This is a genomic window from Streptomyces sp. NPDC046215, from assembly GCF_040646215.1.
Taxonomy (GTDB): domain Bacteria; phylum Actinomycetota; class Actinomycetes; order Streptomycetales; family Streptomycetaceae; genus Streptomyces; species Streptomyces stramineus.
In genome coordinates, this window is the sequence record NZ_JBEYZW010000003.1 from 1 (window position 1) to 56,104 (window position 56,104).

52 protein-coding genes and 1 pseudogene are annotated in these 56,104 nt (G+C 74.1%); 30 read left to right on the forward strand and 23 right to left on the reverse strand.

Annotated elements, in window-relative coordinates; all coding sequences use genetic code 11:
• Positions 1–69 precede the first annotated feature (69 nt).
• The 3 genes from ABZ951_RS01985 to ABZ951_RS01995 form a co-directional block, all read right to left on the reverse strand.
• On the reverse strand, positions 70–342 hold the full coding sequence (locus ABZ951_RS01985) for a hypothetical protein (RefSeq protein WP_344093529.1): 273 nt from the start codon (positions 340–342) through the stop codon (positions 70–72).
• Between the two features lie 1,001 nt (positions 343–1,343).
• Positions 1,344–2,138, reverse strand: coding sequence for an alpha/beta fold hydrolase (locus tag ABZ951_RS01990; RefSeq protein WP_344093526.1), 795 nt, complete (start codon positions 2,136–2,138; stop codon positions 1,344–1,346).
• Between the two features lie 73 nt (positions 2,139–2,211).
• On the reverse strand, positions 2,212–2,943 hold the full coding sequence (locus ABZ951_RS01995) for a 2OG-Fe(II) oxygenase (RefSeq protein ID WP_344093524.1): 732 nt from the start codon (positions 2,941–2,943) through the stop codon (positions 2,212–2,214).
• Positions 2,944–3,309: 366 nt separating this feature from the next.
• On the opposite strand from ABZ951_RS01995, the gene ABZ951_RS02000 reads away from it, so the two are divergent.
• Entirely contained in the window at positions 3,310–4,578 is a 1,269-nt protein-coding gene (locus ABZ951_RS02000) for an amidohydrolase (RefSeq protein ID WP_344093522.1), read from the forward strand.
• Positions 4,579–4,645: 67 nt separating this feature from the next.
• Here the strand turns inward: ABZ951_RS02000 and ABZ951_RS02005 are convergent, their stop codons facing one another.
• Positions 4,646–5,302 carry a UdgX family uracil-DNA binding protein gene (locus ABZ951_RS02005; protein WP_344093520.1) on the reverse strand — a complete coding sequence of 219 codons (657 nt, stop codon included), beginning with the start codon at positions 5,300–5,302 and terminating at the stop codon, positions 4,646–4,648.
• Between the two features lie 191 nt (positions 5,303–5,493).
• Positions 5,494–6,918, reverse strand: coding sequence for an MFS transporter (locus ABZ951_RS02010; RefSeq protein WP_361278541.1), 1,425 nt, complete (start codon positions 6,916–6,918; stop codon positions 5,494–5,496).
• A gap of 413 nt (positions 6,919–7,331) precedes the next feature.
• On the opposite strand from ABZ951_RS02010, the gene ABZ951_RS02015 reads away from it, so the two are divergent.
• Complete coding sequence (locus tag ABZ951_RS02015; RefSeq protein WP_344093516.1) at positions 7,332–8,135, forward strand: SDR family oxidoreductase; 804 nt, start codon at positions 7,332–7,334, stop codon at positions 8,133–8,135.
• A gap of 206 nt (positions 8,136–8,341) precedes the next feature.
• Here ABZ951_RS02015 and ABZ951_RS02020 read toward each other — a convergent pair.
• Positions 8,342–8,779 (reverse strand): annotated as a pseudogene (locus tag ABZ951_RS02020) (DUF5709 domain-containing protein); the annotation flags it as partial.
• A 592-nt stretch (positions 8,780–9,371) separates the two neighbouring features.
• On the opposite strand from ABZ951_RS02020, the gene ABZ951_RS02025 reads away from it, so the two are divergent.
• The 15 genes from ABZ951_RS02025 (at position 9,372) to ABZ951_RS02095 (ending at position 24,702) form a co-directional block, all read left to right on the forward strand.
• Positions 9,372–9,566 carry a DUF2795 domain-containing protein gene (locus tag ABZ951_RS02025; RefSeq protein ID WP_344093514.1) on the forward strand — a complete coding sequence of 65 codons (195 nt, stop codon included), beginning with the start codon at positions 9,372–9,374 and terminating at the stop codon, positions 9,564–9,566.
• A 33-nt stretch (positions 9,567–9,599) separates the two neighbouring features.
• Positions 9,600–10,559 (forward strand): NAD-dependent epimerase/dehydratase family protein, encoded by a 960-nt coding sequence (locus ABZ951_RS02030; protein WP_344093512.1) that lies wholly within the window; start codon positions 9,600–9,602, stop codon positions 10,557–10,559.
• Between the two features lie 116 nt (positions 10,560–10,675).
• Positions 10,676–12,376, forward strand: coding sequence for a carbamoyltransferase C-terminal domain-containing protein (locus tag ABZ951_RS02035; protein WP_344093510.1), 1,701 nt, complete (start codon positions 10,676–10,678; stop codon positions 12,374–12,376).
• Complete coding sequence (locus ABZ951_RS02040) at positions 12,373–13,467, forward strand: glycosyltransferase (RefSeq protein WP_361278547.1); 1,095 nt, start codon at positions 12,373–12,375, stop codon at positions 13,465–13,467. Before ABZ951_RS02035 ends, ABZ951_RS02040 begins: the two co-directional genes overlap by 4 nt.
• A 919-nt stretch (positions 13,468–14,386) precedes the next feature.
• Positions 14,387–14,914 (forward strand): HAD-IIIA family hydrolase, encoded by a 528-nt coding sequence (locus ABZ951_RS02045; RefSeq protein ID WP_344084758.1) that lies wholly within the window; start codon positions 14,387–14,389, stop codon positions 14,912–14,914.
• Positions 14,911–15,954, forward strand: coding sequence for a glycosyltransferase family 9 protein (locus ABZ951_RS02050; RefSeq protein WP_344084743.1), 1,044 nt, complete (start codon positions 14,911–14,913; stop codon positions 15,952–15,954). The genes ABZ951_RS02045 and ABZ951_RS02050 overlap by 4 nt, the downstream gene beginning before the upstream one ends.
• Positions 15,951–16,919: a glycosyltransferase gene (locus ABZ951_RS02055; protein WP_344084740.1), complete on the forward strand. Its 969-nt coding sequence runs from the start codon at positions 15,951–15,953 to the stop codon at positions 16,917–16,919. The genes ABZ951_RS02050 and ABZ951_RS02055 overlap by 4 nt, the downstream gene beginning before the upstream one ends.
• Positions 16,916–18,148 (forward strand): glycosyltransferase, encoded by a 1,233-nt coding sequence (locus ABZ951_RS02060; RefSeq protein ID WP_344084737.1) that lies wholly within the window; start codon positions 16,916–16,918, stop codon positions 18,146–18,148. Before ABZ951_RS02055 ends, ABZ951_RS02060 begins: the two co-directional genes overlap by 4 nt.
• A 98-nt stretch (positions 18,149–18,246) precedes the next feature.
• On the forward strand, positions 18,247–18,930 hold the full coding sequence (locus ABZ951_RS02065) for an SIS domain-containing protein (protein ID WP_344084734.1): 684 nt from the start codon (positions 18,247–18,249) through the stop codon (positions 18,928–18,930).
• Positions 18,927–20,372, forward strand: coding sequence for a D-glycero-beta-D-manno-heptose 1-phosphate adenylyltransferase (gene rfaE2 / locus ABZ951_RS02070; RefSeq protein WP_361278553.1), 1,446 nt, complete (start codon positions 18,927–18,929; stop codon positions 20,370–20,372). Before ABZ951_RS02065 ends, rfaE2 begins: the two co-directional genes overlap by 4 nt.
• The gene (locus ABZ951_RS02075; protein ID WP_344084728.1) at positions 20,369–21,367 is read left to right on the forward strand and encodes a glycosyltransferase family 9 protein; all 999 of its coding nucleotides are present in this window, start codon (positions 20,369–20,371) and stop codon (positions 21,365–21,367) included. Before rfaE2 ends, ABZ951_RS02075 begins: the two co-directional genes overlap by 4 nt.
• A complete protein-coding gene (locus ABZ951_RS02080; RefSeq protein ID WP_344084725.1) occupies positions 21,364–22,314 on the forward strand; it encodes a glycosyltransferase in 951 nt (316 codons plus the stop codon). The genes ABZ951_RS02075 and ABZ951_RS02080 overlap by 4 nt, the downstream gene beginning before the upstream one ends.
• Complete coding sequence (locus ABZ951_RS02085) at positions 22,307–23,215, forward strand: glycosyltransferase (protein WP_344084722.1); 909 nt, start codon at positions 22,307–22,309, stop codon at positions 23,213–23,215. The genes ABZ951_RS02080 and ABZ951_RS02085 overlap by 8 nt, the downstream gene beginning before the upstream one ends.
• Entirely contained in the window at positions 23,205–24,167 is a 963-nt protein-coding gene (locus ABZ951_RS02090) for a polysaccharide pyruvyl transferase family protein (protein ID WP_344084719.1), read from the forward strand. The genes ABZ951_RS02085 and ABZ951_RS02090 overlap by 11 nt, the downstream gene beginning before the upstream one ends.
• A gap of 118 nt (positions 24,168–24,285) precedes the next feature.
• Positions 24,286–24,702: a CBS domain-containing protein gene (locus ABZ951_RS02095; protein WP_344084716.1), complete on the forward strand. Its 417-nt coding sequence runs from the start codon at positions 24,286–24,288 to the stop codon at positions 24,700–24,702.
• A gap of 94 nt (positions 24,703–24,796) precedes the next feature.
• Here the strand turns inward: ABZ951_RS02095 and ABZ951_RS02100 are convergent, their stop codons facing one another.
• A complete protein-coding gene (locus tag ABZ951_RS02100; protein WP_344084713.1) occupies positions 24,797–25,681 on the reverse strand; it encodes an SDR family oxidoreductase in 885 nt (294 codons plus the stop codon).
• 244 nt (positions 25,682–25,925) lie between these two features.
• Here ABZ951_RS02100 and ABZ951_RS02105 point away from each other — a divergent pair, with 244 nt between their 5' ends.
• Complete coding sequence (locus tag ABZ951_RS02105) at positions 25,926–26,525, forward strand: NAD(P)H-dependent oxidoreductase (RefSeq protein ID WP_344084755.1); 600 nt, start codon at positions 25,926–25,928, stop codon at positions 26,523–26,525.
• Positions 26,526–26,603: 78 nt separating this feature from the next.
• Here the strand turns inward: ABZ951_RS02105 and ABZ951_RS02110 are convergent, their stop codons facing one another.
• The 4 genes from ABZ951_RS02110 to ABZ951_RS02125 all read right to left on the reverse strand — a co-directional run bounded on the left by ABZ951_RS02110 (position 26,604) and on the right by ABZ951_RS02125 (position 30,182).
• Positions 26,604–27,134: a DUF1360 domain-containing protein gene (locus tag ABZ951_RS02110; protein WP_344084711.1), complete on the reverse strand. Its 531-nt coding sequence runs from the start codon at positions 27,132–27,134 to the stop codon at positions 26,604–26,606.
• A gap of 93 nt (positions 27,135–27,227) precedes the next feature.
• Positions 27,228–27,470, reverse strand: coding sequence for an acyl carrier protein (locus ABZ951_RS02115; RefSeq protein WP_344084708.1), 243 nt, complete (start codon positions 27,468–27,470; stop codon positions 27,228–27,230).
• 105 nt (positions 27,471–27,575) lie between these two features.
• A complete protein-coding gene (locus ABZ951_RS02120) occupies positions 27,576–28,025 on the reverse strand; it encodes a DUF6098 family protein (RefSeq protein WP_344084705.1) in 450 nt (149 codons plus the stop codon).
• A gap of 81 nt (positions 28,026–28,106) precedes the next feature.
• The gene (locus tag ABZ951_RS02125) at positions 28,107–30,182 is read right to left on the reverse strand and encodes a SpoIIE family protein phosphatase (RefSeq protein WP_344084702.1); all 2,076 of its coding nucleotides are present in this window, start codon (positions 30,180–30,182) and stop codon (positions 28,107–28,109) included.
• Between the two features lie 248 nt (positions 30,183–30,430).
• Between ABZ951_RS02125 and ABZ951_RS02130 the strand changes: the two genes are divergently transcribed.
• Positions 30,431–30,703: a hypothetical protein gene (locus ABZ951_RS02130; RefSeq protein WP_344084699.1), complete on the forward strand. Its 273-nt coding sequence runs from the start codon at positions 30,431–30,433 to the stop codon at positions 30,701–30,703.
• Between the two features lie 67 nt (positions 30,704–30,770).
• Here ABZ951_RS02130 and ABZ951_RS02135 read toward each other — a convergent pair whose 3' ends face one another.
• Entirely contained in the window at positions 30,771–31,283 is a 513-nt protein-coding gene (locus ABZ951_RS02135; RefSeq protein ID WP_344084696.1) for a metallophosphoesterase, read from the reverse strand.
• Between the two features lie 126 nt (positions 31,284–31,409).
• Between ABZ951_RS02135 and ABZ951_RS02140 the strand changes: the two genes are divergently transcribed.
• Positions 31,410–31,640 (forward strand): DUF6480 family protein, encoded by a 231-nt coding sequence (locus ABZ951_RS02140; protein WP_344084693.1) that lies wholly within the window; start codon positions 31,410–31,412, stop codon positions 31,638–31,640.
• A 104-nt stretch (positions 31,641–31,744) separates the two neighbouring features.
• Here ABZ951_RS02140 and ABZ951_RS02145 read toward each other — a convergent pair whose 3' ends face one another.
• From ABZ951_RS02145 to ABZ951_RS02160, 4 genes are all read right to left on the reverse strand, one after another.
• The gene (locus tag ABZ951_RS02145) at positions 31,745–33,229 is read right to left on the reverse strand and encodes an amino acid permease (RefSeq protein ID WP_344084691.1); all 1,485 of its coding nucleotides are present in this window, start codon (positions 33,227–33,229) and stop codon (positions 31,745–31,747) included.
• Between the two features lie 801 nt (positions 33,230–34,030).
• Positions 34,031–34,201: a hypothetical protein gene (locus tag ABZ951_RS02150; protein ID WP_344084688.1), complete on the reverse strand. Its 171-nt coding sequence runs from the start codon at positions 34,199–34,201 to the stop codon at positions 34,031–34,033.
• 237 nt (positions 34,202–34,438) lie between these two features.
• Entirely contained in the window at positions 34,439–34,939 is a 501-nt protein-coding gene (locus ABZ951_RS02155; protein ID WP_344084685.1) for a DUF6328 family protein, read from the reverse strand.
• A gap of 160 nt (positions 34,940–35,099) precedes the next feature.
• On the reverse strand, positions 35,100–36,509 hold the full coding sequence (locus ABZ951_RS02160; RefSeq protein WP_344084682.1) for a Gfo/Idh/MocA family oxidoreductase: 1,410 nt from the start codon (positions 36,507–36,509) through the stop codon (positions 35,100–35,102).
• Positions 36,510–37,033: 524 nt separating this feature from the next.
• Between ABZ951_RS02160 and ABZ951_RS02165 the strand changes: the two genes are divergently transcribed.
• Both ABZ951_RS02165 and ABZ951_RS02170 read left to right on the forward strand, forming a co-directional pair.
• On the forward strand, positions 37,034–38,539 hold the full coding sequence (locus tag ABZ951_RS02165) for a SulP family inorganic anion transporter (protein WP_344084679.1): 1,506 nt from the start codon (positions 37,034–37,036) through the stop codon (positions 38,537–38,539).
• A gap of 361 nt (positions 38,540–38,900) precedes the next feature.
• Positions 38,901–39,599, forward strand: coding sequence for a transglycosylase SLT domain-containing protein (locus ABZ951_RS02170; RefSeq protein ID WP_344084677.1), 699 nt, complete (start codon positions 38,901–38,903; stop codon positions 39,597–39,599).
• Here ABZ951_RS02170 and ABZ951_RS02175 read toward each other — a convergent pair.
• Entirely contained in the window at positions 39,583–40,860 is a 1,278-nt protein-coding gene (locus ABZ951_RS02175) for an MFS transporter (RefSeq protein ID WP_344084674.1), read from the reverse strand. The genes ABZ951_RS02170 and ABZ951_RS02175 overlap by 17 nt on opposite strands.
• Positions 40,861–40,950: 90 nt before the next feature.
• Here ABZ951_RS02175 and ABZ951_RS02180 point away from each other — a divergent pair, with 90 nt between their 5' ends.
• Positions 40,951–41,403, forward strand: a complete 453-nt coding sequence (locus tag ABZ951_RS02180; protein ID WP_344084671.1) for a helix-turn-helix domain-containing protein — start codon at positions 40,951–40,953, stop codon at positions 41,401–41,403.
• 114 nt (positions 41,404–41,517) lie between these two features.
• A complete protein-coding gene (locus tag ABZ951_RS02185; protein ID WP_344084668.1) occupies positions 41,518–43,083 on the forward strand; it encodes an NAD(P)/FAD-dependent oxidoreductase in 1,566 nt (521 codons plus the stop codon).
• Between the two features lie 164 nt (positions 43,084–43,247).
• Here ABZ951_RS02185 and ABZ951_RS02190 read toward each other — a convergent pair whose 3' ends face one another.
• A complete protein-coding gene (locus ABZ951_RS02190; RefSeq protein WP_361278569.1) occupies positions 43,248–44,513 on the reverse strand; it encodes a sulfite oxidase in 1,266 nt (421 codons plus the stop codon).
• Positions 44,514–44,750: 237 nt separating this feature from the next.
• Between ABZ951_RS02190 and ABZ951_RS02195 the strand changes: the two genes are divergently transcribed.
• On the forward strand, positions 44,751–45,803 hold the full coding sequence (locus tag ABZ951_RS02195) for a methyltransferase (protein ID WP_344084663.1): 1,053 nt from the start codon (positions 44,751–44,753) through the stop codon (positions 45,801–45,803).
• Between the two features lie 30 nt (positions 45,804–45,833).
• On the opposite strand, the gene ABZ951_RS02200 is transcribed toward ABZ951_RS02195, so the two are convergent.
• Positions 45,834–46,730 carry an NAD(P)-binding domain-containing protein gene (locus ABZ951_RS02200; RefSeq protein WP_344084660.1) on the reverse strand — a complete coding sequence of 299 codons (897 nt, stop codon included), beginning with the start codon at positions 46,728–46,730 and terminating at the stop codon, positions 45,834–45,836.
• A 213-nt stretch (positions 46,731–46,943) separates the two neighbouring features.
• Between ABZ951_RS02200 and ABZ951_RS02205 the strand changes: the two genes are divergently transcribed.
• A complete protein-coding gene (locus tag ABZ951_RS02205) occupies positions 46,944–48,203 on the forward strand; it encodes a DUF1266 domain-containing protein (protein WP_344084656.1) in 1,260 nt (419 codons plus the stop codon).
• 37 nt (positions 48,204–48,240) lie between these two features.
• Here the strand turns inward: ABZ951_RS02205 and ABZ951_RS02210 are convergent, their stop codons facing one another.
• Both ABZ951_RS02210 and ABZ951_RS02215 read right to left on the reverse strand, forming a co-directional pair.
• Entirely contained in the window at positions 48,241–49,452 is a 1,212-nt protein-coding gene (locus ABZ951_RS02210) for a saccharopine dehydrogenase NADP-binding domain-containing protein (RefSeq protein WP_344084653.1), read from the reverse strand.
• 173 nt (positions 49,453–49,625) lie between these two features.
• Positions 49,626–50,189, reverse strand: coding sequence for a hypothetical protein (locus ABZ951_RS02215; protein ID WP_344084650.1), 564 nt, complete (start codon positions 50,187–50,189; stop codon positions 49,626–49,628).
• A gap of 606 nt (positions 50,190–50,795) precedes the next feature.
• On the opposite strand from ABZ951_RS02215, the gene ABZ951_RS02220 reads away from it, so the two are divergent.
• Together ABZ951_RS02220 and ABZ951_RS02225 are read left to right on the forward strand one after the other, a co-directional pair.
• Positions 50,796–51,362: a hypothetical protein gene (locus ABZ951_RS02220; protein ID WP_344084647.1), complete on the forward strand. Its 567-nt coding sequence runs from the start codon at positions 50,796–50,798 to the stop codon at positions 51,360–51,362.
• A gap of 380 nt (positions 51,363–51,742) precedes the next feature.
• On the forward strand, positions 51,743–52,120 hold the full coding sequence (locus ABZ951_RS02225) for a hypothetical protein (RefSeq protein WP_344084644.1): 378 nt from the start codon (positions 51,743–51,745) through the stop codon (positions 52,118–52,120).
• Positions 52,121–52,223: 103 nt separating this feature from the next.
• On the opposite strand, the gene ABZ951_RS02230 is transcribed toward ABZ951_RS02225, so the two are convergent.
• Positions 52,224–52,673, reverse strand: a complete 450-nt coding sequence (locus ABZ951_RS02230) for an SRPBCC family protein (RefSeq protein WP_344084641.1) — start codon at positions 52,671–52,673, stop codon at positions 52,224–52,226.
• A 234-nt stretch (positions 52,674–52,907) separates the two neighbouring features.
• A complete protein-coding gene (locus tag ABZ951_RS02235) occupies positions 52,908–53,513 on the reverse strand; it encodes a hypothetical protein (RefSeq protein ID WP_344084638.1) in 606 nt (201 codons plus the stop codon).
• Positions 53,514–53,935: 422 nt separating this feature from the next.
• Between ABZ951_RS02235 and ABZ951_RS02240 the strand changes: the two genes are divergently transcribed.
• Complete coding sequence (locus ABZ951_RS02240) at positions 53,936–55,330, forward strand: cytochrome P450 (RefSeq protein WP_344084635.1); 1,395 nt, start codon at positions 53,936–53,938, stop codon at positions 55,328–55,330.
• Between the two features lie 101 nt (positions 55,331–55,431).
• Positions 55,432–56,016, forward strand: coding sequence for a TerD family protein (locus ABZ951_RS02245; RefSeq protein WP_344084632.1), 585 nt, complete (start codon positions 55,432–55,434; stop codon positions 56,014–56,016).
• Positions 56,017–56,104: the final 88 nt, after the last annotated feature.

Here is a 56,104-nt window from a genome sequence, read left to right on the forward strand (position 1 = left end):
TTTCCCCCCGCGGGGGGGGGGGGGGGGGGGGGGGGGGGGGGGCCCCCCCCCCCCCGCCGGCGTCCGGACCTAGTGGGTCTGCCGTGCGGCGTCCGCGGGCGGGGTGCGGTGACCCCGGGTCAGACGGACGGCGGCCACGGAGGCCGCGAGCGTGACGCCGGCCGCGGTGGGAGCGTCGTGGCCGGCGGCCATGACGCCCAGGCAGGTGCCGGCGGCGAGGCCGAAGGCGGCGACGCGCAGGGCGGCGCGGCGCAGGCCCCAGCCGCTGCGGGGCGGGAGGAAGACGACGCAGCCCGGGCCGAATGGCGTGGGGAGCTGCGGGAATGCCGAAATTGGTTTCACTACTCACCGCTTTCTGAGCGAGCCGGCTGTGAAGTGCCTTGTCTCTCGATCTTCAGTTGTGTGACCCGGACTTTCCGTCCTGTGTTTGGTACATACCACCCGAGGGTGCTGGCCTCGGAACTCAAAGAATGCCCCAAGAAAGCCCCTACGACAAGCGACCTATTTCCATCCCGTGCCCTGCGTGGATCGCCCGGGGGAGAACCGCCGGATGCGAACACTTTCGGAAAAACCCGGGCGTCATACCTGGCTCTTCCGGGGGCAGGTGGAACGAGTTGCCCTGCGGTGCGAGGGGCGCGGACCGGCTTCCGGTGCGGCGGATGCATATATCCATTTACTTGCCTGTCGGTCGACAGGTGTGGCAGGTCGGAGTCCCGGGCGGAAGATCCGGCCTTGATGCGCGGCGGACCCGGTGCATCCGCTTCCGTCCGCGAGTCGCACAAGGAAAAGCAACAGCCTCTTTATGTGCCCGCCGGTATCTATTTGCCTGACCACCGTCATTCCCGCGCGCGGAAAGATGGTTTATCCCGCACACCGGTATGAATTCCCGGCGGACGGTCGATCCGTCCCGGACAATCCGTTCCGGAGCCGGCCTTCGACGCAGGCCGCAGGCGTGTGCAAGCGTATTTTTCCTGAGCCGTTCACGTCTCTGTCAAAACACCCGGCAACACTGGATGCAGGCGCTGGATTGCTCCAGACTTTCCACTCGTAGCCGCTCTAAGACCGGGTAGGTCATTTCCGGCCGGTCGTGGGCAGCCGCATGAGGTGCCTTGTCTCTGACCCGGACGGCGCCGTCCACAGGCCGGTGCTGCGGCCTCGGACACCGCGGCGCGTGGGCTCTCCCGCGTGCCGCGCCGAACCTCGCACGACCGAACGAGGGAGGAACGCCGGTGGCCCCGCTCACCGCCCCGAACCCACCCGGGGGAAGACCGCCGGCCGCGCCCCTGTCACCGGCGACCCCGGCCCCGGCCCGCTGAACTGCCCCGGCCCGAAGGCCCGGTGCGTCAGCGCGTCGTGCGGCGGTGCTCCTGGAGGAAGTCCAGGACGAGGGGGCCGGCGGTCGCGCGGAACTCCTCGAAGTAGGCGTGGCGTGCCCCGGGGATCAGGCGCAGGCGGGCGCCGGGGATCCGGTCCGCGAGCAGGCGGGCGTTCGCGGCCGGGTTGAGAAGGTCGTCGGTGCCGTGGAGCACGAGCGTCGGGGCGGCGATGCCGGGCAGCGCGTCCCAGGCGTCGTGACGGCGGCTGGCGGCCAGGTGCCGGCGCCGCGCGTAAGCGGGCATCGTCGCGTCACCGAGGGTGTGGTGGGGGCCGGGGTGCCCGGCGAGCCGGCCCGGGGTGTACATCAGTTCCAGCAGGGCCTGCCGGGCCCGGGGCCCCTCCTGGGCCAGCGCCTTGCGGACGTCGTGGCCGCGTTCGACGGCGTGCCGGCCGCCGGGCGAGGTGCAGCCCAGGACCAGGGCGGCGGTGCGCCGGGGATGACGGGCGGCGACGTGCTGGGCGACCCGGCCGCCCATGGACGTGCCGTAGACGTGCGCCCGGCCGGCGCCCAGGTGGTCGAGGACGGCGATGACGTCGTCGGCGAACCCCTCGGTGCTGTAAGGGACATCCGGTTTATCGCTGTCGCCGGTGCCGCGGTAGTCGAGGGTGACGGTGCGGTGGGCCGGGTGGAAGTCGTCCCGGACGGTGTCCCACCAGTGATGGGTGCAGGCTTGGCCCGCCAGCAGGACGAGCGGTACGGGCCCCTCGCCCCGGACCTGGTAGGCGATGCGGGTTCCGTCCGCGCTGCGGGCGTACGGCACAGGGCGTCCTTCCTGCCGGTGGTGCGGCCGGCCCGGTCCGCGAACCCGGCGGTGTCCGGCTCGGGACATCTCATCAGGCGGCGTCGTGGAAGACCAGGCCGAGGGTGTGCCGGCGGCCGGAGCGGACGGTGCTCACGCCGTGGCGTACGGGGCTCGCGGACCAGCCGCGGGTGGAGCGGACGGGCCGCTCGCGCGTGGTGAAGATCAGCCCGTGTCCCCGGGGCAGGACGGTGGAGGTGCCCCGGGACTGCGCGCGCGGGCGCTGTTCGACCAGGAGGAACTCGCCGCCGGTGTAGTCGGTGCCGGGGGTGTCGAGACCGATGACGACCTGGAGGGGGAAGACGAGGTCGCCGTACAGGTCGCGGTGCAGGGCGTTCCAGTCACCGGCGCCGTAGCGGAGCAGGATGGGGGTGGGCCGGTCCTGCCCGGCCTCGTGGCACATGGCCAGCCATTCGGGCAGCGTGTCGGGCCAGGGAGCCGGGCGGCCCAGCCTGTCGGCCCAGTCACGGGCGATGGTGAGCAGGTGAGGGTAGAGGGCCTCGCGCAGCTGGGCGACGGGTTCGGGGCAGGGGTAGCGGAAGTAGCGGTACTGGCCGGAGCCGAAGCGGTAGCGGGCCATGTCGACGGTGGAGCGGAACCGGGAGGTGTCCTCGTAGAGACCGGCCAGGGCCCGGCAGTCCCGCGGGCTCAGCAACCGCGGGGTCAGCGCACAGCCGAAGGTGTCGAGCTCGCTGCCGAGGGCCTGCCAGTCGGCACTGTCGACGGCCGCACGCGGGCCTGCCCCGGGGTGGGATGTGTCGGTCATGGTGCCTCTCCGGTGCAGGGGCCGGGTCGCCGGGGGAGGCGCACCCGAGGCCGGTCGCGCCTCCTCCGGAACGAGCGGCCGTGGTGGGGTCACTGCCACTGTGCGCTGCCGCGGGCGGGCGGGCTGGCGGAAAACGGACGTGACGTTCGACCGGTCCCGGTGGGGGCGGCCGTCCCGGACGGCCCCGCACGGGCTGAACCGTCAGAGGGGGTGGCGGCCGGGTGCCGTTTCCTGGTGGCAGGTCAGGGAACGCGCCCTGGGTGCGCACCCGACCGGACGCCCCCCGCCCACCGACAGGCCCGTAGCCGCGGGGGCGAGTACACCGGAAGGGTCCGCAGATCCCAGGCGGCCCCCGAAGGAGGAGAGATGCCCGAGGACACGGAACCCGTGGACTTCCCGCCCGATACCCCCGGCCCCCAGGCGCACGGACCCCGGGCAGCGCTGTACGAGCGGATCACCCAGGAGCTGGAGGCCCGCGCCGGGCTGCTGTGGGACGTGGCCCTGCGCTTGCACGGCACACCGGAACCGGCCTACGAGGAGCATCAGGCGGCGGCTCTGCTGACCGGGGAGCTTCAGCGGGGCGGCTTCGCCGTCCGGCGGGGCGTCGCGGACCTGCCCACCGCGTTCGTGGCCGAGTCCGCGGGCTCCGGCAGTGCCCGCCCCCGCGTCGCGCTCGTGCTGGAGTACGACGCGCTGCCGGAACTGGGTCACGCCTGCGGCCACAATCTGATCGCCGGGGCCGGCCTCGGCGCGGCACTGGCCCTGCACAGCGCGCTCCGCGCCGGTCCCGAGGGCACGGAGGGCGGCTCCCTGACGGTGATCGGCAGCCCGGCGGAGGAAGGCGGCGGCGGGAAGGTCGCCCAGGTCGCGGCGGGGGTCTTCGACGGTGTGGATGCCGCCCTGATGTTCCATCCGGGGACCCACAGCTGGTCGTGGGCGCCGCTGACCGCCCAGGTACAGGTCGAGGTGACCTTCCACGGGCGCGCCGCCCACCCCACCGGCAACCCGGCCGAGGGGGTCGACGCCCTCGCCGCGCTCATCCAGCTGTTCACCGCGCTCGACGTGCTCCAGCGGCGGCTGCCGCCCGGATCCCACGTGCAGGGCATCGTCACCGAGGGCGGGCGGGCCACCAATATCGTCCCGGACCTCGCCCAGGGACGCTTCGGGCTGCGGGCGGCGACCACGGTCGCGCTGGAGGGGCTCGTGAGCGAACTGGGCCGCTGTGCCGACGGGATCGCGACCGCGACCGGCACGCGGGCGGAGGTGGCGCGCGTCGGCACGGGCTACCAGCACTTCCGCGACAACGAGGTGCTCTCCGAGCGGTTCGCCCGGCACCTCGCCCGCGCGGGCATCACCGCGGGGCCGCCGGAGCCGGGGGTGTACCTGGGGTCCTCCGACATGGGGGACGTGAGCACCGTGGTCCCGGCCATCCACCCGTTCGTCGCCATCACGGGTCCGGAAGGGGCCGATCACACCCCGGAGTTCGCCCGGGCCGCAGCGAGCGAGCAGGGGCGCCGGGCGATGCTGGCGTCCGCCCGTGCCCTGGCGTGCACCGCCGCCGATGTCCTGCTGGAGCCGGGCCTGTGCGAACGGTCCTGGGCCCGCTGGCGGGAGAAGGCCGCCGCGGGGCTGTGAGAGACGGCGCGCCCGGCCGGGCGGGGTCCGCGGCGGGAGGCGATCCGGACCGAGGACGGCCGTCGGCTCAGAGCAGCTCTCCGGCGACCTTCAGGTCCGCCACCAGGCCGGCGTACCGCGCGGCCCGGTCGGCGTCACCACCGCGCAGCACGGCCGAGGGGTGGATGGTCGCCACGAGCAGACTTTCACCGGACGGGCCCCCGGCGAGCGGAGGCAGCGGCAGCACCGTGCCCCGCTGCGAGGTCACCCGGAACGACGAGCCGAGCAGGGACTTGCCCGCCGAGGCGCCGAGGGCGACGACCACTTCGGGGTCGACCAGCTCCAGTTCGGCGGCCAGCCACGGCCGGCAGGCGCTGATCTCGCGCAGGCTCGGCGGCTTGTGGATGCGGCGTTTCCCCCGTGCCGCCTGCTCGAACTTGAAGTGCTTGACGGCGTTGGTGACATAGGCGTGGGCGGGGTCGATGCCGGCTTCCTCCAGGGCCCGGTCCAGCAGTTTCCCGGCCGGGCCGACGAACGGCTTCCCCTGCCGGTCCTCCTGGTCCCCGGGCTGTTCCCCCACCAGCATCACGCGTGCGCGGGTGCTGCCCGAGCCGAAGACTGTTCGGGTCGCGTCCTGGTGGAGGGGGCACCCGCGGCAGCCGGCGGCCGCTTCCCGCAGGGCGGGCAGACCGCCGCCGGAGGGCAGGAAGGGGCCGGCGTCGTAGTCGGACGGGCCGTGCGGCACAGCTCCTCCAGAAAACGGCTCCGGGCGGCGGGCGCCGCACCGGTCCAGTGTCACTCGGCGGGACCGACGGCGCTTCCGCAGCCGCGTCTCGGCCAAGCCACGGCAGCGGGGGGCGGTGTCGCCGGCCCCGTCCCCGCGTGCCGCGCCCGTACCCGGGCGCCGGAGGGCTCGTCCGGCGCCCGGGCCGTGCGTCAGGCCGCGGCGCTCAGCGCTTCCGGGCGAGCGGGAGCCGAGGCGGGCAGGGGCCCGGCGGATTCCGGCACGACGGCCGCGGAGGCACCCCGCCGGCGGTGGAGCAGCGCTCCGGCCCCGACCGCCCCGGCGATGATCAGCCCACCCGCGGCCAGGGTGCCGCGCGCGCCGGCCAGCTCCATCAGCAGGCCCAGCAAGGGCGGTCCCATGAGACCCCAGACGGTGCTCGCGCTGCGCCACACGCCCAGGACCCGGCCCCGCATGTGGGCCGGCGGGTCGGTCTGCAGCACGGTGGTGCCCGCGGTGTCGGAGACCGACTCCACCACGGCCATGGGCAGCACCATGATCAGCAGGATGGCGAGGGAGGGGGAGAAGCCGGCCACCACCTGCAGCAGACCTCCGGCGGCGGCCAGCGCGCCGACCAGGCGCACCGAGGGGCTGCGCAGCCGGGCCGCGAGGACCGCGCCGACCATGCCGCCGACGGCCAGCACGGTGGAGACCGTGCCGAACGCCGCCGCCCCGGCCTGCAGCGGGCCGGTGACCAGCACGGCCAGGGTCAGGCCGTAGTTGCGTCCGAAGACCGCGCTCAGGCCCGTGATCCCGGCCAGGGCCACCAGGCGCGGCCGGCGCGCGAAGAACGCCAGGCCCTCGCGGGCGCTGCCGGGCCGGTGCCGGCCGGCCGCCGGGGCGGGCCGCGGGCCCGAGGGGGCGCGCAGCGCCGCCTGGACGGGGCGCAGGAAGGGGATGACGGCGGCGACGAAGAGGAAGGACACGCCGTTGGCCGCGTAGGCGGACGCCGTGCCGAGGAAGGCCACCGCCACCCCGGCCAGGGCGGTGCCCGCGAGCCGGCCGACGCTGTGGACCAGCGAGCCCACCGCGATGGCCGACGGCACGTCCTCGGTGGGCACGAGGTCGTTGCCCAGCAGGGCGCACGCCGGCCCGTCGACGGTGGCGATGAGACCGGTCACGGCGGCCAGGCCCATCAGGATGCCCACGTTGAGCTCGCCGAAGGCCACCAGCGCGGCCGTGGTGAACGCGACGAGGCCGAGCGCGGCCTGGCTGACGGCCGCGGTGACCTTGCGGGGCCAGCGGTCGACGACGGCACCGCCGAACATCCCCACCAGCAGGCCGGGCGCGGCCTGTACGGACAGCGACAGACCCGTGGCGGCGGCGGAGCCGGTGATCTGCAGCACCAGGAGGTTCTGCACGGTCAGCTGCATCCAGGTGCCCGCGTTGGAGACGAGGTTGGCGACCGACCACCAGCGCATGCTGCGGTGGCGCAGGGAGCGCCAGGGGGCGTGGTCGCCGCCCGGCCCGCGGCGGCGGGGGGAGCGGGGCGGACGGAGGCGGGGCAGCCGGCGGCCGGCCGGAGCGGCCGACGGCACGGCGGCGGGCCGCACGGGGGCAGGGGCGGAAGAAGGCACAGCGGAGGTCTTCGTGAAGAGCCCATCAGGCTCGGAAGGCGGATGCGGGACGCGCACGGGGCGCCGGCCGCGTTGCGCGGGGCCCTGGCGGAGAGCGGTACGCCTCCCGGCACCCGGACCGCGCACACGAGGCGGGCCCTGCCGTTCAGCGACGTCCCATGGTGGCAGACGGCGCTGCCCGGTCACCGCCGCACACGGCACGAGCGGGTGCGTCCGGCCGCCCGGCCCCTTGCGGCGCAAGGGATCGGGCCGAGTGGGTGGGGTTCCTCACACGGGTGGCGCGGCCGCTCGGAGCGGCGCGCCCCGCCGGGCCCGCGGCGGCGCACCATGGACCCCGCACGGGCGGCACCCGCCGCCCGGCACCGCATCACCAGGGGCCAGGAGGATCAGCCCACGAGGAAAGGATGGAGAACATGAACGGGCCGTCCACCGCACCCGTCGCGGTGATCACCGGGGCGGACTCGGGCATCGGCCGCGCCACGGCCGTGCGCCTGGCCGCGCACGGCATGGACATCGGCATCACCTGGCACGTCGACCACGAGGGCGCCCGGGCCACGGCCGCCGAGGTGCGCGCCCTGGGGCGGCGCGCCGCGCTCACCCGCATGGACCTCACCCTGCTGCCGGACGCCGCCGACGCCGTCGACCGGCTCGCCGGGGAGCTGGGCCGGATCGACGTCCTGGTCAACAACGCCGGCACCGGCACCGCCACGCCCTTCCTCGACCTCACCCACGACACCGTGCGCCAGGTGATCGACGTCGACCTCATCGGCCCGCTGCTGTGCGCGCAGCGCGCCGCCCGCCGCATGATCGACCAGGGGAGCGGCGGCAGGATCGTCAACGTCACCAGCGTCCACGAACACCAGCCACGGGTGGGGGCCGCGCCCTACTGCGCGGCCAAGGGCGGCCTCGGACTGCTCACCCAGGTCATGGCGCTGGAACTCGCCGAGCACGCGATCAACGTCAACGCCGTCGCCCCCGGCGAGATCGCCACCCCCATGACCGGGCAGGAGGACACCGACGTCCGCACCGAGCGCCGGCCCGGCGTGCCGCTGGGCCGGCCGGGCGACGCCCGTGAGGTGGCCGCGGTCATCGCCTTCCTCGCGGGCCCGGAGGCCGGCTATGTCACCGGTGCCTCGTGGAGCGTGGACGGGGGAATGCTGCGCATGGGCCCGCAGGCCGGCTCGCACCTGCGGGACGACTCCTGGCGCCGGCCCTGAAGCCGCCCCGGCCTGACGGCGCGACGGGCCCGCCGTAAGCCGGGGCGGTGTCCGGAGCGCGCTGCCGGCCCCCGCGCGGCCGCGCCCGCCCGTCAGGCGCCCCGCGGGCGCCCGTCGGCCTCGTCCTCCGCTCGCTGCTCCTGCCCCTCCTGCCCCTCCTGCCCCTCCTGCCACGCCTCCGGTTCCCGCTCCCCGGGGCCGGGGGTGACGTGCAGCGCGGCTTCCTCCGCCGAGGCGGCCCCGCCGTCGACGCCGACATCCCTGGCGACCACGTCGTTCGCGCGGCGCGGGAGCCCGTCGTCCGCCGCCACGACCCGCCCCGCGCGGGCGTCGCCGGCCTCCTCGTCCACGGCCTCGCCGTTGGTGCCCACCTGGTCGCCGATGCCGTCGCCCTCGGGCGGCGCGACGTCCGGTTCCTCCTCGGCCAGGCGCTGGTCCAGGCTCTCGCCCTCCCGCTGCTCCCGCGCCGTCGTGCCGTGGTGCTCCGCGGCCAGGGGTTTCTCCGGCGGCGAGTAGCCCTCGTCGAGGGTCTCGTCGAGCCCGTCCCCGTCCAGCGCGTTCTCCAGGTCGAGGTCGTCGGGGTTGTCGCGGGTGTCGGAGCCGGTCGGCTGGTAGACCTCGTCACCCATCGCCTCGTCGGACATCACGTGCTCTCCTCTCCTCGGGGCGGGAAACGGCCGTGCCGCTTCGCGGACGGCCTCCGCGGGGCATGGCCTGTCCAGCGTGCGCCGCCCCTGGACGTCCGGCCGTCCGGCGATGCCGTACAGGTGACCCGCGCCGGACGCGCCCGTGCCGCCCGCGGCCGGGACATCCCGCTGCCCCGGCGCGGCCGAGCACCACCGTTTCCGCTCCTCAGTACGGCTTCCCGCCACTCTGCGGACGAAACGGTATGAATGCGGATGACTCGGTCCGTCGTCGTGGTGTGAGCAGCGCCCGCCGCGGCGCTGGTGCTTCGTGTGCCCGCGCGGCGCCCGGTGGAACGCGGGGGACATGGAACGAGGGGCACGCGGGGGAGTGGTGGGAAGCCGACCGGCCTTGCCTTCCGCCCCGCGCCGGAGCTCCGCCTCCTGTTCGGCCGGCGGGAGACGGGAGGCCGCCGTCCGTCACTGGGCCAAGTGGGGATTTACGGCTGTTCATACCGAATGCGGCTGATTTGTTCGGGTACTGGGAGGCTCCGCCCCGGTTCCGTTCCGGGCGGCGGCCGGTGAGGCCGACACCCCAGAAGGAGAGATTCCCATGGCCGAGACCAACCCCATCGAGCTCCAGAAGGCCCTCAAGGGCGCGCCCTACCCCGCCGACCGGGACAAGCTCGTCGCCGTCGCCAAGAAGAACAAGGCGGGCAGCGACATGGTGGAGAAGATCTCCCACCTCGACCAGAAGAGCTTCGAGAGCCCCGCGGACGTGCAGAAGGCCGTCTTCGGCACGCAGTAATACCCACCGGCCACCCTCCAGGAAGGAGCCCACATGGCCACCACCACCGCTCCCCGGTGGGAGCACGCGGTCGTCACCGGCGGGGCCGGCTTCGTCGGCTCGCACCTGTGCACCGCCCTGGTCGACCAGGGGACCGCCGTCACCTGCGTCGACGACTTCTGCACCGGGTCCCGCCAGAACGTGGCCCACCTGGAGGGCCGGCCGGGCTTCACCCTCCTGCAGGCCGACATCACCGAGCCGTTCGAGACCGAACCCGCCGACCTCGTCCTGCACTTCGCGTCCCCGGCCTCGCCCGCCGACTATCTGCGGCTGCCCCTGCACACCCTGGAGACCGGCAGCCTGGGCACCCGCAACACCCTCGCCCTCGCCCGCCGCCACGAGGCCCGCTTCGTGCTCGCGTCGACCTCCGAGGTCTACGGCGACCCCCAGCAGCACCCGCAGAGCGAGAGCTACTGGGGCAATGTCAACCCGGTGGGCCCACGCAGCGTGTACGACGAGGCCAAGCGCTTCGCCGAGGCCCTGACCACCGCCGAGGCTGCCGGACACGGCACCAACACCGGCATCGTGCGGCTCTTCAACACCTACGGGCCGCGCATGCGCGGCCACGACGGCCGCGCCGTGCCCACCTTCATCCGCCAGGCCCTGGCCGGGGAACCGCTGACCGTCACCGGGGACGGGCGCCAGACCCGGTCGCTGGCCTACGTCGACGACACCGTCCGCGGCATCCTCGCCATGGCCGCGTCCGACCTGCGCGGCCCGGTCAACCTCGGCAACCCCACCGAGATCACCATGCTCGAACTCGCCCGCACGGTCATCGAGCTCACCGGCTCGTCCTCCACCGTCCGCTTCATCGACCGGCCCACCGACGACCCGGCCGTGCGCTGCCCGGACATCACCCTGGCCCGCGGCAAGCTCCAGTGGGAGCCGCGCGTCCCGGCCGCCGAGGGGCTCGCCCGGGCCATCAGCTGGTTCCGAGCCCAGCAGACGGCCTGACACCACTCCCTCCCCCCATCACCCCCCCCATCACCCCCCCATCACCCCCCCCCGTCACCCCTCGTCGCCCCTTGCCCCTCCCGCCCCGCCGGCCGGCCACGAAAGGGCCCCACCCCATGCGCATCCTCGGCATCAACGCCCTCTTCCACGACCCCGCCGCCGCCCTGGTGATCGACGGCGTGACTGTCGCCGCCGCCGAGGAGGAACGCTTCTCCCGGCGCAAGCACGGCAAACGGCCGGTGCCCTTCTCCGCCTGGGAAATGCCCGGCCAGGCCGCCGCCTGGTGCCTGAGCCAGGCCGGCCTGCGCCCCGCGGACCTCGACGCCGTCGCCTACTCCTTCGACCCCCGCCTCGCCCGCCCGGCCGACGCCATGGGACTGCACGACCCCTGGGACCACCTGCGCCTGACCTACGCCCATGAGGCCCCCGGCTTCCTGAGCGAGGTCCTGCCCGGCCTCGACCCCGCCCTCGTGCGGTTCGTCCCGCACCACATGGCCCACGCCGCCTCCAGCGCCTACGCGGCCCCCGGCGCCGAGAACTCCTCCGTCCTCGTCCTCGACGGCCGCGGCGAAGCCACCTCCCACCTGGCCGCCCGCCGCACCGGCGACCACCTGGAACCCCTCTACGGGCAGGAACTGCCGCACTCCCTCGGCCTGGTCTACGAAGAACTCACCGAACACCTGGGCTTCCTGCGCTCCAGCGACGAGTACAAGGTGATGGCCCTGGCTTCCTACGGCACCCCGCGCCTGCTGCCCGAGCTGCGCCGGCACGTCCACCCCACCGGCGACGGCGGCTTCCGCGCCACCGGCGTGCCCTGGGCCGAGCTGTGCCCGCCGTGCCGCCCCGGCGAAGCCTGGACCCAGGCCCACGCCGACCTCGCCGCCAGCGCCCAGGCGGTGCTGGAGGAGACCCTCCTCGACCTCGCCCGCTGGCTCCACGGCCGCACCCACGACTCCGTCCTGACCCTGGCCGGGGGAGTGGCGCTCAACTGCGTCGCCAACTCCCGGCTCGCCCGCGAGGGCCCGTTCGCCCGGGTGTGGGTCCAGCCCGCCTCCGGCGACGCGGGCACCGCCCTGGGCGGCGCCCTCCTGCTGTCGGCCGGCGCCGGACACACCCCCGCCCCGCCGGCCGGCGCCGACCTCGGCCGCGGCTGGTCCGACGCGGAACTCGAAGCCTGGCTCAAGACGGCCCAGGTCCCCTTCGAACGGCCCCCCGACGTCGCCGAGACCGTGGCCCGGGCCCTCGCCGACGACGCGATCGTCGCCTGGTTCCAGGGCCGCGCCGAGTTCGGCCCGCGCGCCCTGGGCCACCGCTCGCTGCTCGCCCACCCGGGCCGGGTGGGCAACCTGGAACGCCTCAACGACGTGAAGGGACGCGAACAGTTCCGCCCCGTGGCCCCCATGGTCCTCGCCGACCGCGCCCCGGAGATCTTCGACGGCCCGCTGCCCAGCCCCTACATGCTCTTCGTCCACGACGTGGCCCCCCGCTGGCGGGAGCGCATCCCCGCGGTGGTGCACGTGGACGGCACCGCCCGCATCCAGACCGTCGACGCGGACACCGAACCGCTCGTCGCCCGGATGCTCACCGCCTTCGAACGGCTCACCGGGCTGCCCGTCGTCGTCAACACCAGCCTGAACACCGCCGGCCGGCCCATGGTCGACGACCCGCGCGACGCTCTGGAATGCTTCGGCTCCGCCCCCGTGGACCTGCTGGCCATGGGCCCCTTCGTGGTGCGACGCCGGGAGTTCTTCGCCTCCGGCCAGCCCGACCTCGCCACCACCACCGCCGACCCCGGGGAGCAGGGCCGCGTCCGGTGAACGACACCTCCCTCCCGCCCTCGTACGCGGTCGTCATCCCCACCCTGGGCCGCCCCAGCCTGACCGACTGCCTGCGCGCCCTGGACCGGGGCCACGGGCCGCGGCCCGCCCGGATCGTCCTCGTCGACGACCGGCCGCTCCAGGACTGCACGCCCCTGCCCGTGACCGTCCCCGCCGCCCTGCGCGACATCACCGAGGTCGTGCCCGGCCGCGCCGCCGGCCCCGCCGCCGCCCGCAACGCCGGCTGGCGGGCGGTGCCCCAGCCGTGGATCGCCTTCCTGGACGACGACGTCCTGCCCGGCCCCACCTGGGCGGCCGACCTCGCCGCCGACCTGGCCGCGGCCGACGCCGCCACCGCCGCCGTCGAGGCCCGCCTCACCGTCCCGCTGCCCGCGGACCGCCGCCCCACCGACTGGGAACGCACCACCGCGGGGCTCGCCTCCGCGCGGTGGATCACCGCCGACATGGTCTACCGGCGCACCGCGCTGGAAGAGAGCGGCGGCTTCGACGAGCGCTTTCCCCGCGCCTTCCGCGAGGACGCCGACCTCGCCCTGCGCGTCCTGGACGCCGGCTGGACCATCGCCGTCGGCACCCGCCGCACCACCCATCCCGTACGGCCCGCGGACCGCTGGGTCTCACTGCGCACCCAGGCCGGGAACGCCGACGACGTGCTGATGAACCGCCTCCACGGCCGCACCTGGTGGGCGCGGGCGGGCGCGCCCCGCGGCCGGCTGCCGCGCCACCTGGCCGTGAGCGCGGCCGGGGCGGCGGCACTGGCGGCCGCCGCGAGCCGGCGGCCCCGGACGGCGGCCGGCTGCGCGGCCCTGTGGCTGGCGGGCACCGCGGAGTTCGCCTGGGCCCGCGTGGCCCCGGGGCCGCGCACGGGGCGGGAAGTGGCCACCATGGCCGCCACCAGTCTGCTCATCCCGCCCGCCGCCGCCTTCCACTGGCTGCGCGGCCTGGCCCGCCACCGCCGCGCGGCGCGGCTCCCCGTGCCCGCGCCCCCACCGGCACCGGCCCGGCCGGACCCCGCCCCGGTGGCCGCGGCGCAGCCGTTGGCCGTGCCCGGCCTCCCTCCGGCGTTTTCCTGACGCCCCGGGGCCTCCCGGGCGCCTCGGGCGCATGGGCGCGGTGTCCCTTCCTCTGCCCCTTCCTCTGCCCCTTCCGAGCCCGCCCGCGCCGGCCTCCAGCCGCGCCGGCCTCCAGCCGCCCGGGCTTTGCTTCCGCCGGCTGCGGCTTTGCCGCAGCCGTGCCGGGCCTGCTTCCGGCCGTTCCCTGACGGCTTCGAGCGTGCGTGCCTCCGGCCGTACCGACATCTGCCGGCCGGGCCCCGCCTCGGTGCTCGCCGCGCAGCCCGCGGCCGTTCCCGGCCCCCCTTCGGCCCGTCTCTGACGCTCAGGGCTCGCGCACCCGGCCGCGTCGGCCTCCTGGTCGGGGCGGTCCGCTCCGGTGGTCGCGGCGCCGCCGCTGTCCGTCTCCAGCCTCCCGCTGCCCCCCGAGTCCCCCCCCCCGCGGACCCCCGCCCGTACCAGCGTCCCCCGGCCGGGCCCCGCTCGGGTGGCCGTGGCGCCGCCCCTGGCCGTCCCGCCCCCGGAACCTTCCCCCGCCCCGCCCGCACCGGCACCCCACCCGACCAGCCCCGCCCCCGCGGCCGCCGTGCTTCCCGCGGTCGTCCTCCGTCGCCCCCGGCCTTCCCTGCGCGTTCCGCGCCCGGTTCCCCGGGCGGGCGCCCCACCCACGCCACGGGCAGTCACCCACCCGTTTCCCCGGCGCGCTCCCCGGCCGGAGACCCCCACCCGATGCCGCCGTCCACCCGGTCACCGTCCCTGGTCGCCACATGTAACCAATTTGCCCTGTTTTAGTAGTCGCTCGCCGGGTTACCCAGGGTGCGTGCTCATTACCCCCGCCCCCCGCGCCCGGACCGCCCCGGCCGAAGGCCCGTGGCTCTTTCCCCCCGGCCCCCCGGGCCGGCCTGCCGCCACGGCCTGCCGCACGCCGCGCCCCCCGGGCCTGCCGCACGCCGTCCTCTTCGACCGCGACGGCACCCTCATCGAAGACGTCCCCTACAACGGCGACCCCCGCCGCGTCCGCCTCATGCCCCACGCCCGCGCCGCCGTGGACACCGTCCGCTCCTGGGGCGTGCCGGTAGCGGTCGTGAGCAACCAGTCCGGCGTCGCCCGCGGCCTCCTGGACCAGCGGCAGGTCCGCGCCGTCCAGGAACGCGTCGAAGCGCTCCTGGGCCCCTTCGCCGTGTGGGCCGTCTGCCCCCACGGCCCCGACGACGGCTGCGCCTGCCGCAAGCCCGCCCCGGGACTCGTCCACGCCGTCTGCGAACGCCTGGGCACCGACCCCCGGCGGGTGGCCGTCATCGGCGACATCGGCTCCGACCTCGCCGCCGCCCGCGCCGCCGGGGCCCGCGGGCTGCTCGTCCCCACCCCGGTCACCCGCGCCGAGGAGACCGACGCCGCCCCCGAGACGGCCCCCGACCTGCTGGCTGCGGTGCGCCTGCTGCTGCCCGGCGCCCAGGGGGCCGCATGACCACAGGCGGACACACCCTGGTGGTACGGCTCGACAGCGCGGGCGACGTGCTGCTCGCCGGGCCGGCGATCCGCGCCGCCGCGGCGGCCTCCGCCCGCACCACCCTGCTGTGCGGCCCCCAGGGCGAAGCCGCCGCCCGGCTGCTGCCGGGCCTGGACGACATCCTGGTCTACGACGCCCCCTGGGTCGGCTTCGACCCGCCCCCCGCCCGGCGGACCGACATCAACGCCCTGCTGGGGACGCTCACCGCCCGCCGCTTCGACCGCGCCCTCATCCTCACCTCGTACCACCAGAGCCCGCTGCCGGCCGCCCTCCTGCTCAGAATGGCCCAGGTGCCCTGGATCGCCGCGGACAGCGAGGACTACCCCGGCTCCCTCCTGGACCTGCGCCACCACCGCGCGCCGGACCGCCACGAAGCCCGCGCCGCCCTCGACCTCGCCGAAGCGGCCGGCATGCGCCTGCCCCCCGGCGACACCGGCGGCCTGCGCGTGTCCTGCGCGAGCGCGGCCCCCCACCTGACGGGCACCGACCCGTACCTGGTCGTCCACCCCGGGGCCGCCGTACCGGCCCGCGCCTGGAGCGCCCACCGCGCCACCCGCGCGGTCGCCGCCCTGGCCGCCGCCGGGCACCGCGTCGTCGTCACCGGCGGCACGGCCGAACGCGAGCTCACCCGGACCGTCGCCGGCCGGCACGCCCTCGACCTCGGCGGACGGACCGCCCTGCCCGAACTCGCCGCCGTCCTCACCGCCGCGAGCACCGTCGTCACCGGCAACACCGGCCCCGCCCACCTCGCCGCCGCCGTCGCCACCCCCGTCGTGTGCCTCTTCGCCCCCGTCGTGCCGGCCGACCGCTGGGCCCCCTACCAGGTGCCCCACGTCCTCCTCGGACACCAGGACGCCCCGTGCGCCGGCAGCAGGGCCCGCACCTGCCCGGTCCCCGGCCACCCCTGCCTCGACGCGGTGACCGACACCGAGCTCCTCACCGCCGTGGACACACTGCTCAGCCGCAGCCGCGGCTCCGACCAGGAGGTCACCGTATGAACATTCTGCTGTGGCACGTGCACGGCTCGTGGACCACCGCCTTCGTCCAGGGCCCCCACACCTACCTCGTCCCCGTCACCGAGGACCGCGGCCCCGACGGGCTGGGCCGGGCCCGTACCTACTCCTGGCCCGACTCCGTCCGCGAACTGACCCCCGACCAGCTCCGGGACGCCCCCCTCGACCTCGTCCTCCTCCAGCGCCCGCACGAGGAGGAGCTGGCCGCACGCTGGCTCGGCGGCCGCCGCCCCGGCCGCGACATACCGGCCGTCTACCTCGAACACAACGCCCCCGGCGGCAACGTGCCCGACACCCCCCACCCCTGCGCGGACCGCGGCGACCTGACGCTCGTTCACGTCACCCACTTCAACCGCCTCTTCTGGGACAACGGCACCACCCGCACCGAAGTGATCGAGCACGGCATCGTCGACCCCGGCCACCTCTACACCGGCGACCTGCCCCGGGCCGCCGTCGTCGTCAACGAACCCCTGCGCCGCGGCCGCACCACCGGCACGGACCTGCTGCCCGCCCTCAGCGAAGCCGCCCCCCTCGACATCTTCGGCATGCGCACCGAAGGTCTCGCCCGCCACCTCGGCCTGGCACCCGACCGGTGCGCCACCGCCGACCTGCCGCAGAGCGAGCTGCACGCCGCCATGGCCCGGCGCCGCCTGTACCTGCACCCCGTGCGCTGGACGTCCCTGGGCCTGTCCCTGCTCGAAGCCATGCACCTGGGCATGCCCGTCGCCGCCCTCGCCACCACCGAGGCCACCGAAGCCGTCCCCCCGGGCACCGGCACCCTCTCCACCCGACCCCGGGCCCTCGCCGACGCCGCCCGCCACTACCTGAGGAACCCCGCGGCCGCCGCGGAGGACGGCGCCCGCGCCCGCGACGCGGCCCTGGCCCGCTACGGACTCAAGCGCTTCCTCGACGACTGGGAAGCCGTACTGGAGGAGGCGCTCCGCCGATGACCGCCCCCCGCCCCGGCCGGACCGTCGCCCTGGTCTCCGAACACGCCAGCCCCCTCGCCGTCCTGGGCGGCGTCGACGCCGGCGGCCAGAACGTCCACGTCGCCCACCTGGCCGCGGCCCTCGCCGACCGCGGCCACCACGTCACCGTCTACACCCGCCAGGACGCCGCCCACCTGCCCGCGCGGGTGCCGCTGCGCCCGGGCGTCGACGTCCGCCACGTCCCGGCCGGCCCACCGCACCACGTGCCCAAGGACCAGCTCCTGCCCCACATGGAGCAGTTCGGCCGGTTCCTGATCAAGGAATGGGCCCAGCGGCCGCCCGACATCGTCCACTCCCACTTCTGGATGTCCGGCGTCGCCGCCCTCGCCGCGGCCCGGGAGCTCTCCCTGCCCCTGGTGCACACCTATCACGCCCTGGGCACCGTTAAGCGCCGCCACCAGCGCGAGGAGGACACCAGCCCACCGGACCGCATCGCCCTGGAACGCGCGGTCGGCGAAGGCTGCGACCGCATCATCGCCACCTGCCGCGACGAGGTTCGCGAACTGGCCGCCATGGGCATCCCCGAGCACCGCACCGCCATCGTCCCCTGCGGTGTGGACCCCACCGTCTTCAGCCCCTACGGCCCCATTGCCCCCCGCAGCCGGCGCCGCCACCGCCTGCTCCAGATCGGCCGGCTCGTCCGTCGCAAAGGCGCCGCGCTCTCGGTCACCGCCCTCACCGCCCTGCCCGGCACCGAACTCCTCATCGCCGGCGGCCCCCCGCCCCACCAGCTCCACCAGGACCCCGAAGTCCGCCGGCTGCGCGAGATGGCCCGCCGCGCAGGGGTGGCCGACCGCGTCCGCTTCACCGGCGGACTGCCCCGCGAGAGCGTCCCCGCCCTGCTGCGCAGCGCCGACGTGGTGCTCTGCCCCGCCGACTACGAGCCCTTCGGCATCGTGCCCCTGGAAGCCATGGGCTGCGGCACCCCCGTCGTCGCCACCGCCACCGGCGGCCACCTCGACACCGTCGCCGACCCGGCCACCGGACGGCTGTTCGCCCCCGGCGACCCCGGCGCACTGGCCGAGGCCGTCGCCGCGCTCCTGGCCGACCCCGCCCGGCGCGCCGCCTGCAGCGTCGCCGGCCGCCGCCGGGTCCTGGCCCGCTACGGCTGGGACCGGGTGGCCGCCGCCACCCAGGACGTCTACGACGACGTCCTGGCCCGGCGCCCGGCCGCGACGGGAGCGCACTGACCCCCGGCCGCCGCCCGGGTTCCACGACCGCAACAGGTGAAGCACAGGCGAAGGAGGCAAGGGCCGCCCCGGCCACCACCGGACGGGCCCCACCCACCATGACCGACTCCCTGCACGCCGCACACGCCCACTGCCAGTCCCTGCTCGACGCCGTCGGCCACCTCCGCCGGCGCGGCCTGGGCCGGCTCACCGAATGGGGCGACCACCTCGCCGCCGTCCTCCACCTCGGCGGCCGCCTCCTGGCCGCCGGCAACGGCGGCAGCGCCGCCCAGGCCCAGCACCTGACCGCCGAACTCGTCGGCCGCTACCGCACCGAGCGCCCCGCCTACTCCGCGATCGCCCTGCACGCCGAGACCTCCACCCTCACCGCCATCGGCAACGACTACGGCTTCGAGGAGCTCTACGCCCGCCAGGTGACCGCCCACGGCAGACCCGGCGACGTCCTGATGCTGATGTCCACCTCCGGCCGCAGCCCCAACCTGCTGGCCGCCGCCGACACCGGCCGCGCCGCCGGCCTGCGGGTCTGGGCCATGACCGGCCCCCGCCCCAACCCGCTGGCCGACCGCGCCGACGACTCCCTGTGCATCGAAGCGGACAACACCGCCACCGTGCAGGAAGCCCACCTGGTGGCCCTGCACCTGCTGTGCGAGTCCTTCGACGCCGCGGCCCGCGCCACCCCCCGCCTGCCGGCCACCGCCCCGCTCCCCGGCCTCACCACCGGAGCACCCCCGCCCGCCGCGCCCGGCCCCGGAGTCCCGGCCGGCTCAAGGGAGACACCGTGAACACGCACCCCCACCAGCACGCCGGCAGGAACACCGGCGGACAGCAGCCCCTCCTCGTCGTCGGCGACACCCTCCTGGACCAGGACATCGACGGCGAGGCCACCCGCCTGGCCCCCGACGCCCCCGCACCCGTCGTGGACGTCCGCCACCACCGCAGCCACCCCGGCGGCGCCGGCCTCGCCGCCGCCCTCGCCGCCCGCGACGGCCGCACGGTCGTGCTGGTCACCGCCCTCGGCGACGACCGGGCCAGCGACACCGTCCGCCGGGCCCTGGCCGGCCGCGTCCACCTCGTGGAGCTCTCCCTCGACGGCACCCTGCCCGTCAAGACCCGCGTCCGCGCCGGCGACCGCCCCCTCGTCCGCATCGACGACGGCGGCGGCACCCCCGGTGAGCCCGGCGACGCCGTGCGGGAGGCGTTCGAGGAGGCCGGCGCCGTCCTCGTCGCCGACTACGGCCGCGGCACCGCCCGCGCCGTCCGCGACCACCTGGAGTCCGTCGCCCGGCGGGCACCGGTCCTGTGGGACCCCCACCCCCGGGGCGACACCCCCGTCCCCGACGTCCGGCTGGCCACCCCCAACGCCGCCGAGGCCCGCGCCCTGGCACCCGCCACCACCCCGCCCACCACCGGCGACTCCCTGCGCGCCCACGCCCTGCGCGGTGCCCGGCTCGCCGCACACTGGCAGGCCGCGGCCGTCGCCGTCACCCTCGGCGAACGCGGTGCGATCCTCACCCGCAACGGCACCGACAGCCCCATGCTCGTGCCGCCCCCGCACCCGGCCACCGGCGACCCCTGCGGCGCCGGCGACTGCTTCGCCGCCGTCGCCGCCGCCGCGCTGGGCGACGGCGCCCTCCCCGAGGAAGCCGTCCAGCGGGCGGTCGCCGAAGCGGCCGCCTTCGTCGCCGCGGGCGGCGCCGGCGACCACCGCCTGTGGGACCCCCAGGGCCCCCCGCCCCCGCCCGCCCACCACCCCCACGACCCCTTCACCCTCGCCGCGGCCGTCCGCGCCCGCGGCGGCACCGTCGTCGCCACCGGCGGCTGCTTCGACCTCCTGCACGCCGGCCACGTCGGCCTCCTGGAAAGCGCCCGCCGCATCGGCGACTGCCTCATCGTCTGCCTCAACTCCGACGACTCCATCCGCCGCCTCAAAGGCCCCGGACGCCCCCTGACCCCCGAAGCCGACCGCATCCGCGTCCTGTCCGGCCTCGGCTGCGTCGACGCCGTCGCCGTCTTCCGCGAGGACACCCCCGAAACCCTGCTGCGCACCCTGCGCCCCGACGTCTGGGCCAAGGGCGGCGACTACACCGCCGAAACCCTCCCCGAAGCGGCCGCCCTGCGCGAATGGGGCGGACAGGCCGTCACCCTGCCCTACCTCGCCGGGCGCTCCACCACCGAACTCGCCCGCCGCGCCGCCCTCGCCCGCACCACCGGGACCCGCCGGTGACCCGCCACCGGCCCCGCCTGCTCGTCCTGCGCGCGCTGGGCCTCGGGGACCTCCTCACCGCCGTGCCCGCCCTGCGGGCCCTGCGCCGGGCCCACCCCGGCCACACCCTGGTCCTCGCCGCACCCGCGCGCCTGGCCGAGGCCGCCGCGGCCACCGGCGCCGTCGACCACCTGCTGCCCGCCCAAGCCCCCGGCCGGGCCGTCCCCGCCACCCTGAACTGGACCGGCCCGCCCCCCGACCTCGCCGTGGACCTGCACGGCAACGGCCCGCCCAGCCACCTCCTGCTGCACGCCCTGGGCCCCCGCCGCCTCTACGCCTACGCCCACCCCGGCACCCCCCGGCTCCCCGGCCCCTCCTGGCGCGAGGACGAGCACGAACGGGCCCGCTGGTGCAGGCTCCTGCGCTGGTACGGCATCCCGGCCGACCCAGGCGACCTGCGCATCCCCCCGCCCGAGACCCCCTCGCCCGCCCCCGGCGCCGTCGTCGTCCACCCCGGCGCGGACGCCCCGGCCCGCCGCTGGCCCCCCGGACACTTCGCCACCGTGGCCCGCGCCCTGCACCGCGCCGGACACCGCGTCGTCCTCACCGCGGGCGCCGGCGAAGGCCCCCTGGCCCACCGGATCGCCGCGGAAGCGGGCCTGCCCGCCTCCGCCGTCCTCGGCGGCACCACCGACCTGCCCTTCCCGCGCCTGGCCGCCCTCGTCGCCCACGCCCGCGCCGTCATCGTCGGCGACACCGGCCTCGCCCACCTCGCCACCGCCCTGGACACCCCCTCCGTCATCCTCTTCGGCCCCGTCGCCCCCCGCCTGTGGGGACCACCGGACAGCCCCCGCCACCACGTGCTGTGGCACCCCGGGCCCGACGACACCGCCCGGCCCGGCGACGCCCACGGCCCCGTCCCCGACCCCCGGCTGCTGCGCGTCACCCCCCAGGAGGTCCTCACCGCCGTCGGCCGGCTGCCCGCGCCCCACCCCGCCGCCGAGCCCGTGTCATGACGCCCGCCCGCCCCGCCGCCCGGACCGGCGTCGTCGTCATCACCCGCGACCGCCGCGAGCGCCTCCTGCACACCCTCGACCGGCTCGCCGCCCTGCCCGAGCGCCCACCCGTCGCCGTCGTCGACAACGCCTCCACCGACGGCACCGCCGAGGCCGTCCGCGCCCGCCACCCCGCCGTCACCCTGCTCACCCCGGGCCGCAACCTCGGCGCCCCCGGCCGCAACCTCGGCGCCGCCGCCCTGACCACCCCCTACGTGGCCTTCGCCGACGACGACTCCTGGTGGGAAGCCGGCGCCCTGACCCGCGCCGCCCGCCTCTTCGACACCCACCCCCGCCTCGCCCTGATCGCCGCAGCCACCCGCGTCGGCCCGTCCGGCCGCCCCGACCCCCTCAACCAGGTGCTGGCCACCTCACCCCTGGGCCGGGCCCCCGACCTGCCCGGCCCCTCCGTCCTGGGCTTCCTCGCGTGCGCCGCCGTCGTCCGCCGCGAAGCCTTCCTGGCCGCCGGCGGCTTCGACGCCCTCCTGCACTTCGGCGGCGAGGAAACCCTCCTCGCCCTCGACCTGGCCGCCGCCGGCTGGGGCCTGGCCCACTGCCCCCAGGTCATCGCACGGCACGACCCCGACCCCGGCCCCCGCACCGGGCGCACCGCCCGGATCCTGCGCAACGAACTCCTCACCGCCTGGCTGCGCCGCCCCCTGCCGCACGCCCTGGCCCGCACCTGGGCCCTGGCCCGCGCCTGCCCCGCCGACCGCGACGCCCGCACCGCCCTGGCCGGCACCGCCCGCCGCCTGCCCACGGCCCTCACCCGCCGCCGTCTCCTGCCGCCCGCCGTCGAACACGACCTCAGAACCCTGGAAGCCCCGCCCGCCGCCCCGCCGCGGCCCCCCACGTCCCCGCCCGCACCGCACGACCGCGTCACACCCAGGGAGAGCAGCCGTGACTGACCCCCGCACCACCGTCGTCGTCATCACCCACAACCGGCGCGACGAACTCCTGCACACCCTCGACCGGCTCGCCGCCCTGCCCGAGCGCCCACCCGTGACCGTCGTCGACAACGCCTCCACCGACGGCACCGCCGAGGCCGTCCGGGCCCGTCACCCCGCCGTCACCCTGCTCACCCCGGGCCGCAACCTCGGCGCCACCGGCCGCAACCTCGCCGCCCGCCTGGTCACCACCCCCTACCTCGCCTTCTGCGACGACGACTCCTGGTGGGAAGCCGGCGCCCTCACCGGCGCCGCCGACCTCCTCCAGGCCCACCCCCGCCTCGCCGCCGTCACCGCCCGCATCCTCGTCCACCCCACCACCGGCGAAGCACCCTTCGAGGACCCCATCGTCACCGAACTGCGCCACTCACCCCTGCCACGCCCCCCGTGGCTGCCCACCCCCGCCCTCGGCTCCTTCCTCGCCGCCGCCACCGTCCTGCGCACCGACGCCTTCCGCGCCGCCGGCGGCTTCTCCCCGCGCCTGTGGCTCGGCGGCGAGGAAGAACTCCTGGCCGCCGACCTCGCCGCCCACGGCTGGTGGCTCACCTACGCCGACCACCTGACCGCCCACCACCGCCCCTCGCCCCACCGCGACACCCGCCTGCGCCGCCGCCACGGCATCCGCAACACCCTGTGGTTCACCTGGCTGCGCCGCCCCGCCCCCGCCGCCCTGCGCCGCACCGCCCACCTCGTCCGCACGGTGCCCCGCGACGTCACCTCCGCACGCGCCTTCGCCGAAGCCGCCGCCGGCATCCCCTGGGTCCTGCGCGAACGCCGCCCCCTGCCCCGGCCCGTCGAGGACCGGCTGCGCCTGCTCGAAGCCCCCCAGAAGACCTCCACCGCCCGCCGCTATGTCGGCTGACGCCCCCACCGCCGGGCCCCGCGTGCTGCTCACCGGCTGGTTCAGCTTCCTGCACGGCGAAGTCACCGCCGGCGACATGCTCGCCGCCCAGGCCGTACAGAACACCCTGCGCCGGGCCTGCGTCGCCCACGACACCGCCTGGTCCCCGGTCTTCGCCCCCCACGCCCTGCACCTGGAGGACGCCGACCCCGACCGCTACACCCACCTGGTCTTCACCTGCGGCCCCCTGCACTCCCACCCGGCCCCCGACGGCTCCAGCCCTCTGCTCGACCTGCACACCCGCTTCGCCCGGTGCCGCCGCATCGCCGTCGGCGTCTCCGTCCCCGATCCGGCCGACCCGGCCGCCACCCTCTTCGACGACCTCCTGCACCGGGACACCGCCGGCCGGCCCCCCACCGTCGACCTCAGCCTCCACGCGCCCCCGCCCGCCGGCCGCCCGCTGGTGGGCGTCATCCTCACCCACGGGCAGGACGAATACGGGCCGCTGCGCCGGCACACCGCCGTCACCCGCGCCCTGACGGACTGGCTCCCCACCACCGAAGCGGCCCGCCTGCCCCTGGACACCCGCCTCGACACCCGCGACTGGCGCCTCCCGGCGACCCCCGACGAACTGCACACCCTCCTGGCCCGCCTCGACGCCGTGGTCACCACCCGGCTGCACGGCATGGTCCTCGCCCTGCGCGCCGGGGTGCCCGCGCTGGCCGTCGACCCCGTCGCCGGCGGAGCGAAAGTCACCGCACAGGCCGCCGCCCTGGGCTGGCCGGCCGTCCTGCCCTGCGACGGCGCCCACCCCCACCACCTGGACCGGCTGCTGCGCTGGTGCCTCTCCCCGCAGGGCCGCCGCCGCGCCGCCTCCTGCGCGGCCCGCGCCGCCGGCGCCACGGTTCTGGACGATCTCCTGCGCCGCCTGGAACCGGCCCCCGCCCACCCCACCGCACCGGCGGCCGGGTGAAGCCGGGGCGCCGCCACCGGGCGTCGCCACCGATCCGCGCGCACTGCGGCGAGGATCGGCCCTATCGGGCCGGTACCACGTCGAACATCCCGCAACACGACCGAGAAGAGGACGAGAGATGACCACAGCTCGCGAAATCATGACCGAAGGCGCCGAATGTGTGGGCGCCCAGGAGAGCGTGCTGGACGCCGCGCGGAAGATGACTCAGCTCGGCGTGGGAGCACTGCCCATCTGCGGCACCGACGACAAGCTCAAAGGCGTGCTCACCGACCGGGACGTGGTGGTGAAGGTCCTGGGCGCCGGCAAGGACCCCGCCGCCGTGAAGGCGGGCGAACTCGCCCAGGGCGAAGCCGTCACCATCGGCGCCGACGACGACGCCGGCGAGATCCTGCGCACGATGGGCGCGCACAAGGTGCGCCGGCTGCCGGTCATCGACGGCCACCGCCTGGTGGGCATGGTCGCCCTGGCCGATGTGGCCCGGGCACTGCCGGACCGTCAGGTGGGCGACCTGCTCGAAGCCCTCTCCAGCGACTGACCGCCCCGCCCTCCCCGCTCTCCCGCCCCACCCGGTCCCACCGGGGGGGAGCGGGGAGGGGCGGGGGAGCGAGTGGCGGATGGGCACCGCAAGGTCACGGCAGGGGGGTGCCGCCCGTGGCGTTGAGGATCTCGGCGGTGATGTAACTCGCTTCCTGCGAGGCGAGGTAGACATAGGCCGGTGCCATTTCGGCGGGCTGGGCCGCCCGGCCCATCGGACTCTGCTTCCCGAATTCGGAGGTTTCCGGCAGAGTCGCGGGGATGAGGGGGGTCCACACGGGCCCGGGCGCGACGGCGTTGACGCGGATGCCCCGTTCGGCGAGCTGCCCGGCCAGCCCCTGGGTGAAGGTGGCGATCGCACCCTTGGTGGTGGCGTAGTCCAGCAGGTGAGGGCTGGGTTTGTACGCCTGCACGGACGTGGTGTTGATGATGCTGCCGCCTTCGGGAATATGCGGCAGGGCGGCCTTGCAGAGCCAGAACATCGCGTACACATTGGTGCGCATCACCCGGTCGAACTGCTCGGTGGTGATCGCTTCGATCCCGTCGGGCTGGGACATCTGGTAGGCGGCGTTGTTCACCAGCACGTCGATGCGGCCGAACTCCCGCACGGCCCGGTCCACCACCCGGTGGCACTCGCCTTCCTCGCGCAGGTCGCACGGCAGGGCCACCGCCCGGCAGCCGGCCGCCTCGACCAGTCGCGACGTCTCGTGCGCGTCGTCCTCCTCCTCGGGCAGATGGGTGAACAGCACGTCCGCACCCTCCCGGGCGAACGCCAGCGCCACCGCCCGCCCGATGCCCGAGTCACCACCGGTCACCACGGCCCGGCGGTCCTGAAGCCGCCCGCTGCCCCGATAGGAATCCTCACCGTGATCCGGGCGCGGATCCATCGGCCCGGTGCGGCCGGGGTGGGACTGCTCCTGCTCGGGGAACTCCGGGCGCGGGTAGCGCTCGGCCGGGTTCTCCTCGTTCTCCTGCGACATGACGATCACCTCCTGGGGTCGGGTACCCGACTTCGGCCACCGCAGACGGGTGGATCCCCGCAGCATCCGGACGGCGTAAACGGAAGGGACCGGGCGGCTGCGCCGCCGCCCTGCCACCGGGCCCGCCGACCGCCGGAGACACGGCGGCCGACCGTGTCACCGCGCACAGGGAGCCGGTAGGAAAGCGCGGCCGGGGGGTATCCGGAAGGTCATGCCCGCCGATCCGGCCCCCGAGGAGACCCCCATGCGTGCCCTGGCCCTGGTGTGTACGTTGAACGCGTCCCCGACCCCGTCCTCCAGCCACCTGCTGGCCGACCAGGTGATGGCCGCCCTCGCCGAAGGCGGCGCGCAGACCGAGACCGTGCGCGTGGCGGACCACGACGTCCGCCCCGGAGTAGCGGTCGACATGGGCGAAGGGGACGCCTGGCCCGCGCTGCGCGCCAAAGTGATGGCGGCCGACATCCTCCTGATCGCCACGCCCATCTGGCTCGGACACCCTTCCAGCATCTGCCAGCGGGTCCTGGAACGCCTGGACGCCGAACTCTCCGAGACCGACGACCAAGGGCGCATGCTCACCTACGGCAAGGTCGCCGCGGTGGCGGTGGTCGGCAACGAGGACGGCGCCCACAAGGTGAGCGCCGACGTCTTCCAGGCCCTTGACGACGTGGGCTTCTCCCTCGCCCCCGGGGCCGTCACCTACTGGGTGGGCGAAGCCCAGCAGGGCACCGACTACCAGGACCTGGACGCCACCCCCGACGCCGTCGCCGCCACCACCCGGACCCTCGCCGCCAACGCCCTGCACCTGGCACGGCTGCTGCGCGACCACCCCTACCCGCCGAGCTGACCCCGCCCCCGCGAGGCGGTGACCCGGCGGAGGCGGTGACGGGAGCGGGCCGGTGGCGGGATCAGCGGCAGTGTCCCGTCACTCGGCGGCCTGCTGTGCCCGGGCGTACGCGAGGTGCAGCGCGTTCGCGGCTGCCACGGCCGTCATCGCGGCGGCCGTCCACCGGGTGGTCCGGGGCAGCAGGGCCAGGCCCGCGAGCCCCGCCGTGCCGACCCACTGCGTCATGCACAACGGGCAGCTCACCAGCTCGCCGACGGCGTGCCGCACGGGGCCGGGGCGCGGTGCCTCAAGGATCTCGCCGGGCCCGGCCGTCCCCTGGTAGGTGGTGAACGGGGCCCGCAGCGGCGCCGTGACGGAACTCTTGGTGAGGGTCCGGCTGAGCTGGAAGGTCGCGGTGCTCACCAGGGCCAGATCGGTGAGGTCCGGGCGCCCGGCCAGCGGGCCGCGGCGCCGGACGGCCGCGACCAGGGCGGCGGCGGACGCCGCATAGGCACCGAGCAGGACGGTATAACCCCGCAGCGGACGCGCCCCGCCGGCCTCGTCCGCCCCCTGCTCGTACTCGGCATGGACCCGCGCCCACCAGCCGCACACCCGCTCACCTGCCCGCACACTGCCCTCCGCCTCGTCCCTGACCCGCACAGCGCGGGAGCGCCCGGGTACCGGGCGCCCCCGCCGTCGTCGCCTGCCGCCGTCCCGCGCCGCTCAGCCGGCGGCGGGCCCGATCTCACCCGCGACGGACAGTTCGTGGAGGAACTGGTGGCACTGTGCCGCCCGGCGGGAATCCTCCTCCATCACCGTCCGGAAGAACTCGGCGATCTCCTTCTTGCCCGCGTTCTCCGCGTCGCGGACGTACTGGCCGTAGTCGTGTCCCGCCTTGAGGGCGTGGTACTGCACCGAGATCAGGTCGAACGCGACATCGCTGAAGCCGGTCTCACCGGTAGCCATGGCCTACTTCCTTCCTGCCGGGCGGTCACCCGCGTGGTCCTGGACCCTCCGGTTACCCCCCGAGGCCGCTCTCACACAGACGCGTTCCCCCGCAGGCCCGCTCCCTCAGGTATCCCGTCGCATCGGTCCCCAGGGGCCCGGCTGCGTCTCGATCTCCCTGGTCGCTTCGTCGATCACCTTCGGGTCGATCCAGGCCAGGGGCTCCACGTCGCGCACGAGCGGCTCGTTGTCCGGGCCGCGGCCGTTCTCCCGGCCCCGCAGCAGCCACGGGCGCACGTCGCCGCCCCTGAGCCGGGGGAGATGGCAGTAGTCGTAGAGGCGGCGGGCGGCCCAGAGCCGCACCGGCCGGTCCTCCCACCAGGGCTCGACGTCCAGCGGGCTGGCGGACAGCCCGGGCAGCGGCACACCGGTCAGCTCGTCCCTGCTGGAGGCGGTGGACAGGTCGGCCTCCGGGCCGAGGGACCACCGCACGTACAGGCGCCGTGTGCGGGTGATCCGGTCGGCCACCTCGTCCAGCGCGTGCAGGGTGGTGAGGTCACCGGATCCGATCTTCACAGCACCTCTGTGCCCCTTTCTCACCGCCGCATGCACCAGGGACCGCGGCGGCGAGAAAGGGGCGCCGCCCGGCCGGCCGGGTCAGCCCTCCTCCTCCGGTACGCGCAGGGCGATCAGGCAGATGTCGTCGCGGCCGGTGGCCGCGGGCTCCGCCAGCAGGGTGTCGCAGAAGACATCGAGGGATTCGCCGGCCAGGAGGGCGGCCGTGCGGGCGAGGCGGTCCAGACCCTGGTCGATGTCCTCGTCGGGGCGTTCGACGAGGCCGTCGGTGTAGAGCAGGAGAGTGCTGCGGGCGGGGAGGAGCTCGACGGCGCTGGTGCGCCAGTCGTCCTGAGTGGGCAGGCCCAGCAGCGGGGACGCCGCCCCGTCGAGGTAGCGGGTGCGCCCGTCGTGGGTGACCAGCAGCGGCGGGGGGTGGCCGGCGACGCTGTAGTGCGCCTGCCAGCCGCTGCCGGCGTTCTCCAGACGGGCCAGGACACAGGTGGCCGTGCCCTCCTCGGGGTTGAGGATCTGGGTGGCGATGTCCAGGCGCCGGATGATGTCGCCGGGCGGCTCCAGGCGGTCGGCGGCCAGGCCGCGCAGCATGTTGCGCATCTTGCTCATGGTCACGGCGGCGCCGATGTCGTGCCCGGCGACGTCCCCGATGGTCACGACCAGGGCCCCGTCGGGCAGGACGAAGGCGTCGTACCAGTCCCCGCCGACCTCTGCGGCGGTGGGGCTGGGCAGATAGCGGGCGGTGACGCACAGCCGGCCGTACCGGGGCGGGTCGGTGAGCAGGCTGTGCTGCAGGGCGAGCGCGACGCGCCGGGTGCGCTGGAACTCGGCGATGTGCCGCAGCGACTCCTGGGCCTGCTCGAGGAACTCGCGCATCAGGGCCACGTCGGCGGGCCCGAAGGGCTCCCGGTCCCCGCAGGCGAACGCGTCGACGACGGCGGCGAGGGTGCCGTCGATGACGATGGGCACGACGACCATGCTGTGGGCTCCGGCCCGGGCGAGCCAGGAGACGGTGGCGGGCGGGGCGGTGTCCGGCGGAATGGTCTCCGGGGTGAAGGTGGCGTGGATGGTGCGCCGCTCGCGGACGGCCCGGGCGAAGGCGCTGCCCGCCGCGAGGTGTTCCTCACGGCGCCCGGGAAGCTCGGACGGAAGCCCCTCGCGGGTGCGGGTGGCGACCCGCTCGACCGTGATCGGCCCCTCCGCGGCCACATGGCCGTCGGGGGCCGGCAACAGGTAGATGCCGCACTTGTCGGCCAGCGCCGGGACGATGACGTCACCGAGGGCGGCCAGCGCGCTGCGCGGCTGGGTGGCCTCCGCCAGCACGGCCGCGGCACGCACCAACAGGTCCTTGCGCCGCCGCTCCAGCCACTGCTGCTCGATGTCGGTACAGGTGCCCACCCACTCCACGACGGTGCCGTGCTCGCGGACCGGGGCGGCCTTGACGTCGAAGTGCCGGTAGGTGCCGTCGACGGTGCGCAGCCGGTAGACGTACTCGAACTGGTCGGGCACCTCTTCGAGAGCCTGCTGCCAGGCGGCCGTCATGGGGGCCCGGTCGTGGGGGTGGAGGGCGTCGACCCAGCCCTCGCCGCGGAACTCCTCCCAGGTCTGGCCGGTCACCTCCTCCCAGCCCGGGCTGGGCTCGATGGTGCCGCCCTTGGCGGCGGTCACCCACATCATGCGGACGCCGGTGGCCGCCAGGCTCTCGTAGCGGCGCAGCGCCCGCAGGCGCTCCTCCGACAGCAGGCGGGCTCGTGCGGCGCTCTGCACCTCCTCGGTCACCTCCATCGCCACGATCAGCACACCGCGGTAATCACGGCTCGCGGAGAGGGCGGAGAGGCTGACGGTGAAGAAGCGCTCCTCGGTGTCCGGCGGCCGGCCGGTGCGGAGGGGCGCGGCGGTGACGGTGACCGGCTCGCCGGTGCGCAGGACCTGGTCGAAGAGGGCGAAGTGCTCCGTCTCCCGCAGCTCGGGGAAGGCTTCGGCCAGCGGCCGGCCCAGCGGCCGCTCGCCGAAGAGCTCACGGTGGACACGATTGGCGTAGGCCAGGGTGTGCCGGGGGCCGTGGGTGACGGCGACGGCGACGGGTGCGGGGTCGAACATCGCCCAGTCCGGGCGCCAGGAGGGCTCGTCCGGAGGCGGTGGGGGTCCTGGCGGCCGTGTCATCTCACCAGAGTGCCGCAGGGCGGGGCCCGGGCCCTCGCGCGGCGGCCGGGTGCGTCAGGGTGACGGAGCGACGGCCCGGCAGGCCCTCCGGCGTCCCGCGCCGGCGCTCGCCGTGCCAGCGGCCCCCGCACCCCTCCCGCGTCCCTCGGCCGTGGTCGCATGCGCCGCCGCGATCCGGGTACCCAGGAGCCGCCCCACCCCACCCGCGGTGGGATCGCGCTCATGACCCGAAGCGAAGGACGGTCGACATGGCCCGGAACCAGCCCAGGAACGCACCCCGTGACCCCTACGAGCGGGCCCGCGACGAGCGGGAACCGGGGGCCCACTCCGGACAGGAGAGCCAGGCCCGTGAGCGCACCGTGCCCGGCACGGCGAGCGCTGCGGAGGGTTACCGGACGGAGGGCGGCACGGCACACGACGAGCCCCTCGAAGGGGTGAGGGCGCAGGGCGGGCGGACGAAGAAGGACGCCAAGAAGGAGCGGACGCGCGGGGAGGGACACGGCAAGAGCACTCAGCCGTGACGCACCCGGCCACGGCCGGGCCGCCGTGCCGGCAGCAGCCGCGCCCCCGGCCCGTGGCCGGGCGGTCTCAGCCGTTCTCCGCCGGCACCCCGATGCGGTGCAGCGTCACCGGACCGAGGCTCCGGCCGGTCACCCGGGTGGTCATGTACGTATGGTGCGGCTGACGGCGCCGGTCGGTCGGTGAGCCGGGGTTCAGCAGCCGCAGGCCGCCCGGCGCCACGGTGTCCCACGGGATGTGACTGTGGCCGAACACCAGCACGTCCGCGTCGGGGAACCGCCGGGCACACCGCTGCTCACGCCCCTGCGCGGCCCCGGTCTCGTGCACGACCGCGAACCGCACCCCACCGAGCTCGGCCCGGGCGACCTCGGGCAGCCGGGCCCGCAGGCCGGGGCCGTCGTTGTTGCCGTACACCCCGATCAGCCGCCGCGCGCGCGAGACGAACAGGTCCAGTGCCGCTTCGTCGACCCAGTCCCCGGCGTGGATCACCACATCGGCGCCGTCGATCGCCTCCAACAGCTCCCGCGGCAGGGACTTCGCCCGTTTGGGCAGGTGCGTGTCGGACGTCAGAAGTACTCGCATGACTACCTGCCGATCTCACCCGTACGGGCGGGCCCGCACACCGGCCCGCACGAGGTCACGAGGGCCTCACGGACCCCTGCGGCCTCCGAAGTGAATGAATCCGCTGCCTTTGCGTACTCGTACGCCATGACAACTCCCAGCATGGACCCCGACCCCGACGACACCACCGGCCTGGAGCCGGGTGGGGGAGTGCCCCCGGGCGAGACCCCGCCCGCCGAGGGAAGTACGTCAGAAGCAGGCCCCCGGCACAACCCGCCGAAGGGGTGGGCCGGAATGCCGATGGCGGTGATCCTGGTCGTGGTCCTGCTCTTCGCCGGGCTCTTCGTGGCCATGGCGGTGTCCCTGCTGTCCGGCTGAACCCGGGCCACCGAAGCCGAGCGGCGCGGTGTCCTCCCGGAACGCGTGTGCCCCCGGTCCCGCCACACATGGGTGACGGGTCCGGGGGCACGGGGACGCGGTGATTACTCGGTGGTGCCGGCGCGCCGCAGCTCGGCCTCACGCTTGGTGGACGCCACGCGGCCACGGACGAGGTACCAGCCACCGACCAGCGCCGCCGCGATCAGCGGCAGGCACAGGATGGTGGTACGGCTCGCGCCTTCGTCGGCGGCCATCAGGCCCAGGACGCCGGCGAGGAACACCAGGGTGACGATCTGGGTGTAGGGGGCCCAGGGGAGCTGGTAGGAGGGGCGGGTGACGCGGCCCTCCTTGGCACGGCGCCAGAAGAGCAGCGAGCAGAGCATGATCATGCCCCAGGTGCCGATGATGCCGATCGCGGCGAAGTTCAGCACGATCTCGAAGGCGTTCTCGGGGACGACGAAGTTCAGGCCGACGCCGAGGACGCAGAAGAACGCGGTGAGCAGGATGCCGCCGAAGGGCACCTGGCCCTTGTTCATCAGGCCGGTGAACTTCGGTGCCGAGCCCGACATGGCCATCGAGCGCAGGATGCGGCCGGTGGAGTAGAGGCCCGAGTTGAGGCTGGAGAGGGCGGCGGTCAGGACGACGAGGTTCATCACGCCGGCCGCGTAGGGCACGCCGATCTTGGAGAGGACGGTGACGAAGGGGCTCTCGTCGCCGGTGAAGGCGTTGTACGGCAGCAGGAGGGCCAGCAGGACGACCGAGCCGACGTAGAAGAGCCCGACGCGCCACATGATCGAGTTGATCGCCTTGGGCATGATCTTCTCGGGGTTCTTCGTCTCACCCGCGGCGACGCCGCACAGCTCGACGGAGGCGTAGGCGAAGACGACACCCTGGATGACCATCAGCATGGGCATCACACCGGACGGGAAGAGCCCGCCGTTGTCGGTGATGTTGGCCAGGCCCGGCGTGGAGCCGCCGACGTCGTGCTGGGTGACCAGCAGGAAGATGCCGATGCACATGAACAGCACCAGCGCGCCGACCTTGATGATCGCGAACCAGAACTCCATCTCACCGAAGTACTTCACCGAGATCAGGTTCACGGCGAGGACGACGGCGAGGGCTATCAGGGCGAGCACCCACTGCGGGATGTCGCTGAACATGCCCCAGTAGTGGGTGTACGTGGCCACCGCGGTGATGTCGGCGATGCCGGTCGTGGCCCAGTTCAGGAAGTAGAGCCAGCCGGCGGTGAAGGCGCCCTTCTCGCCCATGAACTCACGCGCGTAGGAGACGAACGCGCCGGAGGACGGGCGGTACAGGACGAGCTCGCCGAGCGCCCGGACGACGAAGAAGGCGAAGACGCCGCAGACGGCGTAGGCGATGAAGAGGGAGGGCCCCGCGTTGGCGAGGCGGCCGCCGGCGCCGAGGAAGAGACCGGTGCCGATCGCCCCGCCGATGGCGATCATGTTGACGTGGCGGGACTTGAGGTCCTTGCTGTAGCCGGCGTCGCCGGCGTCGACGTGGGCGGACGCCGGCGCGGGCGCCGAGGGGTCGGGCTCGGTGCCGGCCGCAGTGAGGGTGCGGTCACTCATGTATGTGTCTTCGCCTTCGCTTGAGGGGGGAGCAGGACCGGGCCGTGCGGTGGCACCGCGGGGGTGTGCCGTGACGGTGGCCCGGTGCCCGGGGGCCGGCTGGCGACGCTGGCCCCCGGGAGGTGGGGAGATGTGGACGGGTGGGCCCAGGAGGCTCGGTGTCCCTGCGGGGGAACCCGGGGCCCGGGCGCCCGGCGGTTGCCGGGAGAAGGCCGGGTGCCGCCCTCAGGCGGGCCCGGTGCAGCTCCCGGCGGCTGCCGGGGACGGGTACGCGCAGGGGACGGGAGGGTCCCGCTGCTGTACCCGGGGAAGATCACGCCGACGTGGAACCGGAACCGGATCCCGGTCCGGTTTTCCGGACGGACCGATGCCCGTGCTCTAAGGGCTGCCGGGGCCCCGGAGAGGTCCGGGCCCGGGCACCGTCACACGGCGCCGCGTCTTCCCTGTGCCGGACCGCCTCGCCCCGGGGATGCCCCCCGGGGCACGGCGGAGCACCGCTTCCGTGGCGCCCGCGCGCCACGGCACTCCGCCGGCTGTCTGACAAGTCCATGCGGTGAATGGTGTGAGGTGCGCAATGATGCCGTCAAGAGTTTACGGAGATTTGATTTTTGCGGGCACTCGGGCTAGCTCGGCGGCCAGGAGACCCCGGGCGGTCCCTCACCGGCGCCCGGTGCTCGTCCGCCCCCGCGGCGCGGGCCCGGTAACAGGGCGGGATTCGTGCCCCGCGCGCCCTGTCCGGGAGCCGCCCGGGAGCGGAAGCGGAAGATGCCCCGGCCGCCCTGACCGGCCGGGCACTATGGCTTATGTCTCTTCTGTCGCTTCCGCTTCCTCCGCGCCGCCCGCCGCCCGGGACCGCGGGGTGTCCTCCCCGTCGTCGTCCCCGGTGTCCGCCGTGCCGCGGGCGGCCGCCTCCTCGCGCTCGCGGCGTTTGCGGGCGAGCTCCGCGGCCAGCCTGTCCGAATGCAGCCGCATGTCTGCCTCCGCCTTGCGGTCGAACACCATTGCCTCCCGGGTTCCGCGGTGTCGTGCCTCCTGCTGCCAGGCTGCCCCGTCACCAGGCACCTCCGCACCGCGGTGGGCGGAGGACGGTTGCCCGCACAGGCGCTCGCCCGCTCCCGTGCGCCACCTCCGCACGCCCCTGGCGGCAGGGCCCTCGTCCCGCGCCCCCTGCCGCCCTGTCTCCGACGCGCTTCCCGGAGGCCGGAGCGGTCAGGGGCGGGACCGGTAGCGGTACAGCGCCCAGCCGGGCAGCCCGAACCAGCACAGCACGAGCCACCCCACCACCCCCGCGACCAGCCAGGGCACGGCGGAGCTGTGCAGTGCCACGCGGAGGATGAGCAGCAGGGCGGACGTGACCGTGGCGAGGAGCAGCACGACCCCGGCCATGGTCAGCCGCGCGGCCCACGCGACCGTCTCGGGCTTGAGTCCGTGGCCGCTGACGATCCGGTGGAAGGAGACCGGGCCGACCAGGGCGCCGGTGGTGACCGCGCCCAGGATCACGGTGACCACGTAGATGGTGCGGCTGGTCGAGTCGAGCGTCTCGAAGCGCGGGGTGAAGACCACCATCAGCAGAAATCCGAAGAGGATCTGCACACCGGTCTGGGTGACGCGCACCTCTTGAAGCAGCTCGCTCCAGCGCCGGTCGGCGCGCTCCTCCTCGGTCTCCTGGCGCCCTGTCCCCGGAGTCCTGGGCCATCCGTCTGCTGGCATACCGTCCTCAGCCGTCACTCCGCGCCCGGGGGAAGCCTGCCCCGCGGCGCGCCCGGTCGCGTGTCCGGTGCCATTGTTCCGGGCCGGGGGGCCGGAACCGCCGTCCCGCCGCGCGGTTCTCCCCGTCTTCTGTCCGCCGCCGCCCTGCTGTCACGGAGGGTCAGGGCTTGGCCGAGTCCACCCCCGGGCGGGCCCGGCGCCACAGCCCGCGGGTGAAGTCGGGAATGTCCTGCGGCGCCCCGCCGGCGCGGATCGAGGCGTGGCTGAGCGGTACGGGGGCGCTCCAGGTGGCGGCGTCGTAGACGTCGAAATCGGGGACCAGGCCGAGGCGGAGGCACTGCACGAGGCGGAAGAGCATCAGGTAGTCCATGCCGCCGTGCCCGCCGGGCGGATCGGCGTGTTCCTTCCACAGCCAGTGGTCCCACTGCCCGTAGCGCGAGAAGTCGCCCCAGGTGTCACCGGACATCTCCGGCTCCAGGTAGATCCGGGGCGGATAGTCCTCGAAGACGCCCCGGGTGCCGCCCAGGATGTTCAGCCGGCTGTACGGGTGCGGATTGCACACCCCGTGTTCCAGCCGGATCACCCGGCCCTTCGCCGTCTGGACGAGGCTGACCGACAGGTCGGCGCTGACGTAGCTCTCCTTCCAGCTCGGGTCGCCGGGTGGCATGTGCTGGGCGCGGTACGCGGCCAGGCCCAGGGCGGGGGAGCCGAAGGTGGTGATGCGCACGGCGCGGTCGCCGCGGTTGACGTCCATGTAGTTGGCGACGGGCCCGAAGCCGTGGTTGGGGTAGAGATCACCCTTGAGCCGGGTGTGCCACCGGCGCCGCCAGGGGCCCTCGTAGTAGGTGGGGGAGAACATCAGCGCCCGCAGATCGTGCAGGTAGGCCCCCGCCCCGTGCAGCAGGTCACCGAAGAGGCCGGCGTGTGCCATGCGCAGCACCCGCATCTCGTTGCGCCCGTAGCAGCAGTTCTCCAGCTGGATGCAGTGCCGCCGGGTGCGTTCGGAGAGGTCGACCAGCTGCCACAGCTGGTCCAGCTCCATGGCGGCCGGGCATTCGACCCCGACGTGCTTGCCGCCGGTCATGGCGGCCTTGGCCATCGGGAAGTGCCATTCCCAGGGCGTGGCGACGTAGACGAAGTCGATGTCGCCGCGCTCGCAGAGCTTTTCGTAGTCGTCCTCGCCGCTGGTGTAGAGGGCGGGAGCGGGTCGGCCGGCCGCGGTGACGGCGGCCGCGACCTTCTCCGCCTTCGCCCGCACCGGGTCGCACAGCGCGCTGATGCGCACCCCGGGCAGTGCGAGGAAGAGGTCGGTCATCGCGGCGCCGCGGTTGCCCAGGCCGATGACGGCGATCCGCGCCGTGCCGCGCCGCTCGAACGGCACTCCGATCATGGTCGCGGCCCGGCGCCCGGACCCGGCCGCCGGTGCCGAGGGGGTGGCCGCCCCCGCGGCGACCGCGGATCCGCCAAGGCCCATTCCGGCCCCGGCGCCGGCGGCGCCCGCGGATTTCAGCACGAAGCGGCGGCTGATCCCGGAATTCTCCACACGGTCGTGCGGGGCTGGCTCGTGCACCGGTCCTCCTGAAGGAGTGGGGGAGCTGATGGTGAGCATGAGCTGTGCGGGAACTTCGATTAAGGACCTTGGCGGTGAGACGCACGGAGCGCAAGAGGACCGGCGGAACGTTCCTGCCGCCGCTTCCGGGGCCTGCCGCGCCGAGACCCACGGCCCGGCAGCGGGCGGGGCCGGGGCGCCCGGGCCAGGGGGATCGGGCCGGGGGGACCGGCGCCCCGCGAGGTAAGGTTTTCCGGTCCCCGGAGCCTTCGGGGGAGGAAACGATCCCGTGGCCCGGGCCGGGAGGCCCGCCACGGCCGGGAGGCCCGTCACGCCGTACCGGGCCGGCCCGGCCCTCCAGGGACGATGTCTGCGGGCGACCGCCCCCGTTCCTGCCGGCTGCGGTTCCTTCCCTTTGCCTTTCTCGTCTGTCTTTCTCGTCTTGTCTTCCTCGTCTTGTCTTCCTCGTCCTGACGGACCGGACCCGGTCCGCCCGCGCGCTCCCGCCGACCGGGTCGCGCCGAACACGACAGGTTTCTCCTCCTTTGCCTTCCTCCGTTCCCTCCCCGGCCGCGCGGCTGCGCGGTCTGCGCCCGTCCGGGCTGTCCGCGAAGCTGATGCGCACCGAGGTGCTGGCCGCGCTGGTGGTGGCGCTGGCGCTGATCCCGGAGGCGATCTCGTTCTCGGTGATCGCCGGGGTCGATCCGAGCGTGGGCCTGTTCGCCTCGTTCACCATGGCCGTCACCACCGCGGTCGTCGGCGGGCGGCCCGCGATGATCTCGGCGGCGACCGGTGCGGTCGCCCTCGTCATCGCCCCGCTCAACCGTGAGCACGGCCTCGGGTACCTGATCGCCTGCGTCCTCCTCGCCGGCGTCTTCCAGATCGCGCTGGGCGCGCTCGGCGTGGCGAAGCTGATGCGGTTCGTGCCGCGCAGCGTGGTGGTCGGCTTCGTCAACGCCCTCGCGATCCTCGTCTTCCTGGCCCAGGTGCCCGAGCTGCGGGACGTGCCCTGGCCCGTCTATCCGCTGGTCGTCGCCGGGATCGCGCTGATGGTGGGCTTCCCCAGGATCACCAAGGCTGTGCCCGCGCCGCTCGTCTCCGTCGTCATCCTCACCGTCGTCACCGTGGCCGCGGGGATCGCGGTGCCGACCGTGGGCGACCGCGGTGACCTGCCCTCCTCGCTGCCGGTGCCGGGGCTGCCCGACGTGCCGTTCACGCTGGAGACGCTGACGACCATCGCCCCCTACGCGCTGGCGATGGCCCTGGTCGGACTGATGGAGTCCCTGCTGACCGCGAAACTGGTCGACGACATCACCGACACCCGCTCCGACAAGCGGCGCGAATCGATCGGCCAGGGCATCGCCAACATCGTCACCGGTCTGCTCGGCGGCATGGGCGGCTGCGCGGTGATCGGCCAGACCATGATCAACGTACGGGTGTCCGGTGCCCGCACCCGGCTGTCGACGTTCCTCGCGGGCGTGTTCCTGCTGGTGCTGTGCGTCGTCCTCGGCCCGGTCGTCTCCGACATCCCCATGGCCGCCCTCGTCGCCGTCATGATCATGGTGTCGTTCGCCGCGTTCGACTGGCACTCCATAGCCCCGGGGACCTTGCGGCGGATGCCCGCAGGCGAGATCGCCGTCATGGTGATCACCGTCGGCTGTGTGGTCGCCACCCACAACCTCGCCGTCGGCGTGGTCGTCGGCACGCTCACCGCCCTGGCCGTCTTCGCCAAGCGCGTCGCCCAGGTCGCGGACGTCACCTCGGTGACGGACCCCGACGGCAGCCGGGTCGTCCACGTGGTGACCGGAGCGCTGTTCTTCGCCTCCGCGAACGACCTGCCCGCCCGGTTCGACTACGCGGGCGACCCGGACCGCGTCGTCATCGACCTCACCGGCGCCCCCGTCTGGGACGCCACCTCCGTCGCCGCCCTGGACGCCGTGACCGCCGGGTACGCGGCCCGCGGCAAGAGCGTGGAGCTGACCGGCATGGATCCGCGCAGCGCCGCGCTGCACGCGGACCTCTCCGGCCGACTCGCCGCCGACGCGTCCTGAACCCTCGCCTTCCCGCCCGCGAGTGCCGCGTACGGTGAGTGCGCGGACGCTCGCGGGAGGTGAGGGATGAGGGTGTGCGGTGTGAGGCCGGGCATAGGGCCCACGTCACGTACGAGGGGGCTTAGTACGCCACCGAACCACCCCCATGCGGGCAAATTGGACAGCTATAAGGCGGTAGGCACCCCCGCGCGGGGTGCGGGGGACCACGAGGTGGCGTAGTAGGTCACACCTTTGCCAGGGCGATTTCCCGCCGCTAACAATTGCTGAAGTCGCAACGGCGCCGTCGATCGAGACGCGGCGCTTTTTTCGCGCCGCTCCTGGCCACTGCGACCTACGCGATTGGGAAGAGGTTCATCTCCGCATGCGCTCCACGATCTTCAGCTCCGCCCGTCTGACCAAGGCCCACAAGTTCTCCGCCGCCGGCGTCGCCGCCGCGGGTGCGGCCGCCCTGGCGTTCACCGCCGTCCCCGGTGGCGCGTCCGAGACCGGTACCCAGGCCGCCGCCGTCCAGCCGGTCGCGTGGAGCACCGAGGACGTCCAGGGTCAGCTGGGCAAGCAGTCGGAGACCGCCGCGAAGGTCGCGAAGACCGAGACCGAGGCCAAGAAGAAGGCCGACGCCGAGGCGAAGGCCAAGGCGGACAAGGAGCGCGCCGAGAAGCAGGCCGCGAGCCGCTCCGAGGCCCGCAAGCCGGTCCAGGCCGCCCCCGCCAAGGCCCCGGCCGCGGCGAAGAAGGCCTACGCCGACAACCTGGACGGCTGGATCAGCGAGGCCCTGGACATCATGAAGGCCAAGGGCATCCCCGGCTCGCACGAGGGCATCAAGCGCAACATCATGCGTGAGTCGACCGGCAAGCCCGACACGGTCAACACCTGGGACTCCAACGCCGCCAAGGGCACCCCCTCCAAGGGCCTGCTCCAGATGATCGACCCGACCTTCAAGGCGTTCCACGTCGAGGGCACGTCCACCGACATCTTCGACCCGGTCGCCAACATCGCCGCCGCCTGCAACTACGCGGCCAAGACCTACGGCTCGATGGACAACGTCAACTCCGCGTACTAAAAAACCGGAGCGCTTCTCCTGAAGGGCCCGGGGCGCCGTCTCCTGTGCACGCCCACAGCACGAGCCCCAGGCAGCTGAACGCGGCACCCAGTGCGCAGACGGCGCCCCACCCGGCCACCGTGTAAAGGGAGGTCGCGGCGAGGGCGCCGGTGGCGCTGCCGATCGAGTAGAACACCATGTACCCGCCGATCAGCCGGCTGCCCGCGTCCGGGTGCAGTGCGTAGATCAGGGTCTGGTTGGTGACGTGGACCGCCTGCACGGCGAGGTCGAGAAGGATCACCCCGAGGCCCAGGGCCCAGAGCGAGCTGCGGGCGAAGGCCAGCGGCAGCCACGAGACGGCGAGCAGTGCCAGGGCGATGCCGGTGGTCCGCCGGGAGAGCCCGCGGTCGTTCAGCCGGCCCGCCGCGGTCGCGGCCAGGGCACCGGCGACACCGATCAGCCCCAGCGCCCCGATCGCACTGTGGGACAGGAAGTACGGGGCCGCGCTGAGCGGCAGCGCGACGCTGCTCCACAGGGTGCTGAAGGCGGCGAAGACCAGCAGACCGAACAGGGCCCGGAGCCGCAGCAGCCGTTCCGTCGCGAACAGGGTGACCGTGGAGCGCAGCAGTTGCCCGTAGCGCAGGGTCGCGGGCGGAGCGTCACTGCGGTGCGGCAGCACCCGGTACAGCACCAGGGCGAGCAGCGCGGTGAGCGACGCCGAGGCGAGGTAGACGGAGCGCCAGCCCGCGAGATCGGCCATGAGGCCGGAGGCGGTGCGGGCGAGCAGGATGCCGATGACCACGCCGCCGGTGACCAGACCGACGACCCGCCCGCGCCCGGCGGGAGGGGCCAGCGATGCCGCGAAGGCGACCAGCGTCTGCGTGACGACCGCGAGAAGCCCCGTCGCGGCCACGCCCGCGAGCAGGATCGCCGCCGTCCGCGCGGTGGCCACCACGGCCAGCGCCACCACCAGGAGCAGTAACTGGGCCACGACGAGCCGCCTGCGGTCGGCCACGTCGCCCAGCGGCACGAGGAAGAAGAGCCCCAGCCCGTATCCGACATGCGTGAGGGTGACCACGCCGCCGACGACTGCCGGGCTCATGCCGAGGTCATGGCCCATGGTCACCAGGAGCGGCTGGGAGAAGTAGACATTGGCCACCGCGGCCCCGCAGGCGACGGCGAACAGGATGACGACGCCGCGGGAGAGGACGAAGGCGGAAGCTTCCCCGCTCCGCCCCTCGGCCGGTCGTGACACAGCTTCAGGGTTGTCGGGCATCGGCACTCCTCCGGCTATCTGGTTGCAACTTGCTACCAGAGGTGACGCTAACTTTTTTGGTAGCATGTTGCAACCGTCGTGAGAGTGAGGGACGCCGTGGTGAGCAGGACGCGCTTCGACGACAGCGAATGCCCCGTCGCCCGGTCGGTGGACGCGATCGGCGACTGGTGGTCCCTGCTGATCGTGCGGGACGCCTTCGACGGAAGCCGGCGCTTCGGGGAGTTCCAGCGCAGCCTCGGCGTGGCGAAGAACATCCTCACCGCGCGACTGCGCACCCTCGTCGCCGGCGGCGTCCTCGCCTCCGCCCCCGCCTCGGACGGCAGCGCCTACCGCGAGTACGTCCTGACGCCCAAGGGCAAGGCGCTCTTCCCCGTCATCGTGGCCCTGCGGCAATGGGGCGAAGAGAACTTCTTCGCCCCCGGCGAACCCCACTCACAACTCGTCGACTGCCGGGCAGGGCAGCGCCTCCGCCCACTGGAGGTGCTGTCCGCGGACGGGCGGCGGCTGGACCCCGACGACACCACCGTCCACAAGACCTCCACCCGGTGACCTGAGCCGGGGACCCGGCGCATCCGAGCGCCACCGACCTCGCGGGCCGCACGGTCGTGGCCGTGCCGACGCCGCCCCCTGGCTGACACCGAACGCCCCGTGCTACGAAGAGTCATGCGCGCAGCCGAATCGTTCAGCCGAGCTGTGTACGACGCCGTCATCGTCGGCGGTGGCCACAACGGACTGGTCGCCGCCGCCTACCTCGCCCGGGCAGGCCGCTCCGTCCTCGTCCTGGAGCGCCTTCCGGGCACCGGGGGAGCGGCCGTCTCCACCCGCCCCTTCGCCGGAGTGGACGCCCGGCTGTCCCGCTACGCGTACCTGGTGTCCCTGCTGCCCGAGACGATCGTGCGCGACCTCGGGCTGCGTTTCGCCGTGCGCAAGCGCACCGTCTCCAGCTACACGCCGACGGTCCGCGAGGGCGGGCCCACCGGTCTGCTGGTGGGCTGCGGACCCGACCGCACCCGCGCGTCGTTCGCCCGCCTGACAGGCTCGGAGCGCGAGTACGCGTCGTGGCAGCGCTTCCACGCCCGGATCCGCCGCACGGCCGAGCGCGTCTTCCCGACCCTGACCGAACCCCTGCCGACCCGCGCCGAGTTGCGCGCGAGGATCGGCGACGACGAGACCTGGCGGATGCTGTTCGAAGAACCCATCGGCGTCGCCGTCGAGGAGAACTTCACGGACGACCTGGTCCGCGGCATCGTCCTCACGGACGCGCTGATCGGCACCTTCGCCGACGCCCACGACCCGTCCCTGGTGCAGAACCGCTGCTTCCTCTACCACGTGATCGGCGGAGGCACCGGGGACTGGGACGTGCCCGTGGGCGGGATGGGCACGCTCACCGACGCCCTCGCGGACGCCGCGCGCGCCGCCGGCGCGGAGATCGTCACCGGCCACGAGGCGATCCGCGTCGGCACGGACGGGACGTCAGCCGAGGTCGCCTACCGCACCCCCCTCCGCGAAGGCACCGTCGCCGCCGGCAAGGTCCTGGTGAACGCCTCCCCGCACGCCCTCGCCGCGCTGCTCGGAGAGGAACCCCCGGCCGCCGCGGAGGGAGCGCAGCTCAAGGTCAACATGCTGCTGCGACGCCTGCCGCGGTTGCGCGACCACACCGTCGATCCGCGCCAGGCGTTCGCGGGGACGTTCCACATCGCCGAGGGATACGGACAGCTGGCGGCGGCCTACGCGCAGGCCGCTGCCGGACGACTGCCCGAAGCGCCACCGTCCGAGATCTACTGCCACTCGCTGACGGACCCGTCCATCCTCGGCCCGGAACTCGCCGCCCAGGGTTACCAGACCCTGACCCTCTTCGGACTGCACGCCCCCGCACGCCTTTTCACGGGGCGACACGATGCGGCCCGTGCCGCCCTGCTGAGGGCCACGCTCGCCGAACTCGACGCGCACCTGGAGGAACCGATCGAGGACTGCCTGGCCGTCGACGAGAACGGCCGGCCCTGCATCGAGGCCAAGACCCCGCTCGACCTGGAACACGATCTGCGGCTGCCCGGCGGCCACATCTTCCACGGCGATCTGACCTTCCCTCACACGCACGGGTCGACGGGCCGCTGGGGCGTCGAAACCGCCCACCCCAACGTGCTCCTGTGCGGCGCGGGCGCGGTCCGGGGCGGCGGCGTCAGCGGAATCCCGGGCCACAACGCGGCGATGGCGGCACTGGGGCGGTGAGGCCGGCAGGGTGCACAGCCGGACCACGCAGGCCGATCAGCCCGACCGAGCGCGAGGAACCGGCACGGCAGCGGTGGCGGAACGGGAGCCGCCGGGCGCGTGCACGCCAAGAAAACGGCTCCATCACTGTCTGTCTCCGGGATCCGGAGGGCGACGATGCGGCCTCAGACCACCACCGCCCGGTGCCTGACCACCGCGTCGAAGAAGAACCCCTGGTCGTTGGGGACCGCCCGCTCCGGCTGCGTACGCCCCGCGGTGTCCGTGGCACGGGCCAGCAGCTCGGTGCGGCCCGCGGTCTCCGGCCGCCACGGGGCGCTCCAGCGGGTCCAGCCGCCCGGACGCGGCCCGTCGTGCAGCCGCGCCGGTCGCCACGACGCCCCGCCGTCCGTACTCACCTCCACCGCCCGGATCCCGCCGGCCCCCGACCACGAACGCCCCGTCAGCCGGTGCTGCCGCCCGGCGGCGAAAACCGCCTCCGGCCCCAGCTCGAAAGCGCTGCGCACCGGCTGACGGGTGATCGGGGCACTGCCCTCAGGCCCGTGGGCGCGGCCGAGGAGCCGGTAGAAGACGGTGTTCCACGCGGAGAACAGCGGCTCGTCCGCGACCTCGATGTCACCCACCCACTTCACCGACGCTATCCCCGCCCAGGACGGCACCACCACCCGTACCGGCCTGCCGTGGTCGTACGGCAGCGGCTCACCGTTCATCTCGTAGGCCAGCAGCACGTCCTCCAGGGCCTTCGTGAGGGGGATGGGTCTGCGCACCTGCCCGTGGTTCCGCCCCGCGCTGGTGAACTCCGCGTCCAGGCCGCGCGGCATCACGTCCACCGCGTGCCGCCCCACCCCGGCCAGGTGCAGCACGTCCGCCAGCCGCGCCCCCCGCCAGCGGGCGGCCCCGATCGCGCCCAACGTCCACGGCGTGCCGGTCACGCGGTCGCCCTGCTGGGTGGCGAAGTAACTGCGCCCGTTGCCCGCGCACTCCATGCAGGCGCTGAGGGTGACGGCGGGCAGCGCCCGCAGATCGCCGTAGGAGAACTCCACCGGCCCGCCGCGCAACCCGCTGCCCCACACCTTCAGGCGCCAGGTCTGCGGGCTCAACAGGGGCGTCACGGTGTGGTTGCGCACGAAGAACCGGTCGACCGGCGTGTGGTAGCCGGTGCCGCGCAACGCCTGCCAGTTCGTCTCCGCGTTGGTGTCCCGCACCGTCAGCAGCTCGGGCGGCAGGGGCTTGACGATCCCCGCCGCGCCGCCGTCCGCGGCGAGGGCGGGGACCGAGGAGCCCAGGACCGCCGCGGCGCCGCCGGCACCCAGCAGTCTGAGCACCGTGCGCCGCGAAGGCCCCGGCCCGGTGTCCCGGGCCGCTCCGGTGAGCCACTGCCGCAGTCGGTGGCGGTCGTAGGCATGCTCCTGAGCGGCGCTCCCGAAAGACAACGGCCTGTCTCCTTCTGAAACAAGGGCAGCACGGACACACCGCCACACCGTAGGGTGCCGACCCCGCGGGAAACAGAGGGGTTTCCAGCCGCAGGCGCCGCCGGGGCCTGCTTGCCGGTGCCCCCCCCCGGGGAGGGCGGCCGACCGGAACCCTGCCTCGCGGGTCTGATTGCTCCACCGGGTGGGTAGTACCTATATATCCTGCAAAATGACCATGGATGTGCCCCGGGGGGACCCATGAGCGACGCGCCCGACGGCCTGGACCACACTCCGGCCCCCGACCATCTCCTGCAGATCGCCTCCGGCTACATGGCGGCGAAGGTCCTCCTCGTCGCTGCCGGCCTCGGCCTCTTCACCGAACTGGCCGAAGGCCCCCTCGGCGCCGACGAACTGCGCTCCCGGCTGGAGCTCCACCCCCGCGCCGCCCGCGACTTCCTCGACACCCTCGTCGCGCTCGGCGCCCTGCGCCGCACCCCCGACACCCCGGACGCCCCGGGCCTGTACTCCAACACCCCCGCCACCGACCACTACCTCGTCCGCGGCCGCCCCGCCTACCTGGGCGGACTCCTGGAGATGAGCGACACCAGGATGTACGCGCTGTGGGGAAGCCTGGAGACGGCCCTGCGTACCGGCGAGCCGCAGAACGAGATCACAACCGGCGAAGAAGGCATGTACGCGGCCCTCTACCGCGACCCCGATCGCCTCACCGCCTTCCAACAGGCCATGACCGGCCTGTCCATGGGCTCCGCCCACGCCCTCGCCGAGACGGTCGACTGGCGGCCGTACCGCACCGTCGCCGACATCGGCTGCGCCGAAGGCGCCGTACTGACCCATCTCCTCCGGCGCCACCCCCACTTGCGCGGCACGGGCTTCGACCTCCCCGCGGTGGCCCCCGGCTTCCACCGCCGCGTCCAGGACACCGGCCTCGCCGGGCGGCTCTCCTTCACCGCCGGCGACTTCTTCACCGACCCGCTGCCCCGGGCGGACGTGCTGATCCTCGGGCACATCCTCAGCGGCTGGGCCCTGCCCAAGGCCAAGTCCCTGTTGCGCAAGGCGTACGAGGCGCTGCCGGACGGCGGCACCCTCATCATCTACGAGACCCTCCTGGACGACGCACGCCGGGAGAACATCCAGGGGCTGCTGATGAGCCTCACCATGCTCCTGGAAACACCCGGCGGCTTCGAGTACACCGGTGCCGACTGCCGCGCGTGGCTGGCGGACGCCGGATTCCGCGAGAGCCGGGTGCGGCACCTGGCCGGACCCGAATCGATGGTGATCGCCGGCAAATGACCGCCGGCGGCAGCCGGCCGTGCCCGGCGGTCAGGGCGCGGCCGCCCCCGCCGGGCCGGGGCGCATGAACTCCACCAGGCGCGCGAAACTGTCGCCCCCGTGCCCGGCGGCGACCGCCCGCCCGATCAGATCCCGGATCAGCTCCGGCATGCCGGAGCTGATCCCGCGGAGCTCGCCGGCATGGACCAGAATCTCCACCGTCCTGCGGTGGAGCTCCAAGGGAAACTCGCCCCCGGCGTACCGTCCGGCGTCGACCTGCGGCGCGTGGGCGCTCATGAAGCGGCCGACGGTGTCCAGCCACCGCCCGGCCACCTCGGTGTACACCGCCGCGGGCACGCCGCCGCCGGGCCCGTCCGCGCCCAGGAGCGCCACCCCGTGCAGCCACCCGGTCAACGCCGACCACAGCAGACCCAGCAGCGCCGTGTCGTACACCGACGGCAGGGCGGGGTCCGCCCCCAGGTACACCGGGTCGCCCAGGGCGGCGAGCACCCGGCGGCTGTCCTCGAAGTCCGCCCGCGATCCGGCGTAGAGCTGCATGAAGGCCGGGTCACCGATACCGGAGGGGGTCGCCATGACCGCCCCGTCGAGGTACTTCACCCGCCGGCCCTCGGCCCACGCGGCCGTCTTCCGCGCCGCGGGGGGCGAGCCGGAGGTGAGATTGACCAGGGTGCGACCCGTGAGATCGACCCCGGGCAGGCCGAGCACCTCCTCGACGGCGTCGTGGTCCGACACGCACACCACCACCAGCGGGCTCGCGGCCACGGCCTCGGCGGCCGACGCCGTCCGCACCGCTCCCCGGTCCGCGAGGGCCTCCGCCGGACCCGGCGTACGGTTCCACACGGCCGTCCGGTGCCCGGCGCCGACGAACGCCCCGGCCAGTGCCGACCCCATCGCCCCCAGACCGAGAACGGTCACCTCGGTGCCCATGGTTCCCCCTGAAACTCGCGGAATGGGCGAATGGTCAGTTACTCGCCCTTCTCATGACTTCCCTCGCAGGTCTCCGCCACGCATTCCCGGGGAAAGCGGACCTTCTCCACCCCCGCCGCCCCGCCCTCCGACTCCGGCGAAGACGGCCGCTACGGTACCTACCGATCTTGAGACGGGCCCCGGGCGGGGACCCGGAGTGAAAGGAACACCCCCATGCTCGCGGCAGCCGAGGACGAGATGCACGACGAGTTCTTCCCCTTCGTCGAGGCACCGGCAGACGGCTCCCGCTGGCAGGCCCCCACCGACCTCGAGCAGTACCTGTACAAACTGACCCGCGCCGACAACGCCTACGCCTACCTGCGCACCCTCGCCATCGAGGGCGTGTACTACCCGGTGCGTCTCGACGAGGCGCAGGCGGCCGGCGAGGACACCCACCCCGTGCTGACCACGCGAACCCCCGACGGGCGCACCGTCGCCCAGGTCTACACCTCCGGCCTGCTGCCCCGCCCGCACCCCGTCCTGGTCTACGAGCACGCCACCCTCGGCGCACTCGCGCAGATCCTGCCCGACGAGGTCGACATCCTCGCCGTCAATCCGGCCACCCCGTGCGAGCAGTACTTCGGGACCGGCGACGAGGAGCGGGAGGCATGGCTGGACCTGCACCACGAACTCTTCTCCCCCGACGCCCTGATGGACCGCGTGGTCACCCGCCGCACCGGCGCACCCGCCCCCGGGCTGCTCCTGCACGGCCTGGCCCTGGGCGCCCACCTGTGCTTCCGCAACGGCGACGCGTGGAACACCGCGCACTGGCACGGCATGGGCTACCGGGGCGAGCGCGAGCGCATCGCCGACTCCTGGGGCGTCCACGACCGCCAGGACTGGCTCGGCATCCAGCGAAGGCTCCTCGACGGCGAGGTCAGCCCCTGGTACTGGGACTTCGTCCTGGGCGCCCGCACCGCCCTGACCCGCGCCCGTGGCGGGGGGCCCGCCGACCCCGGACAGTGGCGCGAGACCGTCGAATCGACCCTGCGCGCCCGCGCCGGGGAGACCGGAACCACCGACGACGACCGCGAGTTCGCCGGTTTCGTGGCCCACCTGCGCGACCTGGTGGGCAAGATCCTGCGCTACGAGGCCCGCTTCCGCGCCGACGGGCTCCTGCCGCCCGACGGCACCGTCCGCACCGTCGCCGCCTGGGACATCGGCCGCGCCTCCAAGATGGCCCGCTGGGGCAGGGGCGCCCGCTACGCGACCGAGACCGAGATGCGCTCAGCGATCGAGAGCGCCTCCGCGGCCGCCCGGGCGGCGTACGGCACATGGGAGGAGTTCTCCGCCGGGTACATCCTGGGGCGCTGTCTGCACTTCGACGAGGAGCGCTTCGGCACCTGGTACACCACGGTCCTCCACGCGCACCGCGAACTGACCACCGACCCGGACAGCCCCTGGCGGACCGTGCCGTTCACCGGGGCCGCCTGACCTGCCGGGCAGGCGGTCACCCGCCGGAACGCCGGGCTCAGCCCCGCGGCCGGGCGTCACCCACATGACACACCCGGAACCCGATCCCCGCCCCGCGCAACCGCTCGATCAGCGCATCCCCCATGGCCGCTGCCGCCGTCACCTGGCCCGCCGTCTCCGGCAGCTCGTCCAGGGCCAGGCACAAGGACGCCTCCGCCAGCATCTTCGCCGTCTCCCCGTACCCCGGGTCACCTCCGCTGACCTCGGTGAACGCCCGCCGTCCGCCGCCTTCGCCCACCGCCCGCACCTGGAACCAGGCCCGCTCCCGTACCTCCGGCCCCGGCCCCCTGCCCGGCTCGTAACGGGCACTCAGCCAGGACCGGACGGCGGGCACCTGCGCGGCAGCCGCCAGCGCACCCACTCCCACCGGCCCCGCCAGCGCCACCGGCAGCGTCTTCACCGACGCGTAGTGCCGGTAGCGGAAATCGGGACCGTACCGGTCGAGGGACGCGGCCGACCGGCGCACGACCTGGGGGTCGATGGTGGGCAGGGGCAGCGCCCACGTCCCCGTCTCCCGGCTGAACCGCGGTGCCCCCAGCGGCGCCCGCACCCGCCTTCCGGCCGGCGCCGGCTCGTACCGGCGGCGCTCCCGGGCCGCGGCCCTCGCCTGCCGCTGCCGGGCCAGAATCGCCAGGGAGGTGACCAGCGTGCCACCCGAAATACGCCCCGACGACCGCACGAACCCGTCGACCGTCAGCGGCACCCCTTCCGGCAACTGCTGGACGTTGAAGTACACGGACAGGTCGTGCGGCAGCGCGTCGAAACCACAGGCGTGCACGATCCGCGCACCACTGCGGCGCGCCCGCTCGTCGTACCGCATCCACATCAGGTCCACGAACTCCGCCTCACCGGTCAGATCCGTGTAGTCGGTACCGGCCTCCGCGCACGCGGCCACCAGTTCCTCCCCGTACCAGAGGTACGGGCCGACGGTCGAAGCGACGACCCGGGCGGACTCGGCGAGTGCCCGCATCGCCGCCCGGTCACCCGCGTCGGCCCGGACCACGTCCACCTTCGCGGCCCGGTCCGGGTCGAGGACGGCCAAGCGCTCCCGCAACCGCTCCAGCTTCGCCGTGCCGCGCCCGGCGAGCGCCCACCGGCACCCCTGGGGAGCATGCGTCAGCAGGTACTCGGCGGTGAGCTCGCCGACGAACCCCGTCGCCCCGAAGAGCACGACGTCGTAAGTCCGCTCGGACGGCTTCTGCCTGTTCATCGGTCGGTCCTCCAGAGGCTCGGGTCAGGGCCCGCGGACCCCGTGACGGTCCGCGGAACCCCGAAGGGGATTCTCCCGGGTGCGCCCGGAAACCGGGCACACCCCGTGCGGCGGCCCGCACGGAGTGCGGGCCGCCGTTGCGAACACGGCGGCCCGTGTACTCCTTCTGCCGCTCAGGCGCGCCGGGTGTACCAGGCGCCCAGGCCGTCGCAGCCGGTCGCGTTGTAGGTGGTGCTGCGGTAGCCGGGCGGAATGGGCGAACCGGGGCAGGTCCAGATGCCGTCGCGGACGAGCTGGTGGAACCAGGCGCCGATGCCCTGGCATCCGGTGCGGTTGTAGCCGGTGGTGACGTAGCCGGGCGGGATGGGGGAGCCGGCGCAGGTCCAGGTCCGGTCCTTGGCGAGCTTGTGGCGCCACTGGCCGATGCCGTTGCAGCCGGCGCGGTCGTAGTCGGTGATGACGTACCCGGACACGATGGGCGAGCCCGAGCAGGTCCAGATGCCGTCCCGCACGGGTTCCTGGTACCAGGAACCCGCACCCTGGCACCCGGTGCGGTCGTACGCGGTGATGACGTGCCCGTCCGGGATCGGGGCCCCCGAACACGCCCACTTGCCGCGGGCCTTCGCCGCCGGCTCCGCCGCGGCGGCGGAGCCCGTGGCCGCGCCGGCGAGCACGGCCACCATCAGCCCTATCGCCGCGAGAACCGAGGCGATCCGGCCGCGGACGGAGGCCGCCATGACACCACTACGCAGGTGTCGCATCGATCTGTCCAACTCACCAGTCCTGTCTTCTCACTTGCTTCACCGCTGTCGGTGCACAAGGACACCGGACGGCGGCCCGGAAGTCACCCCTGCCCGGCCCGGATGTGAGAAGAGCGTCACGCTCCGCAAACAGCGCTCGTGCCGGGGCGAACCTGGTATGACTCCCTTGCAGCCCGCTCCGCGCCCCGGTGCCGGCGGTGCGGCCCGCACCCCTCCTGACCTCGGGCGGAACCGGAGCACTCCGCAGGCTTGGCAGCCGGCCTGATGCCGGGCGGAGCGCCCGCCAACCTGACGGGTCGTCTGTTCCGCCCCCGGGAACCGGCGGTGCGCGGCAGTCAGGGTGCACCGCCCCCGGCACCCGACACCCGGCCCCCTTCCGCCGCCTGCCCCGCACGCCGGGCGCCCCCGAACGCGCGGCGCAGCCGGAACGCACCCGCCCGGGCCGAATGCCCATGCACGAACCGGTGGGGGCCGACCGTTCCGGTGGCTGCGCGGCGGGCCCCAGAACATGCTGCGGACAGCGCGGTGGTGAGGCGAACCGTTCGCCTTCTGTCCATCACGCGCAGAAACGGCAGGAAGTCCATGCCCGTGCTCCCGCTCGCCCGGCGCTCCGCGACGGTCGTCGTCGCCGCGACCCTGATGGCCCTGGTCCCCGGCGCCGTCAGGGCCGATTCCCCGTCCCCCTCCCCGTCGTCCCCGGCCAAGCACGAAGCCGCCCCGATCAAGCACGAGGAATCGGGCGCGTACCTCGACGGCGGCACCGACACCTCGTCCGCCAAACCCCCCGCTCACACCACCAAGCCCTCGGGGGACCCGGCCTCGGCGCCCGGCAGTCAGAAGTGGTCCTACGACCCCGCCACCAAGCTCATCAAGAACGAGGCCAACGGCTGGTACCTCGGCAGCGGCGGCGACTCCTCCGCCGCCAAGGCGCCCGCCTACACCACCAAGTACACGGGGGAGGCCGCGGCCGCGCCCCCGCAGCTGAAGTGGACGTACGACGCGGCGACCAAACTCGTCAAGAACGAGGGCAACGGCTGGTACCTCGGCGCCGGGGGTGACGACTACTCCAAAGGCTCCGCGTACACCACGAAGTACACCGGAAGCCCGGCCTCGGCGCCCGCGCCGCTGAAGTGGTCCATACCGTCCTAGGCCACCAGTCCATGAGCGCGACCGTGGGGGTGCCCGCGCCGTCCGCCGCCGCGCGGAGGACGCCGGCGGGCGCGGCGACGGTGCCGGGGAGTGCCGCACCGCGCGAAAGCCGCTTCGGGCGCGCAGGCGGCCGTGCCCTGGTGTGCCCCTCGCCGGAGGGGCACACCAGGGTCTGCTGCCGCGTGGCTGGCAACGACGTCACGCTCACTGTTGAACCTCGCGCACCAGGCACCCCACCCTCCACGACCGTTGCTCACAACAGGGGAGTGCTCTCACCTCCATGCGCCCCCTCAACTTCACCCCGCTACCCCTTGTAGCTGCTCGGCGCCTCTCCGTAATGTCGGGGAATCGGAGCTTCCGGATCCTTTGAGGAGGTCGAGATGAAGCGCACCGCCCTTCTCGCGATGGCGGCCCTTGTGGTGCTGGCCAGCGGCGGGTCAAGTGCCACAGCCCACGGTGACCCGGGCACCGCCACCGTCCGCCCGAAAGAGCACGCGCCCAGAGCGGGCCTCGACGTCGGCGGCTTCGACCAGGTCTTCGGTGACGCCGTGGAGGTGGCACCCGGTGCCAACGGGCGCGCGACCGCCGTATGCCCACCCGGACGCGTCCCGGTCGGCGGTGGCGGGGAGACCTCCGCCTTCCGCATCTTCGTCACCGACTCCTTCGCCCAGGGCGCGAGCTGGGTCGCCCGCGGCACGAACACGGGCGACGCCGCCGAGTCGATGAGGGCCTTCGCCATGTGTGCGAACCGAGCGTGAAGCATGACCTCCTCCGGGCGGGTGCGGCCGGGACGCCGCCCGGCCGCACCCGGCACCCCGGAGCGGCGATGAGCCCCGACCCGCGCCGACGGAGCCGAGAAGGTCAGACCTCGCCGCGCCAGCCGCCGGTCTCGGTGCCGCGGGATTCGATGTACTCCTTGAACCGCTTCAGGTCCCCGGTGACCTGGCGCCGCGGGAACCCGAGCTTGTCACCGACGTTTTCGGTGAAATCGCCGGGATCGAAATCCATCTGCAGCATGACCTTGGTGGTGTTCTCGTCGATGCGGTGGAAGGTGACCACACCGGCCTGCCTGGCCTCACCGCCGACGGTCGTCCAGGCGACACGTTCGTCGGGAATCTGCTCGGTGATCTCCGCGTCGAATTCCCGCCGGGCGCCGGCCACCTTCGTGACCCAGTGGGTCAGGGTGTCGGTGCGCTGCTCGATCCGCTCCACCCCTTCCATGAACCGCGGGAACGATTCGAACTGCGTCCACTGGTTGTAGGCGGTGCGAACGGGGACGTTGACCTCGATGGACTCTTCGAGCTGCGACATCGGCGATTCCTTCCTTCGCGCTGTGTCCGGGCCCCGGGGACTCGCCGGGGTACGGGCGGCTGTGCCCGCCATCCGCCCGGCTACCCGCCCCCGCGCCGAACATGACCCCCGGAACGGAATGTCGTCCACCGGCTCCCGCGGCCGCGGTCACGGCCCGTGGCCGACCTCGCGCCCTGTCGGTCGGTCCCGCGCGGATGGACGCGACGGACGCGCGTCGGCGAAACCGGCGACACCTCAGCTGATCGGCCAGCAGCTGTACGCGTTGTAGGGAACGTTGTTGCAGGTATAGGACATGCCGTACACGCACCTGCCGATGTCGAACCAGTCGCCGGCGCAACACCCCCAACACGTGCCGTCCGCGTGGCACGACGTGTCACCGTCGCGACACGCGGGCTGCGCGGGGACACCGGCGGCTCCCTGCGGTCCGGCCGCACGGCCCGGCCCCCGCTGTGCCGGGGGAGAGGTGTGGATGCTCACCGGTTGCTGCGCAGGCCCGGGCTCCCGCCGGTGCTGCGGTGAGTGCTCACAGGGCGACGTCTGCTGCTGCGCGGCCCGCAGCAGAGAAGTGAGAACGGCGCACTCCGGTGTGCCGGTGTCTTTCAGTACGAGCTGGACGAAGGGGTGGGCGTGGTCGTCACAGGGCACGTGCCGGAGAGGTTCGACGCGGTCGATGAGGGAGACGGGGACGGTGACCCAGTCCTTGCAGGCGGTCCCCAGGGCGAACCGGATCGCGTTGGCCTCCTCGGCCGTCTTGGCCATGCCGGTCAGGGTCAGGGGGAGGGTGACGGCATCGGTGGTGAGGGCCTGGTGGAACTCTTCCCCGGAAATTGAGTTGTCCATGATGGGTACCTCGCCCAGGAAGACGGCTGTTGAGGAGGATTGTTCCCCTCGAACGGCTTGATCACTGCTCGCCGCCGACCTTGAGGAGGCACCCCTCCCCCACGGCGCTGCGGGCGGTGCCACAGGCTTCGCGTCAGCCTCGACGCCATGATGCGGCAACCCCTGCTCGACTGCTCCGGCGCTCCGGAGCAGTCGAGCAGGGGACATGCTCCCGGCGCAGGGGTACCGGCATGCCGTGCCGCTGCCCTGAAACAGCCGGCTTCCGAACAAGGACGGTCACTCGTGGGTCCGCCCCGTAAGGCACTCGTAAGGCTTCTGCCGTGTGGCAGCGTCACCCGATTCTCCCCTTTTATGTGGCCGCGCTGCGGGTAACCATCCCCCACATCCACTCCGAAGGACTCGTACCGCCTGGGGGCCGTGCCATGACCGTCGCCGCACTGCCGCTCCGACCCGTGCCCGGCCCCCGCGGCCTGCCCCTGCTCGGCCATCTCCCCGCCTTCGGCCAGGACCCCCTCACCTTCCTGACCCGGCTCCGCGAGAAGTTCGGCGACACCGTGACGTGGTCACTGGGTCCGAGGCGTAGCCTGCTGATCTCCCACCCGGAGCACATCGCTGAACTCCTGGGCGCGGTGGAGGTCAGCTTCGACACCCTCGAGATCGGCTGGACCCTCAAACAGGTCGTTGGCCAGAGCGTCATCCTCAGTCATGGAGACGACTGGCGCCGCAAGCGCGCCCTCGTCCAGCCGACCGTACGCCCCCGCCAGGTCCGCGCGTACGCCGCGACCATGACCGAGTGCGCACGCTCGTCGGCCGACCGGTGGAAAGACGGCGAACGGATCGACGTACGCGCGGAAATGGCCCTGATTACCCAACGCGTCGTGGTGCGGACCCTGTTCGGCAACGACCTGGGCGACCAGACCCGTACGCTCGCGGACGCGATGGCCGTGACCCAGCGGGAGACCGGGGCGGAACTGCGCGGCATCAGCCTCTTCCTGCCGCCCTGGGTCCGCACCCCGTCCCGTCGGCGGCTGCTCGCCGCCGTCGCGACCATCGACGCCGAAGTCGGCCGGCTGATCCGCGAGCGCCGGTCCGCCCCGGCGGACGCCACGCCGCACGACGACCTGCTCGGCCGCCTACTGGCCGCCCGCGACGAAGAGGGCCTGCCCCTGACGGCCAAAGAGGTCCGCGACGAAGCGGTGACCCTCTGGGCCGCCGGCCACGAGACCACCTCCACCGCACTGACCTGGGCCTGGTACCTGCTCTCGGCCCACCCCGAGGCCCGGGCCCGGCTGGACGAAGAGCTCGACCGCGTGCTCGGCGGCCGGCTGCCCACCATCGACGACTACGAGCAGTTGAGCTGGACCCAACAGGTCGTCAAGGAGACCCTGCGCCTGTACCCGCCCGTCTGGCTGCTCGCCGCCGTCGCCCGGCCGGGCTCCACTCTCGGCGGTACGCCCCTGCCGGCCGGGACGATCGTGTGGTGCAGCCAGTGGTCCACCCACCGTGACCCCCGGTGGTTCCCCGACCCCGCGGCCTTCCGCCCGGAACGCTGGCACCCCCAGGCCGCCGACCCGGTCCCCGACCACGCCTGGTTCCCCTTCGGCGGCGGTCCGCGCACCTGCCTGGGAGCCCGCTTCGCCCTGGTGGAAGCCGCCCTCGTGCTCGCCGCGACGGCCCAGCGCCACCACCTGGAATTCGACCCCGGCGAGGCCGCCGTCCAGCCCGGCCTGCTGCTCCAGTCGGCCGGCCCCCTGTACGCCACGATCCGGCGCCGGCCCACCGCCGGTTCGGCGACATCGGCTCCCCGCCCGGAGTAATAGGGGCGAAAGGGAAAACAGCGGACCAGGTGCACGGCCCGTCGAAGGCTCAAGGCAGACTCTGTATGTCGCAGTCCCGTACATCAGAGGATGACCCACGCATGATTACGCTCAAGAAGGAAGACGGCCCGGCGGATCTGGACGGAGTGACGCACCTGTCCATCGGGGTGTCCTGGGACCCCACCGCCGGCAGCAAGGGCGGAGTGCTGGGCGCGCTCCGCCGCAAGACCGGCACCGACCTCGACCTGATCGCCATCGCGATGCAGGGCGCGGACCCGGTGCGCCTCGCCGGCCTCGACTCCCTCGACCCCATGGGCAACGGTTCCCTGGTCCACAGCGGCGACAACCAGACCGGTCGCGGCGACGGCGACGACGAGACGGTGACGGTCGAGTTCGCGCGCGTCCCGTCCAACATCACGTCCATAGTCTTCGTCTCCGCCGCGTACAAGAAGGGCAGCTCCTTCCAGAACGCGCGCAACGTCAGCTTCAAGGTGTACGACGCCACCGGAGGCAGCACGCAGCAGGTCGCCGACATCTGGCCGAGTCTGCTCAGCAGCGACAACGGCTGCGCCGTGGCCAAGGCCGTGCGCGTCGGCGACAGCTGGAAGCTCGAGGTGATCAACGTGACGGGGAAGATCAAGCAGGGCGACGAGCACGCTCTGATGCGCTTCGCCATCAGCAAGTAGCGCGAGTCCAGGCGGCCCGGACACCGGTGGGTGTCCGGGCCGCCTGTCGTTGAGGGTGACCGACGCCCCCTCCCGGCGCACTGGCTGA

Bases quoted from the DNA above. Each gene is read 5' to 3' on its own strand.
- ABZ951_RS01995 (WP_344093524.1), bottom strand. From the start codon at position 2,943: ATGACCGACACATCCCACCCCGGGGCAGGCCCGCGTGCGGCCGTCGAC.
- ABZ951_RS02000 (WP_344093522.1), top strand. From the start codon at position 3,310: ATGCCCGAGGACACGGAACCCGTGGACTTCCCGCCCGATACCCCCGGC.
- ABZ951_RS02015 (WP_344093516.1), top strand. From the start codon at position 7,332: ATGAACGGGCCGTCCACCGCACCCGTCGCGGTGATCACCGGGGCGGAC.
- ABZ951_RS02025 (WP_344093514.1), top strand. From the start codon at position 9,372: ATGGCCGAGACCAACCCCATCGAGCTCCAGAAGGCCCTCAAGGGCGCG.
- ABZ951_RS02030 (WP_344093512.1), top strand. From the start codon at position 9,600: ATGGCCACCACCACCGCTCCCCGGTGGGAGCACGCGGTCGTCACCGGC.
- ABZ951_RS02035 (WP_344093510.1), top strand. From the start codon at position 10,676: ATGCGCATCCTCGGCATCAACGCCCTCTTCCACGACCCCGCCGCCGCC.
- ABZ951_RS02050 (WP_344084743.1), top strand. From the start codon at position 14,911: ATGACCACAGGCGGACACACCCTGGTGGTACGGCTCGACAGCGCGGGC.
- ABZ951_RS02055 (WP_344084740.1), top strand. From the start codon at position 15,951: ATGAACATTCTGCTGTGGCACGTGCACGGCTCGTGGACCACCGCCTTC.
- ABZ951_RS02060 (WP_344084737.1), top strand. From the start codon at position 16,916: ATGACCGCCCCCCGCCCCGGCCGGACCGTCGCCCTGGTCTCCGAACAC.
- ABZ951_RS02065 (WP_344084734.1), top strand. From the start codon at position 18,247: ATGACCGACTCCCTGCACGCCGCACACGCCCACTGCCAGTCCCTGCTC.
- ABZ951_RS02080 (WP_344084725.1), top strand. From the start codon at position 21,364: ATGACGCCCGCCCGCCCCGCCGCCCGGACCGGCGTCGTCGTCATCACC.
- ABZ951_RS02090 (WP_344084719.1), top strand. From the start codon at position 23,205: ATGTCGGCTGACGCCCCCACCGCCGGGCCCCGCGTGCTGCTCACCGGC.
- ABZ951_RS02095 (WP_344084716.1), top strand. From the start codon at position 24,286: ATGACCACAGCTCGCGAAATCATGACCGAAGGCGCCGAATGTGTGGGC.
- ABZ951_RS02100 (WP_344084713.1), bottom strand. From the start codon at position 25,681: ATGTCGCAGGAGAACGAGGAGAACCCGGCCGAGCGCTACCCGCGCCCG.
- ABZ951_RS02105 (WP_344084755.1), top strand. From the start codon at position 25,926: ATGCGTGCCCTGGCCCTGGTGTGTACGTTGAACGCGTCCCCGACCCCG.
- ABZ951_RS02115 (WP_344084708.1), bottom strand. From the start codon at position 27,470: ATGGCTACCGGTGAGACCGGCTTCAGCGATGTCGCGTTCGACCTGATC.
- ABZ951_RS02125 (WP_344084702.1), bottom strand. From the start codon at position 30,182: ATGACACGGCCGCCAGGACCCCCACCGCCTCCGGACGAGCCCTCCTGG.
- ABZ951_RS02130 (WP_344084699.1), top strand. From the start codon at position 30,431: ATGGCCCGGAACCAGCCCAGGAACGCACCCCGTGACCCCTACGAGCGG.
- ABZ951_RS02135 (WP_344084696.1), bottom strand. From the start codon at position 31,283: ATGCGAGTACTTCTGACGTCCGACACGCACCTGCCCAAACGGGCGAAG.
- ABZ951_RS02140 (WP_344084693.1), top strand. From the start codon at position 31,410: ATGACAACTCCCAGCATGGACCCCGACCCCGACGACACCACCGGCCTG.
- ABZ951_RS02145 (WP_344084691.1), bottom strand. From the start codon at position 33,229: ATGAGTGACCGCACCCTCACTGCGGCCGGCACCGAGCCCGACCCCTCG.
- ABZ951_RS02150 (WP_344084688.1), bottom strand. From the start codon at position 34,201: ATGCGGCTGCATTCGGACAGGCTGGCCGCGGAGCTCGCCCGCAAACGC.
- ABZ951_RS02155 (WP_344084685.1), bottom strand. From the start codon at position 34,939: ATGCCAGCAGACGGATGGCCCAGGACTCCGGGGACAGGGCGCCAGGAG.
- ABZ951_RS02170 (WP_344084677.1), top strand. From the start codon at position 38,901: ATGCGCTCCACGATCTTCAGCTCCGCCCGTCTGACCAAGGCCCACAAG.
- ABZ951_RS02185 (WP_344084668.1), top strand. From the start codon at position 41,518: ATGCGCGCAGCCGAATCGTTCAGCCGAGCTGTGTACGACGCCGTCATC.
- ABZ951_RS02195 (WP_344084663.1), top strand. From the start codon at position 44,751: ATGAGCGACGCGCCCGACGGCCTGGACCACACTCCGGCCCCCGACCAT.
- ABZ951_RS02200 (WP_344084660.1), bottom strand. From the start codon at position 46,730: ATGGGCACCGAGGTGACCGTTCTCGGTCTGGGGGCGATGGGGTCGGCA.
- ABZ951_RS02205 (WP_344084656.1), top strand. From the start codon at position 46,944: ATGCTCGCGGCAGCCGAGGACGAGATGCACGACGAGTTCTTCCCCTTC.
- ABZ951_RS02210 (WP_344084653.1), bottom strand. From the start codon at position 49,452: ATGAACAGGCAGAAGCCGTCCGAGCGGACTTACGACGTCGTGCTCTTC.
- ABZ951_RS02215 (WP_344084650.1), bottom strand. From the start codon at position 50,189: ATGGCGGCCTCCGTCCGCGGCCGGATCGCCTCGGTTCTCGCGGCGATA.
- ABZ951_RS02220 (WP_344084647.1), top strand. From the start codon at position 50,796: ATGCCCGTGCTCCCGCTCGCCCGGCGCTCCGCGACGGTCGTCGTCGCC.
- ABZ951_RS02225 (WP_344084644.1), top strand. From the start codon at position 51,743: ATGAAGCGCACCGCCCTTCTCGCGATGGCGGCCCTTGTGGTGCTGGCC.
- ABZ951_RS02230 (WP_344084641.1), bottom strand. From the start codon at position 52,673: ATGTCGCAGCTCGAAGAGTCCATCGAGGTCAACGTCCCCGTTCGCACC.
- ABZ951_RS02235 (WP_344084638.1), bottom strand. From the start codon at position 53,513: ATGGACAACTCAATTTCCGGGGAAGAGTTCCACCAGGCCCTCACCACC.
- ABZ951_RS02240 (WP_344084635.1), top strand. From the start codon at position 53,936: ATGACCGTCGCCGCACTGCCGCTCCGACCCGTGCCCGGCCCCCGCGGC.
- ABZ951_RS02245 (WP_344084632.1), top strand. From the start codon at position 55,432: ATGATTACGCTCAAGAAGGAAGACGGCCCGGCGGATCTGGACGGAGTG.